The sequence below is a fragment of the Bacillus sp. ILBB4 genome (genome assembly GCF_035064545.1).
Lineage (GTDB): Bacteria > Bacillota > Bacilli > Bacillales > Bacillaceae_H > Priestia.
This window is the reverse complement of record NZ_JAIQVD010000003.1, coordinates 506764-563994: the sequence shown is the minus strand read 5'-3', so window position 1 is coordinate 563994 and position 57231 is coordinate 506764. Positions and strand designations below refer to the sequence as shown.

Genomic DNA, 57231 nt, shown 5'->3' with positions numbered 1-57231 from the left:
AACTAAAAAAATATTAATTGAAATTTAATTACTTTATGTAACTTACTTTACAATGATTATTTTAGTCTGTCAAGAAAAAAAATGATTATCTTTTTCCTTTCTTGATTATATGAAAAAAGACCGCTAGATACGGCAGTCTTTTTTCACAGATGCTTAATGTTCATAAATCATCTTTCGCGTCATTCCCCCGTCTACTACGAGGTTAGCTCCTGTTACAAAATCATTTTCAACGTTTGTTAAGTACATACACGCTCTTGAAATATCGGCTGGCGTTCCCACCCGGTTAGACGGATGCTGCGTATGATCGATTTCACGAAGGCCATCGTAGTCAGATGTCTCAATCCATCCTGGAGAAATAGCGTTTACTGTGATATTGTCATCACCAAGTGAAATGGCAAGTGCATGAGTTAAAGCAACGATTCCTCCTTTTGTAGCCGCATAGGCTTCTGTGTGAGGTTCAGACATTGCAGCTCTTGTAGAAGCTAAGTTTACAATGGAGCCTCCGCTTTCGTTTTTTCTCATCACCTTAGCTGCTTCGCGAGAGCATAGAAACACGCTGCGCAGGTTCGTATTGATAATGTCATCCCATTCATCAATGGTTAGCTCATACGGTGATTTCCAGCGGGAAACGCCTGCATTATTAATCAAAATATGTATCGTTCCATACGTACTGACCGTTTTTTCAACGAGATTTAAAATGTCGCCTTCTTTTCGGACGTCTGTTTTCACAAAAATGGCTTCTCCGCCTTGTCTTTGAATAGCTTCTGCGTGACCCTCTCCTTCGGTTTCGTCCACATCTGCCAATACCACTTTTGCTCCTTGTTTCGCGTATGCGCGGGATACATCTTTACCTATTCCGTTCGCAGCTCCGGTAACAACAACAACTAAATCTTTAAACGACATATCATCTCCTCCTTATACGCTTTATTCACTTTTTTCTTCGTCTTTAAACAAGTGATCCGTGACGAAAAGAGCAAACGTTTCAGCCGTTAACTTGCATCCAGAAGCTTTTGGGTGACCTCCTCCTCCAAGGTGCCCAACAATTTCTGCTAAGTTGATTTCGTCTTTTACTGCACGGAAGCCAATCTTTTGGCGTCCCATGTCCACCATAACGGAAAAGTCGATATCTTCGTTTTCTAGACACAGTGCATTTCCTAGCTCAGACTGATATGTATCTGCAAATACAATCCCTGCGTTGTACGCTGTTTTATCAATTTCAACTCTTTCTTTTATGATTTGTTTTTGTTTGTCATAAATGTATTTTTCAATCTTTTTTTCTTCTGCTTCTAGTAAAATTTCGTGTTTGTCCGTAAACGTAAATTCTTGATTTTCAGTATGATACGATTCACGAAGTGTTTCTAGAATGGTTTCTTTAAATTCTTCATGCGGGATTAGATAATATAGGTGATTAAGGCGCTTTGCTTTCAAGTTATTTTCATGGAACCAGTCCCACGTATCAAATAAGCGCACAAGTTCTACGTACTCATCAAGCAACGCCGTTTTTTGGAGCATGTTGCGGCGCACTAAGTAGTCATAGAAAAGAGATGTAGCTGCCGTCTTTTTACCGTTTTCATCTTCCGCAATAACATGAACCCAATCGTATTTCTCAGCTAGTGGAAGAGCAGAGATATGATGGTCAATAAGAGTGATTTGCTGGCCTTTTTTTACCAGTTCATTTAATTTTTCCGCTACTTCCTCATTTACGCTAATATCCGTTATGTATAAAGCTGTGTCTCCATCGTTTTCTTCTTCAATAAAATGTGTCACTGTGTCATTGATGCGGCCAATGCTTACCGTGCTGTAATCAAAGTTGTCATCGCTAAACGCTAACCGACCCAACAGTGCTGGACTTACCCCGTCTAAATCGTTATGTGAAATTAATTTTATTTTTGTCATTAATCAAAACTCCTTTATTTTCAGTCGCCTTAGTATATGTACCGGCTTGTATATTATAGCAATTTCAGCATAAAAATGCTGTCATTTACTTTGAAGAGAAGGAATATATTCGCAATAAACAAAACTGAAGTAAACGTTCAGACTTAGACTTGCCTGTATCAAAAGAGAATGAGACATAACTACATCGATTCAATTAACAGCTAGAAGCAACTACACACATGAAACCTACGCTCACCTATACCAATGAAAAAATCCGAACGAATGTGATTCTTTATCAAGAATCTCGATTCATCGTTCGGATTTTCTTTTAAATAACCTACTTTTGTTCTAGCCTCTTTCCTCTTATTCTAAATTGCTATGCTGCTTAAACGCCTGTTCATGATCCGTGTGATTCAAATTCCCGTATTCTAAGCAAATGGCATCAAATACAACGTGAGCACATTGATCAAATAATGAGCCTAAAGGCTGAATAGAAGCGGCTTCATTTTCGCTTCGGTATTTGGTTGCAGCGGGAATGTGCAGCAGCTCATCAGTATGAGCAGTTAACGGTGATTCTGTACTAGCTGAAATGCCGATAACTGAACATCCTACTTCTTTGGCTTTTTTAGCTACACTCACCACTTGCTGTGTTTTTCCTGAACCAGATACGGCCACCAACACGTCACCTGCTGCAATCGAAGGAGTAATGGTCTCCCCTACAACATATACTGTCGCACCTAAATGCATCAGTCTCATCGCAAATGATTTGCCCATTAACCCAGAGCGGCCTTCGCCTATAACAAAAATTCGTTTCGCTTGGTAAAGTGAAAACGCTACTTCTTCTATTTGCGGTTCTTTTATGTGATTCATTACGGCCGTAATTTCGTCTAAAATCGTTTGTGTTTTTGTCATTATACGTTCCCCCTGCTCATAAATAAGTTTTGAAATTCAGCAGATGCCTTTGCCACATCCGCACTTTTTGTAATCGCTGATCCAATAATCGCGACGTCCGCTTTCATTTGAAGTAACGATGCTGCTGAGGCTGGATTAATTCCTCCTGCTACTGCTATTTGGGCATCTGAATGAAAATATTGCCGCAAATTTATTTGACTCAGCGATTTTCCTTCTTTTTCTTGCTCGTCTTTGCTGATATGATGGCAAAAAATAGCGTTTCTATAAATACCTACTTGCTTTTGCGAGCTGCTTGATGTGTTTAATAAATCAACCATCATTTTTTTATTCCATTTTTCGCTGACATTTGCGCAAGTATCTATCGTAGGTAAAGGTGATACGCCCATGACTGTTGCTATATCTGCACCTGCTTGATAGCACATTGTAAACTCATACTCTGCGTTATCAATTGTTTTGATATCTGCTACAATCGTCTTGTGTGGAAATGCCTGTTTGATTTTATAAATGCTTTCAATTCCATACTCTTTTATAAGAGATGTACCTACTTCAATCCAATCAACAGAGGGTTCTGCCAGCTTGGCAAGGATAATAGCTTCTTCAATTGTGACACGATCTAATGCTACTTGTATCTTCATATTTTTTTCCTCACTTTCTACTAAATCGGTTTAGTAACAGCGTAAAAAAAACCAATATTTTGATGAGCTAAAAAGAGCACGCCATAGGCGCTCTTTTTAGCTTAATGCGACAAAGTTGTTTCTCGAATAATTAATTCACACTCATACTGGTACTCTTCATAAGCTATCTTTTCTTTCAAAATTTGTTTAATAAGTAAATCTGCTGCTTTTGTTCCCATATCAAAAGCGGGCTGCGAAATCGTCGTAACAGCAGGCGTTGCTACATCTGCGTAAGGAATATTATCATAAACAATTAAAGATAAATCATTTGGGATATTAAATCCGTGTTGTTTAATAAATTTCTGCACTTCAATGAATACTAAATCGTTTCCAGCAAGCAGCGCTGTCGGCGGATTATCGGCTGCAAATAGCTTCTCAAGCGCTTTTTGCATGTCCGCTTTTTTGCAGTTGATAATCATGGATTCATTTACAGGCATATTGGCTGATGTTAACGCTTCTTTGTACCCTTCTACACGTTCAATCCGGGGTGTAATAGTTAATGGTTCTGTAATAATCGCTATATGCTTATGTCCAAGCTCGAGGAGATGCAAAATAGCCTGTTTTGTGGCTTCTTGGTTGTTTGCCACTACGGATGGAATTTTTCCTTTTACATCATGAATTTTACGATCCATAATAACAACCGGATATTCTTCTTTGATCATCTGCTCATAAAGAGAAGTATTGGCTCCCGTTGGAAATAAAATAAGGCCATCTACTTGCTTTGCTTTTAACATATTAATATATTTCTTTTCTTTATCAGGGTCATCATCTGCGTTACAGATGATGGCATGTATATCTTGTGAATGGCAATAGTCTTCAATTGCACGAATGACTTCAGTAGAAAATCTGTGCATAATATTCGCGACAATAATCCCAATCATCGACGTTCGCTTTTGTTTTAAGCTCCTTGCTAGATAGTTGGGCTGATAGCCGAGTGTATCAATCGCTTCTTTAATTTTCTTTCGTGTTTCTTCGCCCATATATTCATACCGCTTGTTAATGTATTGTGATACGGTGCTTTTGGAGACATTTGCTGCTTTTGCAACGTCCAGCATAGTAACTTTTTGCATCATAATCCGTCCTTTTCATTCAATCCCTAAAATTATGCTACTCCTAGTGTAAACGAAAAAAACGAAAAAGGAAAAGCCTTCTTGCTAGCAGAAGGCTTTATTTATTAAACGTACGCAAGCCTAGCTTCTTGAATTTCATGAGTAAAACGCTTCGCTTCCTTTGTTACTTGAAGTAAGTATTCAGGAGTTGGAAGCTGCTTTCCATCCACTAATGTGCTTCCTGCCCCAATAGCAGCTGCTCCAGCTTTAATATAAGCTCCTGCATTTTCAGCCGTAACGCCGCCCGTTGGCATTAATGGAATATGAGGAAGCGGTCCTGCTATATTTTTAAAATAAGCGGGGCCCACTACGCTTGCCGGGAAGACTTTAATCATATCTGCACCGCATTCATAGGCTGTTAAAATTTCAGTGGGTGTAAAAGCGCCCGGAACGCTAATGACTCCGTATCTTTTAGCTGTTTTAATTGTTCGTTCATTAACCGTAGGAGAAAAAATAAATGACGCTCCTGCCATAATAGCAATTCGTGCTGTTTCTTCGTCTAGAACAGTTCCTGCTCCAATAAACATCGAGTCGTCAAATTCATTTTTTAACTCTTTAATAACCTCTACGGCAGCAGGGTTTTCCATTGTAATTTCTAGGTTTGTTACTCCGCCTTCTTTTAACGCGTAGGCAAGCGGAATAATTCGCTCAGCACTTGCTCCTCGAATGACCGCTACAATACCGCTACTTGTAATTTTCTCAATATGCATTTGAATTCTCCTTTTCTATCGTTGCATTAAGCTGTTGTTTCAACTGGCTTTATACTTTGAACTTCTCTTGGCTTTTTCGTTGCGACAATAGTTAGAATGGCAGCAAGGAATAATGATCCCGCCATAAAGATATAGGAAGCGCCAAATCCTCCTGTTGATCCATTCAAAAACCCTACGATATAAGAACCCGCAAATGAGCCAAGTGCGCCCATGCTATTAATTAAAGCCATCGCTCCTCCGGCAACATTACGCGGTAAAATTTCAGGGATAATTGCAAAGAACGGTCCGTACGGAGCGTACATTGTCCCTCCGGCGATAACGAGTAAAGTAAAAGAAAGCCAGAAGTTGCTTGTGCCAACTAAGTATGATCCGTAAAAGGCAAGCGCTCCTACCAATAAGAACGGCCATACAAATGCGCTTCGTTTTAAAAACTTATCTGATAAATATGAAACCGTTAACATTAATACGACTGCTAATACGTAAGGAACGGACGCTAACCAACCGGTCTTTACTATACTCATGTTAGGCGCTGCTTTAATAATAGAAGGAAGCCACATAACAAATCCGTAGACGCCGATACTCCATAAAGCATATTGAATACTTAATAAAATGACAGTACGATTTTTGAAAGCCTCTTTATAGCCTTTAACAGGTTTAATTCCTTCTTGTTCTTTTTGTAATGCTTCATGCAAATCTGTTTTTTCTTTTTTCGACAGCCAGCCTGCATCTTTTGGCTCGTCGTTTACTAGTTTCCACCATAAAAACGCCCAAATAACAGCTGGAAAACCTTCTAAAATAAACATCCATCTCCAGCCAAACGATTCTAGCAAATATCCAGAAACAATCGACATCCAAAGGACGGTTGCAGGGTTTCCTAAAATTAGGAATGTGTTGGCTCTAGAACGCTCTGCTTTTGTAAACCAGTGGCTTAAAAATACGAGCATAGCAGGCATAACGGCACTTTCAACTATGCCTAAAGCAAACCGAATAACAAACAAAAATCCAACGTGGCTTACCATACCTGTAGCTGTAGCAAGCCCTCCCCATAAAATCAGAGACCAAAAAATCAGCTTTTTGGCGCTTTTATTTTCAGCATAGTGAGCGCCTGGAATTTGAAAGAAGAAATAACCTAAGAAAAAGAGCGATCCTAATAAAGACGAAATACCTGGTGTAATATGAAGATCTTCCGCCAGCCCTGCTGCTGCTCCAAACCCGTAGTTTGCACGGTCTAAATATGCAAGGCTATACGTAATAAATACGATAGGAATTAACCGAAGCCATCTTTTTTTTGCTAGCTGCTGTTTCATTATCACTTCACTCCTTGTTTTTGGGATTCCATATATCTTTGCAACTGCTGTTCAGTTGGATATCCGTCGTTATCTCCAGGGCTTTGTACAGCTAATGACCCAATAGCATTTGCTCTCCTTACAGACTGAGTAAGAGAATCATTTTGAAGAAGTCCGCTTAACAGTCCTACTGCAAAACCGTCTCCTGCTCCGACTGTATCCACTATTTGTTTCACTTTTATTCCTTCAACCATTCCTTGCTCTTTAGCCGTCTTAAAAAAGGCTCCTTGTTCACCTAGTTTAATAACGACAAGCTCTACGCCTGCATCTAAATAGTAAGAAGCAATGTCTTCTGGATTTTCGTAGCCGGTTAAGATTTTTCCTTCTTCAATACCCGGCAGAACGTAGTTTGCTTGTTTAGCAGCTTCATTGATTGTAATAACCATTTCTTCTTTCGATGCCCAAAGAGTGGGTCTAAGGTTTGGATCAAAGGAAACCGTTCTTCCAGCTGCTTTCATCGATGTAAGTGCATGTAGAGCAAAATCGCGCATACTTGCTGACACAGCAAGCGGTATGCCTGTCATATGCATATGTTTTGCCGCTAAAAAATAGTTTTGATTAAAATCGCTGGAGTGCAAGTGACTGGCTGCTGAATTTTTTCGGAAGTAACAAACTTCCGGATCTCCCACTTCCACTTTTGATTTAATTTGAAAGCCTGTTGCATGCTCGCTATCTACTAGTACACAATCGGTGTTGACTGACTCCTCTTGTAGCCGTTTCATAATAAACGTACCGAAAGGATCGTTGCCGACTTTGCTCACCCAGCCTGCGCGCAGACCGAGACGAGCGAGACCAATTGCTACATTTGTTTCTGCTCCGGCTAGTTCTTTCGTATAACGCTTAATCTCATGCAGCGGTCCCGGCTGTTCTGCCATGAACATCGCCATTGCTTCTCCGAAGGTAATAACGTCTAATGAATTCATTGCACTTCCTCCTGTTCTGCTGCTTGCACCAATGAAATGAAGCCTGGAACTTGTTCTGGTTCATCGATTGGAAACTCTAAAGCTTTAAAAGTAGAATGAGAAAACCCTTTCAAAATTTCTTTCCACATTTCATTTGAACCGTTTGATATAGCGGTGGTCACTAGCTTTCCGCTGTTTTTTATTACGTGTTTAATATGAATATAGCCCACAAATGACCTTAGCTTTTTGATTGCTTCCTGGGGTTGTTCATGTACATAAAGCCAATTACCAATATCAAACGTCATGAAAACAGGAACTTCGTAAGCGTTATCAAAAAATGCGTGCAGAGATGCTATGTTGCCTCCGTGACTGGTTTGATCGTTTTCTACAAATAGATGTAAAGCTGGAAATGCTTCTAATAGCTGCTTTAAATCTGCTATAGGCGATTGGGGCTGATAAAAACCAAGAGAAACTTTTACCCACTGAGCGCCAAGTGATACGGCTTCTTCAAGAATAGCTTTTAATTCTTGTGTGTTTAACTCTCCATTTTCTCTCCACAGTTCAATTGGAGCCGAATATACTGTAAAAAGCGGATATTTTTTTAATTCTCCGGCAATAAGCTCAATCTCTTGATCTACTTTTTTCATTAACTCTCTTCGAATTTCCACTCCATGTACTTGCTGCTCATGTATTTTCCCAATTATGGTGTGCTGAAAGCCTGTTGTTTCAAATGCATTTAACGGGATAATGATACTATTCATAAATCGACCTACCTTTCTTATTATGCTAACTAACCACTTACTAAACCGGTTTAGTAAATCGATTTATCTAAATTATAAGACTATTGAAAGCGCTTTTCAAGCTTTTTTTATAAATTATAAAAAAAAAGAAACAACACAGCTTTATGCCGTGTTGTTTCTTAGTGATCATCTGTGCTTTTTACTAGATTGCGATCTTGCTGGTAAATATCATAAATCAAAAAGCTAAAGCCATAGTACAAGACCATGATGACAACTGACTTCGTCATGATAAATAAAGCGCCTAGCCCGATACCAACTAACAGCGTCTGGACACTTAAACGGTCACGCTGGAAAGCTAGCTGTGATAGGAAATAACCAATACCAATTAAGACGGCCAATACCCATGTGTTTTCAATGGCTAATATATAGTGACTATATAAATAAAAGCTAGGAAAATAGACGGTGCTTTCTACGAAGCTGGAAATACCGCTGTATGCTAGCCACCACTTTTGCTCTCTTTCCGTTTTAGGAACGGTTGCCTCAATTGACGTGGGCATTTCCTGTTCCACAAAAACCGTTTCTCCATGATCTTTCATCCATTGAAGCATAATGGAAAGAATGATAAAGCCTGCAAAGATTAAAAGCAGCAAATATTCAATCCACGCTGGATACGGAGCCGTGCGATGAATCGTATCGAGATATACTCCCTGTAATCCTAACATAGAAATTGGAACCCTATGGTATACCATCACCGCAATATAAAATAGTAAAATTAGCACATAAAAAAAGAACTGTTCTTTGTAGTAGCGAACTTTTTTGCCTTCTGAAGCAAGTCGCTTAACAGTCACGCTTTCCAAGTACGGACGGATAATGCTTATGATAATAATAAGACACGTAAATACAATCATATAGTTATGTAATCACCTTTTCAACTTCGTTATGTAACATGTTTTTTCATTTTTTCCATCCGTAAGAACAGTAGGTTAACAGCCTCTGCACTTTCTTATAGTACCAAAAAACTAAACTTTTTGACAATCCTGATTTATCAATTAGGAAGATGAAATAAGCATAGCTACATTGATGCCGCTAATCGTGACCATAGGAGACCCTCCTCCAGGGTGAGTCGTTCCTCCTACAAAATATAAGTTTTTAACATCTTTTGAGACGTTGCTTGGGCGAAGAAAACTATCCATTTTCCGGTTTGAACTCACGCCGTACAAAGCACCTTTAAATGCGCCAAACGTTTGTTCAATTTCATATGGAGTAACAATTCGTTCATGTACAAGCGAAGGCTTGATATCTAAACCAAACTGAGAAAGCTTGCGATAGACAACTTCCCTGTAAGCTTTCATTTCTTCTTGATTCTCTTCTTTCACAGCAGGAGCATTCACTAAAATAAATAAATTATCACCCGGAGCTACCGTGTTATCGGTATATGAAGAATTACAAATGTAGATGGTGGGATCGGTTGGAAGCGTTTTTTGCTGAAATAGCTCATAGAATTCCTGTTTATAATCCTGAGAAAAATACACTTGATGATGAATCAGCTGAGAAAAGCGCTTCTTAACAGCTGCCATGATCACATAAGCTGATATGGAAGGCTCGAATTCAGCTGCTTTTTTGTTTTTAAAATGAGGTCTATCCTGTTCTTTTACAAGTGCCGGATAGGCTTTTAGCAAGTCCCCGTTCACAATAACGATATCCGCGTCTATCTTTTCTTCTCCATTTACTTCCACTCCGACAGCCCGTTTATTTTTTACGATTATTTCAGTAACGCTGCAGTTTGTATACAGCTTTCCTCCAGCTTTTTGGAACACATGTCCCAGCCCTTTTGCAATTCTAGGATTTCCTCCTTTTACATAGTACACCCCATCATTCATTTCTAAATGTCCAATCAGTGAAAACGTAGCGGGTGATGTATAAGGTGAAGATCCGATATAGGTTGCATATCGATTAAATGCATTTCGAATGTTTTCGTTTCGAAAAAAACGCTGATGAAACGTATCTACTGTTTCAAACGGCCTTACTTGCAGCAATGCTTTTAATAAAGAAGGGTTTGTGTAATCTTTCCACGATGAAAATGTCCGGTAGAAAAATTGGCTTTTTGCAATGTCGTATATTCTTTTTACTTCTTTTAAATAGGCAGGGTATTGCTCCGCAGCAAAGGGATCGAGACGTTCAAGCTGCTGAATCATCTTTCTTTCATCTATAGACATGGAAAATTGGGAGCCGTCGGTGAAGAAATTATTCGTATGATGCGTTAGTTTGACAAGAGGCATATAGTCTTCTGGACGTTCACCCGCTTGCTCAAATAACCACTGAAAAACTTCGGGCATTGTAATGGTATTAGGCCCAAAATCAAAAGAATATTCTCCTAGCTGCACAGGCATCATTTTTCCGCCTACATGCTCGTTTTTTTCCACAATTGTGACATCGAACCCCTTTGTTTGAAGAAGAACTCCTGCAGCTAATCCGCCTAACCCTGCCCCAACTATTAGTACTTTTTTCATTGATAATGCCTTCCTTTCCATTCATATCCCTGCTTTTTTCGTTCACGCTTCATGGAATGATTCATCAGCAGCATCAGCACAATTGCCGACGCGGGCATCGTACAAAACAAAAGCCCTTTTTGCTGAACCGACCGGTCAATTAAAAACCGCTGAAAAAGCATAATGCAAAAAGGCAGAATCCAAAGCATGTTGCCTGTGAATATTCCTGCTATAAAAAAAGGAAGCGGCAGCACATAGTAACAGGCAAAAAAAACGCTTAGTACCCAAACTGCTTTAGCGGAGCGGCCCAGACCTACAAAGATGTTTTTAGCAAAACCGTTCCATACTTCTTCTGTTGTTTCATACATATAACAGCTAACATGAGAGGTAATATTAGCTAAAATGACGCGGTGTTTCTTTTGTTTAAAAAGCTGGGCTAGGTGGACATCTTCTACTAGTGAAGATTTGACGGCTTCATGTCCTCCTACGGCCTCGTATGTTTCTTTTTTTATAAACATAAAAGCACCGTGAGCCGCTGAAGCTTTGCTCATCTTATTACGATTAGCTACGACAACCGGTAAATAACTAAAAACAACCACATGCTGAAGCGGAACAACCAATGCTTCTAACCACGTTTTTACGGGAAAACGAGGGAAACCTGTTAAAAGAGCGGCTTTTGTCGCTTGTGCTGTGGCTAAAGTATGTTCCAGTGTACGTTCTTTTAGTTCTACATCTGCATCTACAAACAATAAATAGTCTCCATTTGCAGCTTGCGACAGCTGGTGACAGGCATGAACTTTTCCGACCCAGCCCTCTCTCAGCTCTTTTCCTTCTATGATGGTAAATCTCGGATCCCCGTGAATTTCTTTCAACAGCTGTGTTCGTGTTTGATCTGTGGACTGATCGTCTAGTATGACACATTCTAGATTGCTGTACGTTAATCCTTTAATAGAGGAAATGATTCGCTTTACATTTCGTTCTTCATTTCGCATTGGAATCAAAATAGAAATAAGAGGCTGAGGTGTTTTGGAATCTGGCTCGTATCTTTTTAATTTAGGCATTGCTTTAATATTTACAATGGTTAGAAGCAGCATAAAAATAAATAAAAGCATATAGTAAATCATTCTTTCACCTTCGCTTTCCACCACGTTAACCATTCACTAAGCGTCTTTTTTCCTTTTAATAAAACCGTAAATTCCTCATCGTTTTCTTGAATTATTTTCTGTTTTTGATAATCGAGCTGAGCAGTGACTGCACCGCCTAGCGTGTTGGTTATCTCTTCTCTTGCCTTAGATGAGTCGTAAAAAACAGCTTGCCCTACCCAGATAAAAAGCTCCGGTCGCTGATCATGGCGAAACGTATAATAATACGTAATGGGAATAACTTCAACGTCAGAATGCTTCTTTAGAAGAAAAGCAGGTCCTTCAGAAAAAGTTAACGGTCTTTTTTCAAGATGCTCTTCTTTTCCTTGGGGAAAAATAAGCACCGTTTTTTTCTCTTCTAACAGCTTACTGGCAAACCTTAACGATTCCACCGTATGCTTCGGAGACGCTGCATTTACTGAAAAAGCTCCGATTCGTTGAAAAAAAGGAAAATCCTTCATTCCTTGTTCGGACATCATAGCGTATAGATCTGTTTTTAATACCGCGTTATTTAAATAAAATGTCACTAAACCGTCCCACCAGCTGGAATGATTAGCAATTAATAAAATTTTTTTATCTTTTGGGAGCCCTTCTATATGTAAATGAATACGATAAAATTGCTTTTTAAGCTGATATGTGACAAACAGTTGAAAAAATCGCTCAAATATTGAGTTTTTCTTCGGGTAAATCATAAGCGAGTCTCCTTTTTATACACAATATAAAGAATAAGAAAAGGAATCATCGTCAGCCATACGACAAGCCATAGGCCATTCGCTAACGCTACAATCACAAACATCATGACAACTGCACTATACAAAAATACCATTCTTTTTTCCCACACCGGATTTTCCTCTTTAGGAGACTTAGCTAAAAAGAAATATACGACCAGCTGAATGAAGAAAGACAATAAAAACCAGCCGGAGAAATTTGATAAAGGAATATTATAATAAAAGCTGTCCCCTTCCCACACCCAATATTGTTTAACAACATAGGCAACAGGATCAATAGCCAAATCCATAATAACAGCAAAAAGCGAACTAATGACTGCATAGGCAATTCCATGGACAATAAACGGCAGTTCCATACGTTTCATAATTCCGAGAGCTAATATTCTGCTTGTGATCACAACCATAAACCAAGCCGAACCAATGGTCAGAGGAACCCCTAAAATTTTGGCACCAAAATCTTTTTCATAATCGTAGGATCCAAATAAAAATCCATACTTAACACCTAGACTTTCGATATAAATAGATGCGCCTGTCACAAATATCGCAACGAGCAGTGCCCGCCTTACTCCATAAGCTTTAGCTAGATAAATAAGAGCAAGAAGACTGCTCAAGTGTAAAAAGACCGCGTTTGCCCATTCTAACCATGAAGGCAGCAAATCGAAGGAAAGCAAGACGACTCCGCATACGTACCAGATAAGAAAAAAACGATAAATACCATTTGTGATCATCCTCTATCCACCTTCTCTCCAGCTTCTTTTTGTCAAAGTGCTATTATATAAGCTTGTACACATTCCCTCCATTTTCAATGTGCTCTTTTTTATGAGTAGTCCGCGCTCTCTTAAAATTATGTAAAAACAGCCACTGTTAGTACGTTCCCTAAATAAGAGACTTTATTACTTATTTATAAGCAAAAATAAAATAAACGTCCATTAAAATCTACGGATGTATAGATTGTAATGACGTTTATTTTTTCTTATGTATATACACTTCTAATAGCTTTTTGACAATGAGCCCGACAACAAGTCCGGGTATAACAGACAGCATAGGAAGCCAAATTGGTCCTATAAAAACACCGTTGATGGTTGTTACTGAGGAATACATAATGCCTACTGTAACAAAATAAGCACAGGAGACAAAAGGAATAAATGTAAATCTCGATGCGCCGTTTTCTGCTTCTTTAACAGCATCCCAAATTGCAAAGAAATACAAACATGGATAAAACATTAACCACTGCATGTTCATTACCTCTAGGGACTGCCTTGTTTCTCCTAAAAAGCTTAAGCGAATACCTTCATTAAAATTTGCACCCATATTAATGAGAAATTCAAGTACAATAAACAAAATTCCTTTTATATGTTTTTTGTTTAGTAATTGTCCAAAGCCCGGCAACGCAATGCTCCATAAAAGAGCTTCTAGTCTAGTCACGTTCTGTCCTAACATTTTGACGTATAAAAGAACTCCACAGCATGATATCAGTAGAAATTTTGTCCATAGTTATCAACCTCACAATAATTTACTCATAGTTTTTGTAAATGTAAAATTTTTATACTACATCTCCTTTAATATTTGTAACTTATTGTAAATTGATAAATAGTTTAGCTATTCGATCAGACATTTTCGTTTAGAATTTTCTGTTTATTAAAACAAAAACGTACGATATACTAGTTTTATACGTACGAAAGGATGAGAAAGCTGACATGGAAACAAGTTTTTTTTCAATTTTAATACTAGGGTTTTTTTTAGGAATCAAGCATGCTCTAGAACCAGATCATATTATCGCTGTATCAACCATTGCTTCAAAAAGTAAAAAGCTGTGGCGCTCTTCGCTTGCAGGAGTATACTGGGGGATTGGTCATACGCTTACGCTGTTTATTTTTGGCATGATTTTAATGGTGTTAAAAAGCAGTATTTCTGAACGTATGAGCATGTCACTTGAATTTTTAGTGGGCATTATGCTCGTTTACCTCGGTTTTACATCTTTTCTGTCTTACAAAAAACAAGTACATACGCATCACGAAAAAACGTCTTACTTGAAGTCATTGGGCATTGGCTTTGTTCATGGACTGGCCGGAAGCGCAGCGATGGTTGTATTAACGATGAGCACCGTTACTCACGTATGGCAAGGTGCTCTGTACATTATCATTTTTGGAATCGGCACTTGTCTTGGCATGCTGTTATTTACAACGGTTATTGGGATTCCATTCGTTACAACTAAAAAACAAGTGACGTTAAACCGCTGCTTGATGCAGGTAACAGGCGCTGTCAGCATTATATTTGGCCTTTATTATATGTATAATTTAGGTGTAAGCAACGGCTTGTTTAGCCTGTGGTTCTAAAAGTGAATGAGACATAACGAAAACAATTCCATCTAAAGATGAACAAGTAGGATAAATAATCTGGACTGCCTGTTCCACAGCTGTTGATTTCTGTGCAAGACGTCGCTTTGTCCTCTAATCAACGGCTAGAAGGAGCTACATACAGGGAACCTACGTTCACCCTACCAATAAAAAAATCCGAACGAATTTGATTCTCCACTAAGAATCCAGCTCGTTCGGATCTTCTTTCAACTAACATATTTTTGTCCCAGCCTCTTTAATACTTACGCAAAAGTGATACTTCAGCTTTTAGTAAATGCTGTCGGAAGAATCCGTATACTTTAGCGATTATGTCTTCAACTTCTTGTGTACTAGCAGCTAATATTCGAATAGCACATCCGGGGATCGGAAGTGCGGAAGCTCCTACTTTACAGCCTGCCTCTTCGCACAGCTGATGTACTTTCGCTATAAATGCGTCGTCGGCGTTTGGATGAACAATGATAATCGATCCAAAATGAGTATACCCTTCCATTTTCATCATGCCGCGCAAATGGCTTTCTGGCTTCAAGTATAAGTGATCGTATACCTTCAGCTGCTCGTTTACATACAGTTTAAGCTTGGAACGCATAGAGGTATATTGAAACAGCTGCCCATCCGGCGACCACCCCGGAGTTATGCTGTCACACATAAACAAAGCAGCGTTTTGTGCCATGTGAACCGTTATTTCTTGAACAAATGCAGCATTTTCATACAAAATAAGCGGGTCTGGTATATATTCCATGATGGCTTGTTCTTCAAGAGTTATACACGTTTCTTGTAAAACAGCTTCGTTCGGTGTTTTGTACACCTTTGTCGCAGATTGAGTAGTAGCCGTCAGCTGGGCATTTTTCTCTACCGTTATCATCGTTTTATACTTGTCTCCGCTTACGTATCCTCCGCCTACGTGAAGCATATAGACAAAAGGGTATTCAGGAGTCATGTAAATAGGTCTGGCGACTTTGAAAGCCCCGTAATGGTACGTATCTTTAATAACGGTTCGCTCACTGTTTCTTTCTGCTCGAAGCTCTAAATAACCCGTGTAGCTCATGATTCAAGGCCGATTAAAAAGGCCTCTTTTTTAATCCAGTCTATCACTTGGTCGAGCCCTTTATCTTCTTTTAAATTGGTGAAAACAAAAGGCTTGTGCCCTCTCGCTTGGATTGTATCTTTTTCCATTACTTCTAAACTGGCTCCTACATACGGGGCTAAATCTGTTTTGTTGATAATGAATAAATCAGATTTAATCATTCCTTGACCGCCTTTACGCGGGATTTTTTCCCCTTGTGCTACGTCGATGATATAAATCGAAAAATCAACGAGCTCTGGGCTAAACGTTGCGGCTAAATTATCTCCTCCGCTTTCTACAAAAATAAGTTCAACATCCGGGTGACGTTCCACTAACTCATCGATCGCAGCAAAGTTCATAGATGCATCTTCTCGAATGGCCGTATGAGGACATCCTCCTGTTTCTACTCCTACGATGCGATTTTCCGGTAAAATACTGTTTTTTACTAGAAATTGCGCGTCTTCTTTTGTATAAATATCGTTTGTAACGACCGCCATGCTTAGCTGTCCTTCTAGTGCACGCGTTAATCGTTCTACTAACATTGTTTTCCCTGCACCAACAGGTCCACCAATTCCAATTTTAATTGCATTCATTTTTTACGCCTTCATCGTTAGAAGGCCTTCCCTCCTTTTTTATGACATGAACAATCGGACATGCAATTGTTCATGCTGCATTTGAGCGATTTCTAACCCTGGTGTCACGGCACCAAATTCCTCTTGATCTGCTTGTAAAATATGCTGAAGTGCGTGCTGCAGCAGCGGCTGAAAAAGAACGAGCGTTTTTTGTCCATCCGTTTGACCGATCGGTATGCCGCGAACAGCATTTTGGATTAACGAAGAAATGCTAGCGTACAAGTGACTTAAAATTGCGTCTTCTTTTGTGATATTTAACTGCAGGCTGGCTAACGCAAATACAACAGCAGGATGTCCATACGCCTTCTTTGCTTTTACCTCACTCATATACTTTTCTAAATAAGAGCCTTGAAATAACTCTAAGCAAAGTTTTAACATGCGCTGGCCCACGCGTCTTGTCCCTTCTCTTGTTTCTTTTGACAAAGCAAGAGCGTATAATTCATGATCCACTCTCATAATTTCGTTCAACTGGTCATGAGCCGCATACTCATAAGCCAGTCTGCATGCTAAGCCGTCCGTATACGTCAGCTGAACATCAAGGTATGTACGAAGCGCTTCTTGAAAGGTTTCTGTGTTGTAAATTTGGTTTCGCTGAATATACGTTTCAAAGCCAAACGAATGTGAAAATGCACCGGATGGAAAATTTGAATCACATAGTTGAATCAGCGAAAGCAATGAATTAGTCATGACTGTGTCCGATATGCTTAAAAGCTTGTTTTACTTTTCTTTTTTCGCGCTTATAGGGAATATCAAGCTGCCGGAGCAATTCTTCGACTAAATAATCGTACTGTACGAGCATGTCTCCACCTTCAAACTGTGCCGGCAAATGGCGGTTGCCAAGCTGATGAGCAATTTCTCCCATTTGCTGAATATCAATCGGCTGAATCGTCAAAATATCGTCTGCCAGCACCTGCACAACAATCATATTGCTTTCATCCATAAACAGCACGTCGCCATCAGTGAGCTCGCGATTTTCTTTTAGACGAATTCCTAGTTCCTTACCGTGATCTGTTACAACGCGCTGAACTCGTTTTACTAAGTGATCACTTTCGATATATACCTTTTCTATATGCGGAGCCCTTTTTTCTAATGTTGCCATATTTCCGATAATTTTTTCGATTACCATTTCTTTCACCTCAAAATAAAAAGTATCGCTGCGCCATAGGCACAACTTCTGCTGCTTCACATGTAATCATTTGTCCATCTACTTTGACTTCGTACGTTTGGGGATCAACTTCAATTTTAGGCATTTCCCCGTTTAACTTCATATCTGTTTTTTTTAATTGACGAATATTTTTGACCGGTTTAAGCAGCTTTTGCAACCCCAGTTTCTCGCCCACTTTGTTCTCGTACGCTGCTCTTGACACAAACGTAAAAGACGTTTTAGCTCTTGCTTTTCCATAAGAAGCAAACATCGGACGGTATAAAACCGGCTGTGGAGTTGGAATTGAAGCGTTAGGATCTCCCATTAAGCTGTGTGCAATCAAACCGCCTTTTACAATCAAGTCAGGCTTTATTCCAAAAAACGCTGGCTCCCATAGGACTAAGTCAGCCATTTTCCCTGTTTCTACTGATCCTACGTATTCGGAAATTCCATGAGCAATAGCTGGATTAATCGTATATTTAGCTACATAGCGTTTGACACGTGCGTTATCGCCAGCTTCGCTGTCACCATCAAGTTTCCCGCGCTGCTTTTTCATTTTGTCAGCTGTTTGCCACGTTCTTGTAATCACTTCTCCTACACGTCCCATTGCTTGGGAATCTGAAGAAATCATACTGAATACACCTAAATCGTGTAAAATATCTTCAGCTGCAATCGTTTCTTTGCGAATGCGAGAATCAGCAAAAGCGATGTCTTCTGGTACAGAGGGATCAAGATGGTGACATACCATGAGCATATCTAAATGTTCTTCAAGCGTGTTGACAGTATAGGGTCTTGTTGGATTAGTTGATGATGGAAGCACGTTTGGAAAGCTTGCCATTTCCATAATATCAGGTGCATGTCCGCCTCCAGCTCCTTCAGTATGATAGGTATGAATGACTCGATCGCCAATCGCTGCAATCGTATCTTCGACAAAGCCGCCTTCATTTAAAGTATCTGTATGAATCGCAATTTGAACATCGTACTCGTCTGCTACCTGTAAGCTTGTGTCAATGGCAGATGCCGTGGTTCCCCAGTCTTCATGAAGCTTTAGTCCAATCGCTCCTGCTTCAATTTGCTCAATTAAAGGCTCTTTAGCACTTGCATTCCCTTTTCCTAAAAAGCCAATATTCATTGGGAATGCTTCAGCGGCTTCAAGCATTCGTTCAATATGCCACGCTCCGGGTGTACAAGTTGTAGCTTTTGTTCCTGTAGCCGGTCCCGTTCCTCCTCCAATCATTGTTGTAACTCCAGAGGCAAGAGCAGTTTCAATTTGCTGCGGACAAATGAAATGAATATGTGCATCAATACCGCCGGCGGTTACAATTTTCCCTTCTGCTGCAATCACTTCTGTACTCGCACCAATGATGATGTCTACTTCATCCATCAGCAGGGGATTGCCCGCTTTTCCGATGGTTTGAATGAGTCCATCTTTTATTCCAATATCTGCTTTATATATGCCTGTATAATCAACAATAATTGCATTTGTCAACACTAAGTCCGCTGCTTCGCTTCGTGTTGCAAGAGGATGCTGCCCCATTCCGTCACGAATGACTTTTCCTCCGCCGAACTTCACTTCATCTCCATATGTTGTGAAATCTTTTTCAATTTCAATAAATAGCTCTGTGTCTGCTAAACGAACAGCATCTCCAACGGTTGGTCCAAACATATCTGCATACTGACGTCGCGACATTTGAAAACTCATCTTATACATCTTCCTTTCTATCAGAAAGCGATCCGTTTGTTTTATTGTTAAGACCGTAGATTTCTCTTGTTCCGGAGAAAGCAACGAGATCGACTTCTTTTGCATCACCTGGTTCAAAACGAACGGCTGTACCGGCCGGAATATTTAAATGATAGCCAAGCGAAGCTTCGCGGGGGAATTCGAGCGCAGCATTCACTTCAAAAAAATGAAAGTGTGACCCTACTTGAACAGGTCGATCGCCTCTGTTGATTACAGTCACGCTAATTGATTTCTTTCCGTTATTACATGTGATTGGGTCTTTTTTTAAGAAATATTCCCCTGGAATCATATCTTTCCCTCCTCTTAACGAATTGGATCGTGCACAGTGACGAGCTTGGTTCCATCTGGAAAGGTAGCTTCCACTTGAATATCATGAATCATTTCCGGAATACCTTCCATTACATCTTCTCGTTTTAAAATCTTGGTCCCTTCTCGCATTAGCTGTGCTACCGTCTTGCCATCACGAGCTCCTTCCATAATTTCATATGTAATAATAGCTACTGCTTCGGGATAATTAAGTTTTACTCCTCTTGTTTGACGGCGTCTTGCTAAGTCTGCAGCTACGACAATCATTAATTTTTCTTGTTCTCTCGACGTAAGTTTCAATGAAAGCTTCCTTTCTGCTAATCTATTTTCTTATTAACATCAAATGTTACATTTTCTAACACAAATACATAACTAATTATAGTAAATTTTCTGATAAAAAACAAAGGATTTATCTCTTCCGATAAAAAAAGATGAGCATGTTTGCTCACCTTTTACTCTTCTGAAATCGCTTGTGTTTTCCATTTCTGCAGGTGTTTCCAGCCCAAACCTTCAGCTAGCTGACGTTTTGCATAGTCTACTCCTTTTTCAATAGAAGCTTCATAGCCAAATAAATAATAGCGCAAGCCAGCGTTTAATACTACTTGATTATAGACGTAAGTCAGTTCGGAAGAAGATTCACCCTCCAGAATGCGCGTCACATATTCCGCTTGTTTTTCAACGCTTATTTTCTTTTCAAAGTGCTCTTCTTCCACAAACAGTCCGTATTCTTTTGGATTGACAATAAACGACTCCATCTCTCCTTCTGAGATAGTAAAAACAAAGCTGCTTCTATGTACAGGTACATCTTCTGATCCTTCTATCCCTTGTACCACGTATACGTGTTTGAAAGGCAGAGAAGCAAAAATAGGCACAATCTTATTAATGGCCGTACGATGAAAAGCCCCCATCATTAAAGAAGAAGCATTCGATAAGTTTAGTAGTTTTTCAACCGTATTAATAAGTGTCCTTACACCAATTTCATGACGAATTTTTTTGATGCGACTAAGAGGATAAGAAATTGTTTCGGCATTTACAAAGCCAATTTTTAACGTTTCAAACGCATGACTGATGTTTTCAATCGTTTGAGCTTGAGGGATCTGTAATGAATGAAGTACGTCTTCAATCGTTGTTCCAAACTTTGGAGGAAGTGCTTCTGTACAGTGTAAAAAAGCTGGCACACCTCTTTCAGCTAATAAAATCGATACAGGAATGGTCGCAAAAAATGAATTTCTCCCTGCATAAGGGCTTGCAAAATCAATTGATTTATCTTTTAACGGCTGAGACAGCGGTATTTCTTTTGTTTTTTCGCGAAAAGCATGAACAAATCCCAATAGTTCATCTGCATTTTCAGTTTTAATACGTTCTGCGATAAAAAAAGCAGCGATCTGAGCATCCGTAGCTTGTCCAGAAGCAATTAAGCGAGCTGCTTCTTTTGCTTGTTCATACGTTAAGTCAGTTGATCCTCTTTTTCCACGCGCTATTTCTTTGATAAATTGCTGCATATCGTACACTTCCTTTTTAACTGAATATTTGTACATTGTATCACATATTTTCTTTGTTCTTCAGATTATCTTCTATCAGGTACGCAAACTGCTAAAAAATATGAAATTAAAGGAAAAGTACTAGTTCTTTTATAACCTAGTATAGTATAATCTATCTGCTATACTATTATTTGGATATTTGGGGGACTTTACAAATGAAAAAAGAGAAACTACTTGTACCATTTATAGCAGCATCTGTTTTAGTAGGAGCATCGGTGGCAACGCCTGTTTTTAGTCACTCTGCTTATGCTGCTTCTTCTGTCAGCGTTTATCAAAAAGACGTTAATTCGCTAGCAGATTATTACGCACCATTTTATAAAACCGTAGAAAAAAAGCTAAAAGAAATTGAAGGAATAAAAGATGACGAAAAAGCGTTAGCGGCATATGATCAGCTTGCGGATCAAATTGACCAGTTTCTAACAAAGACTGATAAAAATTATGCGATGAATCACCTTAATTCAGAAGCTGATCAGCTTCAAGGGTATTTATACGACAGCTTAATTGCTCTTTACAATTACATTGTGGATCTTGAAGACTATGCGTATGGAGATGTAAGTGACGCGGAATTTAATAAGATCTCTGCAAATTTTGAAAAAGAAATCAACGCATACAATACGCAATTTCAGCAAAAAGCGAAGAGCTATAAAACGAAGCGAAAAGTAACGTTTAACGCAAATATGAGTTATTTGCTTGATGAAGATATTCAACCTTCACCAACAGCTCCATCTACACCGGCTGATAGTAATGGCACCTACACGGTGAAAAAAGGAGACACGCTGACAGCAGTCGCTAAAAAGTACGGCATGACGGTAGCTGAATTAAAAAAATTAAACAATTTAAAAACAGATGCGCTAAAAGTTGGACAAGTGCTGAAAGTGAAAAGTACAAGCGCATCTTCTCCGGCTCCAGCACCTCAAGCTTCTGTTAGTGCAAAACAGCAGCAAATTGTATCGTATGCCAAAACGCTAATTGGAAAGCCATATAAATATGGAGGTACGACACCAAAAGGTTTTGATGTATCAGGGTACACACAGTATGTATATAAAAACGCGGGTTCAAATATTTCTATCCCCCGTACAGTAGCAGATCAGTATAAAAGCGGCACGGACGTAAAGCAAAACAGCCTGCAGGCTGGAGATTTAGTTTTCTTTAAAAACGGCAAATCCGTTTCAGTCGTAGGAATTTACCTAGACAAACAAGAATTCATTTATGTCAGCAGCAAAGGCGTTAAAACGCAATCACTTTCAACAGCGTACTGGAAAAACAGCTATGCGGGCGCAAAGCGTATTATAAAGTAAAAAGAGGTGCCTTATGGCACCTCTTTTGCTTTACTAGCTATGTATTTCTATACTAGACTAGCAATTTTATAAAGAACTTCTTAGTTCATAACCGTGATTTTAACAGATTTTCTTCCGAACTGTTGAGCATCACCTTCAGAAGGAACGAATACATCAATTCGATTGCCTTTAATTGCTCCACCTGTATCGGCAGCTACAGCTTCACCATAGCCTTCTACATAAACTTTCGAACCTAATGGAATAACACTAGGGTCAACAGCGATTACTTTTTGATTTGGATTTGCTTTTAAATCCACTCCTGTAGCAGTTGTACCGCTACATCCAGCACAATTAGCCGTATAGGCAGTTGCTTCAACTGTCATTGATTTGCCGCTGGCTTGTTGTGACGATTCAGCAGGTTGTTGTTGTTTTTGAGCTTGTTCAGCTTGAGCTTGCTGCTGCTCTTTTTGAGCCTGTTCAGCTTGAGCTTGCTGCTGCTCTTTTTGAGCCTGTTCAGCTTGAGCTTGCTGCTGCTCTTTTTGAGCCTGTTCAGCTTGAGCTTGCTGCTGCTCTTTTTGAGCCTGTTCAGCTTGAGCTTGCTGCTGCTCTTTTTGAGCCTGTTCAGCTTGAGCCTGCTGCTGCTCTTTTTGAGCCTGTTCAGCTTGAGCCTGCTGCTGCTCTTTTTGAGCCTGTTCAGCTTGAGCCTGCTGCTGCTCTTTTTGAGCTTGTTCAGCCGGTGCTTGAGCTTGCTGAGCTTCTGGAGCAGCTTGGGCTACTGAAGGGCTTGATTGCTGAGCTTGACCGTTTGGAGACTGAATTTTTAATTGTTCGCCAGGATAAATTAAATCTGACTTCAGTCCGTTCCATTCTTTAATTTGATCTACCGTCACGCCATATTGCTGACTGATGGACCATAATGTGTTTCCTTGCTGAACTTTGTGCGTCATTTCTTTTATAGTAGCTACGTTTAATTCTTGATTTGGATAAATAATATTAGATGTTAAGTTGTTTGCATCTTTTAGCTCGTCTACGCTCACGCTGTGCTTTTGAGCGACTTTCCATAACGTATCACCTTTTTCTACGTGATACGTTCCGCTTGTAGAAGCAGAAGCTGCACCTACAAATCCTGCTGAAAGGATTGCTGTTGTTCCTAGAGTAAATATAAATTTTTTCATTAAGAATACCTCCTTATTTACTCAATGATTGAATGATATCATCCTCACATTTCACAGCCGTTACAGAGCCGTGCTACTTTTATTACAAAACTTAACAAAACAGAACATTCAATCGTAATATTTCTGATAATTTGGCTATATGATGAAATGTTTCTACTTTTTACTGCTTTTTATTGTTGTTTTTACTAAAATAGTTAAATTTCTCTACCATTGCTGGCTATGCCTCTTCTTTTTTATTGATCATTTAACGGGTATATTAAGTTTTTTTCATAACAAAAAAAACGAACCGCTAATCAAAAATTTTGATCAGCGGTTCGCTTTTCAATTCGGCTAAACTACTTTTGTCCCAGCTTTTTTATTTCTTGTTAAATCCTTGCTTTTCAACAAATTCTTTCATATACATACGCTTAGGATTGGAAAGCATTTCAGCCATTTGACCAGTCCATGTGTCTTGGCGTTTGCCATTTGTTCTTTCGTTGTAATAAGCAGAAATTTCTTCGTTATACGCTGTTAATTCTTTTTTCGTCTGCTCATCATTCGGCTCATATGTTTCTTCATGATACACATGTTTAAATGGTAAGCGCGGCTTTTTATCCGTAATACCCGCTGGATGTCCAACCGTTAGACCAAATAACGGGATTACATGATGAGGCAGTTTTAACAATTTGCTTACTTCTTCTAATTCGTTACGCAAACCGCCAATGTAACAAGCTCCAAGTCCCATTGATTCAGCAGCAAGCGTTGCATTTTGCGCAGCAAGGGCAACGTCAATAATAGCTACCATAAACTGCTCTGTGCTTTCGAGCGCTGTCGATAAATCTTTTTTCTCCATTTCCGCAATGACATCATGACGATGAAAGTCAGCGCAAAATACAAAGAAGTGTCCATTTGTTTCTACGTAAGGCTGATTTCCTGCTAATTGAGCAAGCTTTCGCTTCGTTTCTTTATCTTTTACTCCAATAATGGAATACGCTTGAATATAGCTTGATGTGGAAGCTGCCTGTGCGCTTTCTACAATCGTCTGAATTTGCTCTTCCGACAATGGTTTGTCTTCATATTTGCGAATAGAACGATGATTTAAAATCGTTTCAATAACTGAGTTCATATTATAATCTCCTTTTACTTCATCTAACCTTCTACAGATGTTATCTCTACAGTTAGTTTATCGAATGTAAAAAGAAATAACCAATGTTCTGCTTAAAATTGATTTTGACTTGTCTCATATCGATACAGCTTAAAGTGATCTGCAAGCACGCGATCTACTTTTACTTCTAAGCTGTCTACATATTCGTCCATCCGTTTTATCAACCGGTTTCGTTTCACATCATTTTCTAAAATGTTCTTAAGCTGCTGTTCAAAGGCTTCAGCATCATTAAGCGGTATCAGCAGCTCTTTTTCTTTTAGATATTCAATGTTAATTTGTTCTTGACCGGGAAGAGATGAGTGAATAAAAATAGGTAGTCTCTTGTGAAGGGCTTCGCTAATTGTCACTCCCCCCGCTTTTGTGACAATGGCATCTGCTCCCTCATATAAATCATTCATTTTCTCTCTCGATTTTACATACGAGACCGCTTTAATTCTCGGGTGGTTCAATTTTATTAGTTCTTGATACAACTTTTTGTTTTTTCCGCACAGCACATAATACATATACGTACAGTTTTGCGGAAGCTGCTGAAGCATTTTGCGTACATTTCCAAGGCCGGAATTCCCTCCGGCAATCAGTATATGTTTCTGTGGCATGAGATGGTCAATCCGTCTTTTTAAAAACGCTTTATGAACGGGAATGCCCGTTACATAAATAGAAGACTCTTTTACACCGTGAACGTTTTGTAAAAACGCTTTTGTATCCTGATCAGGCACGCAGTGAAGCTCAATTCCATTTTTACCCCATACGTCGCTTACTAAGAAGTCTGTGTATACGTTTATAATAGGAAGATCAATGATTCCTTTTTCTTTTAACCCGCTTAATACACAGGAAGGAAAGCTGTGTGTACAAACAATGACGTCCGGCTGCTCTGCATCAATTAATTTTTTCATATGATATTCGATAATCGGCCACTTTTTCACAACAAAATCATCCATCGTATGGTCGTTTTTTTTGTATACATGACCGTAATAAAATTTTTCAAACTGCTTTGGAAAAACAGAAATCCATTTCATGTATATCGATGAAATCATTTGTTCAAGCGGTTTGCTCCAATAGCTTAAACAATCAATTTTTTGACAAATAACGTGCGAAAAACGCTCCATGATGGCATCCATAACGGCGTCTGCTACTTGGTGATGACCAGATGGCATCTGAAAAAGCGGTAAGAATAAAACCTTCCTCATTGACCATCCCTCCTCTCAAGACGTTTTCGGTTTCTTTTTCTTTTTATAAGTAAATAAATGACAAAAAAAGCTACAGCGCCCATGATAATATACGAAATATGAATTCGATCTCCTACGTAGTAACCTAGAATTAGAAAAGAAAGGACCCATACTAGACTTCCTACTACCGATAACAATAAATAAAGCAAAAACGGATAGCGACTTATTCCCGCCATATATGGGCTAATTTGACGCAAGCCTGGAATATATAAACCAAATAAAATGGTCCATATCCCATATTTATGGTAGCTGCCGCTTGCCGCTTCAATTTTCTCTTTGGTTAACCCTACGTATTTTCCGTATTTATCAAAAAATGGGGTTCCCGCATACCTTCCTAGCCCGTAAGCAGTAAGCATTCCAGTTATAACACCTAAAAAAGCAAAAAGAGATGATTCGTATAAGTTCAGCTGATGTTTGGCAATAAACATGCCTAATAATATTAAAAATGATTCTTCAGGCGCTGGAATTCCAACAATCCCACAAAAAAGTACAAGTAAAATAACAATATAACCATAGGAATGTATATACTGAGAAATAATTGTTAAGTCCACTGCTCGCTCCTCTATTTACGATTGATTCATCAATTGCTGCATGGTTATACTTTCATACCCTTGCTGTTTTAAGTAAGGTAAAAATTCTTCTAACGCCGCAATCGTCATTTCAGGTGCTTTTTCATCTGCTCCCGGGGTATCTCCATTATCGTGTAACACAAAAATGGCTCCATCTTCTACTTTACGCATTAGTTTTTGAACTAATGCCGTTTTCGTTGTTTTTAGTGTCCAATCCTGAAAGATTCCTGTCCAGATCACAAGGTGATATGGCTTGGCCATTGATAAACTGCTCATATTTAAATGTCCCCACGGGGGACGATAAAAAAGCGGCTTTTGATTTGTTACTTTCTTTATAACCTGTGCACATTGATGAATTTGTCTTTTTAATTGCCAAGGTGTTTGCGTCCATGCACTCACATGACGATGATGATGTATAGCTACTTCATGTCCTTCATCGATCATTCTGTTTAAAATAGACGGGTGTTTCTCCCCTAGTTCTCCCACAATAAAAAAAGTAGCTTTCATTTCATGCAGTTTGAACAAGTCCAAAATTTTTGGTGTATAAACAGGATGAGGCCCGTCGTCAAATGTTATAGCTATTTTATGCTTTTTTTCCCCTTTTATTATGACTGATGAATGATAGCGACGATAAAGGGTTTGCGAAATAATGGTATATACACATATAACCATTAGAACGAAAAGTAAAACAATAAAAAAACGAGTCATATGCTTTTAACCATCCTTTTGAATTTAAATCCTGCATTTATTATAACGGTTTACTCAGACTTTGGTTTCATTTTTTTGTGATAGAAACCAGGAATTTTAAAATAATTTGATACTTTACCTAAAAATAGCTGTTCTGCAAAGATATACCGGAAATAAAATGATATCATAAAATTTCCCTTCATTCAGTAAAAAAAGTACTTTTTACCATTTATATCTATCTTTTGTACGATAACTGTCATTATTTTTTAAAAATAAAAAAACTTCCCGCACGAGTGCGGAAAGTTTTTAAATTAAAATTTTGACCGATACCATTTTTCAGCTGCTTCAATTTCTGTTCGTGTTAACTGATGTCCAAATGATTCCCAATGCACCTGTACGTCTGCTCCGGCTTTTTCTAAAAGCGCAGAAAGTTCTTCTGTTTCTGATGCTGGGCAAATAGGGTCGTTTGTGCCTGCGCCGATAAAGATAGAGGCGTCCGTCTTAGGCACTTCAACTCCTCTTCTTGGAACCATCGGATGAAGAAGAGCCGCCCCTTTTAAAGAATTCTCATAATGAAATAGCAAACTTCCTGCAATATTGGCACCATTTGAGTAGCCTACAGCTACGATGTTGTGTCGGTCGAATGAATATGTTTCAGCCGCTTCGTCTAAAAATTGATGAAGTTCTGTTGTACGTTCAATTAAATCTTCTATATCAAATATTCCTTCTTGTAAACGTCTAAAGAAACGGGGCATTCCGTTTTCTAGTACATTTCCTCTTACAGATAATACCGAGCAAGAGGAATCAATCATATCTGCAACAGGAAGCAGATCTTGTTCTGTACCTCCTGTACCATGCAACAGCAACAAAGTCGGTTTCGTCTCGTCCGTTCCTTTTTTAAAAATATGTTTCACGTATATCCACTCCTTTTAAATATCTCGAATTAAAGATAAATTTATTATAAGAACTTTCGAAGCATTTGTAAAGGAACTACTGTCAAAGAAATACCTGTATGTTTTGCTGGCAGTATCACATAATACTGAATAACTTCATACAGCCATTGCTCATATGCAGCTAGGTATTTAATTCGTTTGACTTACAACGGGGAAAGAAATATTCCACTTTTAGCTAAGTGCTCCCGTCAAAAGGTGGATAATGATTAAAACTCGCCCGTCCTCCTTCGTATAAAAAGTGCCCTAGTCTGATAAATTAGTTAATTTTTGCTTTATTTCGTTACTTTCAACAGATATCAGCATTTATACCCGAACGTACTAAATCTTATTTCTTATACGTGTTATAACAACTTTTTTCTATGAGAAACAGAACGTAAAATACCAGCTTGTTTTTTCATAAAGGGGAACAAAGCCCCGAATGGTGCTTTATACGACTTTATTTGACAAACACAAATTTATGGGTAAACTAAGTTCAGATGATTGTATTTCACTTTGTTTCAGTTTAATAAAAAAACGAAACATCTGCGAGTAAGCAAAAAATAACTGCGTAAAGAGCTATTTATGTCAATCATCTTATACCCTAAAAACTTACCTGCACTTGAATAATAGCCTTTATTAAACTTAGCGCGTCAGCTTGTGAACGTTAATACTTTATCATCCATCTCTCTGTTAAAAGATTGAATGGATCAACAAACTTTAGCATTCTTTACATAACGACCTTGTAAAGACGAAGAATGTAGCTATGTGTAAACATGGAATTATTACTTAGTGGAGTGAACCAACATGAGGAAATTTATTTTAGCCTTTTTAGTCGTTGTTTTAATTGTAATGCTAGGAGTTACCTATGTATTAAAGCAATTTCAGCAAACGGCTGATTTATCTTACTCGAAACTGCAGTCGGTTCAAAGTACGGTAGTCTATGACAAAAATGACCGTAAGATTGACGAATTGTATAAAACCGTTCCCCGTCAAAATGTTTCGAGCAATGAAATTCCCGATTATGTAAAAATGGCGTTTGTTGCAACGGAAGACCGTCGCTTTTACAAGCATTTTGGGATTGATTTACAAGGTATTGGCCGCGCCCTTTTTAAGAACATTGTAACAATGAGTAAAGCTGAAGGCGCAAGTACCATTACACAGCAGTTAGCAAGAAATCTTTACTTATCTAGTGATAAGACCATTAAACGTAAAGTAGATGAAATGTTTCTATCACTAGGCTTAGAAAGACAATTTACAAAAGATCAAATTTTGGAATTATATTTAAATCAAATTTATTTCGGAAGCGGTGTATATGGTATTGGTGCAGCTTCTCAGCTTTATTTTAATAAGCCTGTATCAGATTTAACCGTAGGCGAAGCTGCGCTTTTAGCAGGACTGCCAAAAGCGCCGAGTACGTATTCACCAAGCAATAGTACAGAAAAAGCGACAGCCCGACGAAACGTTGTATTGAAACTGATGCATGACCAAAACGTTATTAGTGATACTCAGTATCAGCAAGCGTTAAACGAACGTGTAGTCAAGCCTAGTATTCCGGTTAAAAAACCGAACTCAAATCAAGCATTTATTGATTATGTAATTAACGAAGCTGCTCAACAGTATGGAGTATCTGCTGATGACCTTTATAAGGGTGGTTATGCCATTTATACAGATTTAGATCCTAATTTACAGGAATCGATTAATAACTCTGTAGCAAATCATACGTTCCGAGATGATGCCATCAACAGCAAAGTAGAGGTTGGGATTTCGGCTGTTAACCCTAAAACAGGTGGAATTTCAGCGATGTATGGAGGACGCAGCTATGAGCGAAACGGCTTAAACCGTGCTACAAGCGGCTATCAGCTTGGTTCAGCTATTAAGCCTTTAGCCGTATATGGTCCAGCCTTAGAAACTGGAGATTATACACCAACTTCACTCTTAAGTGACGAACGACAAGACTTTGGCGGTGGATATAGCCCTAAAAACGCAGAAGGTGAATATCAAAAGCATGTGACAATGCGTGAAGCACTTACTCGTTCGCTTAACGTTCCAGCTGTTTGGCTTTTAAAACAAATTGGTATTGATACAAGCGCAAAATTCATGGAAAAAGCTGGACTTCCTCTTGAAGATGACGATAAGTCAAAATTAGGGCTTGCTCTGGGAGGAACGACCACAACGTTCTCTCCCCTTCAGTTAGCACAAGGATATACAACTTTTGCTAACAAAGGCGTCATGACTAAGCCGTACGCAATTCGAAAAATTGAGATGCGCGACGGTGAAGTGAAAAAGCCAGACATTCAGACAGAGCGAGTAATGAGTGAAGAAAATGCGGATACAATGACATCCATGCTACAGGATGTAATTGAAAAAAGCTATGGAACAGGTGTTAACGCTCGTTCTTCACGAGATGCTGCAGGTAAAACCGGTACAACCAACGATGTCAAAGATGCTTGGTTTGTCGGGTATACCGATGATGCAGTCGTTTCTATCCACGCTGGCTTTGATAATGCTAATTCTACGCAAACAACGAAATACTTATCAGGCGGCGGCGGACAAGACCCTGCTACACTGTTTAGCTCAATTATGAATAACTGGTAACCAAAAAACCTCCAACTTCACTGTTGGAGGTTTTTTTAAGATAAATGCGTTTTATGCTTAAGTGAAAAAAAGGAAACGTTAATGACTTTGCAAATCGTTACATAATGCAGAACGGTCAAGACAACCACGCCACAGTTCATCCCGATAATAATTCCCTGCATGCCAATATTTGTTTGTGATCCTAAGAAAAACATCAGGGAAAAAGATACAATATGAGACCAAATCGTATGATAAAAAGCATCTTTTACATAGCCAAGTCCAATTAAATAAGCTTGAAGCGGGACGGCAAAGAAGTGAAAAAGAAAATACGGCCATAAAGCCTTTAAATAGTACACGGCCTCTGTAGAATGAAAAAACAAGTTAGTAAGCGGCTCAGCAAAGAAATACATCGCCACTATAGACGGAATCCCATATAAAAATGTCATTTGCATACTTTGAGTCAAAAATCTTTGAAGCTGTTCTTCCTGATTTTTCGCATGAGCTTCAGATACAGCAGGTATTAGTGCCACTAAAAGAGAATGAGCAAAGAAAGCTGGAAAAAATCCGATCGACATCGCTACCCCTGTTAGCATACCAAAATGCTGCGTTGCCCCGGTTAAAGTCATGCCCGATAAAACGAGCGCGTGTTTGATTAAAAACGGCTGAATAGCATTACATACCGCATTAAATAAACGCAGTCCCGTGGTCGGAAGTGAGACGCCTAACAGCTTTTTCCGAATCTCACTTGGAGAAAGCAGAGGTCTGTGCCCTCTTGATAAAACACTTAACTGAGTAACATACGTGATAAAAAAATAAAGTAAAATAACAGCTTCGGTTCCAATTAGCGTACAAATCGCAATAAACAGCGACATTTTAACATCTGTGAAAGCAAACATTTGAAAAACAATAAATAAAATCGTTAGCTGAAAGGCTTTGCGGATAAAATTAGACACAGCGATAGTCGTCATATTATTTTTACCCGTAAAATATCCACGAAGCACCGCTGAAAATGAAACAACCGGAATGAAACATAGTACGACCCATTTCAAGTAAGGATGATAGTGACTAAAAAATGGAAAGGCTGCTAATACGGCCAGTGTAATAAAAAAGATTCCCAAGCTCACAGCAGTCGCAAAAATGGTGGCATGCTTCATCATATGCTGATGTTCTTTGCGATGATGTTCAGCCAAAAATTTAGAAATAGAAATAGGCAGTTCTAAGTTAGCTACGGTGGCAATAAGAAAAATGATAGGAAGAACAGTCATGTACATGCCCATGCCTTCCCTTCCTAATTCTCTAGCAAGTACCATATTTACAAGAAATTCAATTAACTCTCCTGCAAAGGCAGCACCTGCTAGAATAAACGTTCCTTTCAAAAAAGTGTTCATCTCGTTATCTCCTCTATTTCCCGTCCTTTTTCATCACTACCTCTTCTCTCTATGTATATGACAAGCTTTATACGAATTATTTGTCTAATTGTATTTTTTGGTGTACAAGTTCTTGTATAATGTTCAACCTATGTAAAAAAAAACCGTTATATACCTTTTTTACATAGGAAATTCATTCATTTCTTATCTTTTGGCTCTTGAAACTTGCATAGAGAACACAGGAGACCCAATGAGCCTGCTGATTGCTAACGGGAATAGAGCATGTTGTTTTAATATAACAAATTTACATATTAGTTAAGCGTCTTTATTTACCATTTTCTGTGGATGCACTTCTTTTTTTGACACCGAAGCGTTTTTGCCTAGGACAACCGAAAAGACAACAATTATTGCTATAGCAAGAGTAAAAAGTGTAATTGTTTCACCTAGAAATAGAGCTGCAAACAGAATCATTAAAAATGGCTGTAAATATTGAACCTGGCTAACTCTGGCTATTCCACCCATAGCCATCCCGCTGTACCAAGCAACGTATGCTAAAAATTGACTCACTACTGAGAGATAAATCAAACTAGCCCACGCTTGTAAAGGCGCATGGAGCATTTCAGCTGTAATGCTTAGTCCCACTGGAATCATAAAAAATGGTGCACCGATGATAATGGCCCAGGCAATTACTTGCCAGCTGCCTAATTCTCTTGCTAACCCCCCTCCTTCTGCGTAGCTCAGTCCAAGTATCAGCACCGCTGCTAGTAAAGCTGCATCAGCAAACTGCAGTTGACCGAATCCGAGGTGAAGAGCATACACGATAACAGCTGCCGAACCGATTATACTTGAGACCCAGAATTTTAAAGAAGGACGTTCACCCCCTCTAAACATCGCAAAACCGGCTGTGGCTAATGGTAAAAGAGCGAGTTCAACCGCTCCGTGAGAAACAGGCAAGGATTTCATTGCCCAAGAAGTGAGCAGAGGAAACCCTAAAACTGCGCCTAAAGCGACTATCAGCAGACTTTTAAATTGGCGAAGAGAAGGAAATTTTTCTTTTCGTACAATCAATATCACAGCTACTAAAACAGCAGCTACAGCTGTTCTTCCTAAACCTGCGACTGTCGTTCCGAAATACTCCACTGCAATGCTTGTAGAAGGAAGGGTTAAGCTAAAACAGATAACGCCTACTAACCCCAACAATAAGCCCATTTTCTCTCTCGTTTCTTTTTGCATCTTACCCTACCCCTGTCTTTTTATTTTTCAGAACTGTACCATTTTTCTAAAAAAAGTTCTGATATAATTAAAAGGATAGCGCAGGACAACTAGTAAAATAAATCATTCTTTTCCCTATCTGTACGGGTACAAATTAAAGGAGTAGGACCTATGAGTTTAAAATATCTGAAAATCATGGAAGAAATTAAGCTTGGCCTAGCAAATGGATCGCTTATTGCAGGTGGTAAACTCCCTTCTGTTCGCCGACTATCCCAACATTTTTCGTGCAGCAAGAATACCGTTATCAAAGCGTACAGTGAACTAGAAAAAGAGCATTTAATTTATTCTGTTCCTAAAAGCGGCTACTACGTTGTGGCAGAATTTCAACATAGGACGAATGAAAATGAAGTGATTGATTTCTTGTCTGCTGGTCCAGATAAAAACGTTATGCCTTATCTTGAATTTCAGCATTGTATAAACCAAGCGATTGAACACTACAAAGAAGAGCTTTTTACATACTCTGATCAACAAGGCTCTTACTCATTACGGGTACAGTTAGTGAAACACTTGCAGAACCTACAGGTGTTCACTCAAGCTGAAAGGTTAGTTGTTGTATCCGGGTCTCAGCAAGCTCTTCACTTATTAGTTTCTATGCCATTTCCAAATGGAAAAAATAATATCCTGATTGAACAGCCCACTTATTTCGGTTTTATCGAGTCTCTTACGCTGCACCAAGCTACTGCTTTTGGGATCGAGCTATCGATGGAAGGGATTGATCTTGATCGTTTGGAGTACCTTTTTCGAAATAATGACATAAAATTTTTCTATATTATTCCAAGGTTTCACAATCCTCTTGGGCATTGTTATACAAATTTTGAGAAGAAAAAAATCGTGGAGCTAGCCGAAAAATACGATGTATATATAGTGGAAGATGACTTTTTGGGTGACCTTGATCCCGATGCAAAATCAGATCCTTTATTTTCTTTTAATCCTTCTGGACGAGTTATTTACATTAAAAGCTTTTCGAAAATCTTTCTTCCTGGGTTACGTATTGCTGCTGTCGTGCTTCCTACGTTAATGAATAGCAACTTTTTACGATATAAGTTCAGTTCAGATTTTAATAGCTCAGCGCTTTCCCAAGGTGCTCTAGAAATTTATTTAAAAAGCGGCATGTTTACTAGTCATCTTAAAAAGATAAAAGAGGTATACCATACCAAAATGCAAACTCTTGTAGAAGCATGTGATTCACTGCTACCCGCTCATACACACTTTTCTAAACCAACTTCAGGATTCTATTTATCCATTAGTTTGCCTGAGCATGTGACAGCAAAACAGATCGTTCACATGCTAAACGAGCAGCACATATATGTTGATGATGCTTCTAGATTTTTTTTACCAGAATACAAACGAGACACTCTTCTCCGATTAAGCATCTCACAAGTAAATACGAATACGATCAAACGAGGAATTGAACAGCTGGCTCAGTGCATTACTTTAATTGATGATAGAAAAAATCATCCTATTCCAAATAACCTTTTCCCCTTGTAGAATGGGAATTCAATGGACATACTAAACGAAAAGAAGCCAAGGAATTAGAATCCTTGACTTCTTTTATTTAACCGTAACGGTTATAAGAGGCATGTTATGCGTCCCTTTTGCAGAAACATGTGATTGCACGGTATATGTGCCAGGCTCAGAGAAAGATGTTTGTATCTCATATACACCTTCTCCTACTTGTTTAGGCTTTAACATCTTCCCTTTCCCTTCGCCATCTTTTTTCTCTATTTCAAATTCAATCATTTCAACATCATCATTTTTCACTTTTTTGTCTCCATATGTAACTTCGGCTTTGTAGATACCGCTTTCATTTTTCTGTAACGCCCCTGGGCCTTGAAGATTTACGTCCAACGGTTTTGGCTGCTCAGCATTTGTGCTTTGAGCAGGTTCCTGACCACAGGCCGTTAAAAGTAAACAAAGACTGATTATAGATATACTTATTCTTTTTTTCATGTATTCATCTCCTTTTTAAACCCTTTGTTTAACTATAACGCGTATTGCAAAGAAAAAAATGAATTTTTCTAAAAAAGAAGGATTTTTAAAGATTTTTTAAGGAAAAAAGTTCACACTGATACTAACTAGTTTTTTCCAAGGAGGAAGAAAATGAATTCAGCTAAATCTCCAGCTAAAAAATCATGGCTACAGACATTGATTAAAAATAAAAGTGAGCGCAAAAAAGTGATCTTTATCTTTACTATCTCTTTTTTACTAGTTGTAGCAGGGCTTATTTACATCCCTATTTATAAACATTCCCTTCCGCTCGATTCTAAAGTATATGAAGGGAATTTTAAAGAGCTTGGTTCAATCGCACGAATTGGTTTCTTTGCAGCTTTAGCCATTTATCCTATTTTTTTATTATTAAAATGGAAACCGTTATCGCACATAAAAAAAGGAAATTTTGAGTTAAAACCGCTTATCCAATTTTTAGCCAAGTACGTTCGTCAGTGGCACGTTCCCATTGCTCTTATATCAACAGCCTTGATTATTTTACATGGTTATATGGCTTTAATAAAAGGATTTCAAGCAAATTTTACGTACTTTTCAGGAATTATTACGATGGCTGTTCTAGCTTGTTTACTCGTGATGGGCGTGAAGCGCTATAAGCGTACAGATAAAAAGTGGCATCTTAAATTTGCTATCTCTTTTTTGGTTTTGTTTATGATTCACGCTACCTTTTCATAACTTGCCATTGTTTAAAGTTTTTTTATATAGGGTACAGTTCACAATGAATACATGATATGTATCACTATACGTTTTACATTATTTAGGAGGTATAAACATGGCAAGAGTGTTAGCTGTATTATCAAGCGGATACGAAGAGAAAGATTATCACACAGGTTGGTGGGCAGAAGAATTATTTGCTCCGCTGCAAAAGCTTGAGGACGCAGGGCACACCGTTGATTTAGCCTCACCTTTTGGAGGTAAGCCGGAAGTAGACGTTCGAAGTATTTCAGAAGACTTTGATCCAGACGGAATGTATAAGCAATTATATGAATCAGGAAGAGCGGATCAGACAATGAAACTTGAAGAAGTAGATGCTGAGAACTATGACGTTATTTTAGTAGTAGGCGGCCACGGCGCTATGTTTGACTTAGCAAAAAATGTGGACTTGCATGCACTTATGAACAAAGTGTACGACAACGGAGGTATTTTAGCAGCTGAGTGTCACGGACCTTCTGTTTTTGCTTTCTTGAAAGGATCCGATGATGAACTGTTAATTAAAGGACTAGACGTAACCGGTTATCCTGATGAAATCGAACCGGAAGAAGTACTTCCCTTTTTACCATACAGTTTAGAACAAGAACTTCGTGAAGTGGCTAACTACATCCCTGAGATGGATAAAAAAGCATATGCCGTTTGGGCAAATGATCAAATTGTCACAAGCCGAGATCCTTTTTCTTCTGAGTTAATGGGTGATGAATTAGTCAAAAAGCTAAATAAATAAACTAAAAAAAGACTGCTTGAAAGCAGTCTTTTTTTGTTTGTTCTATAGGGATGTTTGAAACTGCTGCTCTACCAAACGCCGGTAAAAAGAATGAGAGGCTAACAGCTCTTTATGCGTTCCGCTTCCTGTAACCTGCCCTTCTTCTATTACAACAATTTGGTCCGCATTAATGACCGTAGATAGACGATGGGCAATGACGAGTGATGTGCGTTCTTTCATTACCGTTTCCAATGACTCTTGCACAAGCTTTTCTGATTCGGAGTCCAAGCTAGCTGTCGCTTCGTCCAGTAGTAAAAACTGGGGATTGCGTAACAGCGCTCGGGCAATTGCAATACGCTGTCGCTGTCCTCCTGAGAGATTAATACCTCTTTCTCCAATCATTGTTTCATATTGAGCTTCAAAGGACTGAATGAAATGATGAGCATTCGCTAACTTCGCTGCTTCTTCTATTTCTTCATCCGTCACATGCCGCTCTAATCCGTAAATGAGATTTTCTCGAATTGTTCCTGCTAAAATCGGAGAATCCTGCTGAACATAGCTAAACAGGTGACGCCACGAACGTAAGTTGACGTTTTGACTGTCTGTTCCATCCAAGAATATGCGCCCCGATGAAGGCTCATAAAAGCGTTCGATAAGCGAAAAAACAGTAGATTTTCCAGCTCCGCTAGGTCCAACAAAAGCGGTAACTTCTCCTTTTTTAGCAGAAAATGAAACTTCCTGCAATACTGGTTTATCTTCATATTGAAAAGCAACTTTATCGAACCTTAAACTCCCTACCTGTTCAAGCACTTCTCCATTTTCATAGTTCTCTTCTTTCTCAGCTAATATATCAAAGATTCTTTCTGAAGCTCCTTTGGTTTGCTGAAAGCTCGTAACAAATCGGGTAAGTGAACCAACCGGAACCATAATTTGAAAAAGGTAAAGAACAAAAGCCACCAGCTCTCCTGCAGTGATAAATCCCTCACTCACCCGGTATGCACCAAACCCGACGATGGCAATCATAACAGCGGTCATCACCGTGCTAATAATCGGGGTAATGATGGCTTCAATTTTAGCTCTCTTTACACCGAAGAGGTAGAGTGACTGAAACGATTGTAAGCCGGAATCAACTTCTTTTTTCTCTGAACCAGATACTTTAATCAAGCGGATTTCACTCAGCATTTGAGCTAAAAAAGCCGTAAGCTTGGACATTTTATCCTGTTGCTCACGTGAAATTTTATGTATTTTTCGCGCTAGCGGCATAACCAGTACAAACATAACGGGAATAACCGCTAATAAAATGAGCGTCATGGGTACATCAAGCGTAAATAAAATAACAATGGCAACGATAATAGATAAAATATTTTTAACAAAGTCAATCATTTCTGTTGACAATAAATTCATCACAATGGTTGTATCATTTGTAATGCGGCTTACCATTTCACCGGAACGGTTTTGGTCGTAAAATGAAACCGGAAGCTTTATGAGCTTGTTCCACACTTTATGTCTGAGTTCTTTTACAACACCTTGCCCTACTTGAGCAAGGAGATAAAGAGATACTGCGCTTGTTACCATTTGAGCAGCAAATAAAACAAGGAGTCCTGCTATAAGCTGCGGTGAGACTCCTATTGCAATTTTCTCCATCACTTCTTTAATGACAAGAGGAATAGAAAGCGACGCTCCGGTATTAATTAAGGCCAGTATAAACGAAATGAGTAGCTTTCCTGTCGGAGGGGTCGTTAGCAACCATAATTTTTTAAATGAAAAATGAATTCCTTTTTGCGTATTCATCTTAGTTCCTTTCTAATTCTTTTAATAGGTGGTATACACACTTTAGGCAGACACCACACACTTTACCTTCAAAGTTCTATCTTATTTTACACCATTTCCTTTCTCAACCTGAACTTCTAAGCTTTTACCTATTTTTCAAACTCGTCTATACGAAAATGACAAGCTGGTCATATACTATGGTACACTGAACTCTTTTACTAGATGAGAGGTTGAATAAGAATGTCTGTTTATATTAAATCTGTTTCTATTGGAACAATTTCTGGCGGGATCATTATTTTTGGAAACGTAGGAAATATATCGCCTCCAAGCGGCTCTACGTCCGGCTCTGGTTCTAGCTCTGGTTCTAATTCCCATATGCCGATGCCTCCTTCTCCGGGAAAAGGCCCGAGAGATAACACAGCTTTTAATGGCTAATAAAAAAACAGTGAGATATTTCTCACTGTTTTTAGACTTGAATACTTGTCATCATCGCAATATAAAAAGCAAAAACAAACAAACCCGCACTTAATACGCTAAGCCATACTGTCTTTTTGTAAAAACAAACAAGTAAATACACAAAAAACAGCAGTGCGACAAATAAGAATAGGATTCCTACAATCGTTACGTGAAACGTTAGAGGGAGCGTCACTTGTTTCCCATAGATAAACGGAAGAATCGATGAATCCATTGCCATATGACTTATATTAGTTGGCGGCGATTGCGTCACCATGATAGCTGTAAATAAAAAAATGATAAGCAAAATAATGCTTTCTGCTCGAATCCACATCACGGGCTTATATTCTGGATGTTTTATCGTTTTTTTCATAAGAAAGCCATTGATGACGGCAAATGCAAGCAGCGGAATAATCGTAATATGCTTTAGTAAAAGAGACTGCCCGTAATCTGTAGCCCATGAATTTACGTAGTTGGAAAGCCCCATGATAATGACCATCGAAATGAACCCACTTAATGAAAGAAGCACAAAACAAGCGATTGCAAAAGGAGTAAACCAGCTTAAGAAACTTTTCCAATTGGAGGTTTCTTTTGAAAAAGCGGCAACAATCAGAACCACCCCTCCCCACAGTCCAACTGCTAAAATATGAAGAGAATGAGAAAGCATGCCGCTAAGCGCAGAAGCGGATGCTGCGTGACTTGCGTAGGCGATTCCTCCCACCAAGGCTACAGTCAGTAATGTATACATATGAGGGTGGCTCTCTATTGAAACAGCAACCATACATAAAATAGCAATCAGCACCACAAAGATCCAGGCGTGTCCGGTTCTTGTTTCCAATAATACAAGACGAACTGTTTCACCTAACCCTCTTATTTTTGAAAAAGATAAAATAATCTCAAGCGAATTTCCAACCGAAAAAATAGCGACAGCCGCTGCACTTGCAAGTAGCCATCGCTTTGATAATAAAATTGTTGGCTTTTTTGTAAGAGGTACATATTGCAGTACAGCAAATCCTAATAATAAGGAAAGACCTACGTATGTGAACCACTCAAAAACAGGCAACAAAATACTCATCTTTTTAAGCCTTTTTCTTTCTGAAGATTAAGAGTAATGCTCCAACCACCACTACAATAGCAATAATCATGATAACAAAAAATGATGAAGAATCATTGTTCTCTGTTTTTTCATCATTTGCTACTGCACTTTTTTGGTGCTGTTCGGATTGCGTGGCGTCTTGCTTTTTTTCACTATCTTTTCCGGCTGCTTGAGTATTCTCTTCTTTCGCTTCATCTTTCACATCTACTTTAAAAGCAATCGAATCTTTCATTACATGACCATCTTCCCCTACAATTTCCCAGTTCACTGTGTAAGATCCGTTTTCAAGAGGCTGATCGAGAGAAGCTATTAAATCATGACCCTCTACTTTTTGCGATGCAAGTGAAATTTTTTGTCCATCTTTTGTAACGGTTACAGTACTGATTTTCTCGATGTGTGTTTCAAAGGTTAATTTGATTTCTTTTAGAGGAGCTGTAACAGTTGCACCATTTTCCGGCACTGTTGTTTGTACATGTGTATGAGCAAAACTAACTGTCGGAACAGCTAAAAAGCATGCTAAAAGTAAACCTATTATTTTTTTCATATTTATGACTCCCTATCTCTTTTTTCTTTTTTCATCATATCCAAAAATGCTTTTATGTAGACGTTCTCGAACACGATCTATTTTCCTAGTAAGTGTACTCCTTTTTTACTCAGTCTCACAATAACTATTACCAATTCGTTATAAAATGTTCACAAATTCTAGGGAAGGTGCCGCTGTAATTTTTTGAATATTCTTTCAGACTATCCTTGAATATAGTAAAATAGTTAAATAAGATGGCTGACTTTTTTCTAGCTTAAAATCCCATACAGAAAGGATAGAAACAATGAAAAAGTATACATGCCCTTGCTGTGGTTATCAATCGTTAGACAGTGATGGTGACTATGATATTTGTGAGATATGTTTTTGGGAAGACGATCCGTACCAAAAGCTGAATGCCAACGAATTAGGAGCCAACTCTATTTCTTTAATAGAAGCTCAGGAAAATTTTATAGTTTATGGAGCGTGTAATAAAGAAAGCTTACAGCACGTGAGAAAGCCCTCTGTTCAAGATGTAAAAGATTTTAACTGGAAACCTATTATAAGTCACGAGTAGCGAAACTAGTTTATAAAAAAAGAATGCTTGTGAAAGCATTCTTTTTTGGATTCAGTAAGAAGCGGAAACAAATGTAGAAAGCACATTTGTAAACCTATAAAAAGTTTGAGTTTTAGACGAAGCTCTTCCTTTTGAAGAGAATGAATGAAACATAGCACTTCGCAGCGGTTGGCTAATCTCCAATTGAATACTTTTCCCGGTACGATTTTTATTTGCAATATTTCCAGGGTTAATGCCTGCAATCTCATCGTGCCCTTTTGTAATCAGTTCCGCGGGAAATCCATTTTGATTTAATAATTGCGTTAATTTTTTTGCACGCTCCCGATCAGTTCCCCCCACAAAAATATGTTTTTCGTTCCCAGAATACCCGTGAAGTGATAAAACATTATCATACTTGCTTACCATCTTACGCGCTGTGGGCTCATCAAAATGAGTGCTTGTGAGGTGCAGGTCTCGTGACCCTTTCGACTTTAACGATTCGAATAGGTAAAGAGCATTTTGTTTGCCAAGCTCTTTGGCAATTTCGCTTGTCCCCCCTTCAATTCCTCCACCGTGTGGAGCAAAGATAAGGACAGGGCTTTTTGTTTCTTTGGTCGTCACTTTATAGCTAGCTGAAAACTCGTGCTGTGAGAGCTGCTTGAAATTTTGATATTTATCAGTTGACGCACTAGATGTATCTTGAAAAGGTGAAATGAATAAAACAAGTAGACAGATACATAAGGTAGAGAAACTTACTAAACGATAGCTTTTCAATTTGTACTCCTGCTTTCCGTTGTGTAATAAGACCTAAAACATTAGAATCTTAAAAAATCCAGAAATAATATTTATAGTAGTCTTATTTACTTATCGTTATAAATTATAATTTATTTAATAGTTCTTAATACCTATTTATTCTATTTAAAAAAACTTCAGCGCATATCCACTGAAGCTTTTTTACTTTTTTTGTTTTTATTTATTTAAAGCAAGCGCCAAACTAATTTTATCCAGCCAAAGAAGGCGATCCATAAAGGTATGCTCAAAGATGTTCCCCACGCTAAACCAATTAAGAAGTTTCCTCTTTCAATCATACAAACCACTCCTTATGAACATTGTAGGTGAACAAGTACAATTCTATACCTTCACTATAACAGAAAGCGCTTTCATTTAATAGTCACTTACACGTTTTTAGTGCTATATTCATACAGAAAACCGGATTTCAAGTAGATAAAGGGCGATATATAAGAAAATGAATAATTACAAGAGTTAAAAGTATAATAATCTACTTAAAAAAAAGAAACCTTCTTTGAAGGCTTCTTTTCTAGGTGTTTTTTATTGTTCGCTGCTGCGCTGCAAGCGATTCTCAATAAATAGGCGCTCAACAAATTTATTTAGCTGGGCTTGATACAAACGGCGCTCATCTAGCGTTTTTGCGTCTTGTATTTGCTGCTTAAAGCGTTTGATTTGCTGCCTTTGTTCAACCGTTACATGATGAGAAAGAAGCATAGGTCCCCCTCCATTTCACTAACGTTTGAATTAAGTAAACCAAGGTTTACCAAAACAAACAACAAACCTGTTAGCTTCTCTTACATAAATTTTTTACTCAGCCACTTTAGCCCCAACTAATGCTAACCCTGGACCGTACGGCGTTGTATGAACATCTAACATTAATTCATTTGTATAAGGCACAATAGAAGCTTCCATTGCTACTTGTACTCCGTCGACTTCATACATTTCATCATTTTCAAAAGGCTCTTCAAAAGCTAACCCAATATTAGGGATTTCACAGCTAATTCCTTTGAAATACAAGCGAATTCCTGTTATCTCCTGCTCTTCAAGTATATTGTTAATTAATTGTTTTGCTTCTGGTGTAATATGCATAACTAACCCTTCTTCCTTTCAATACTCTTGCTCTATCCTATCATATCTTTAGAGTTTTTAAAGAGAATAGCTATAATTTAAAAGTACCCTGATTATTATTTAATAATAATTATAAATAAGTATTGATTTTAATTTGATATTTGATATAATATAAATATAAGATAATAACAACTCATTAGGAGGCTATTAACTATGAATTTAGAAAACGTATTGAACCAACAAATTGCCGATTTTAACGTATTGTATACGAAGCTACATCGCTTTCACTGGTATGTAAAAGGGCCTCAATTTTTTACGCTTCATGAAAAATTTGAAGAACTCTATAATGAGACGGCGGACTATATAGATGAATATGCAGAACGATTACTAGCCATTGGAGGAAGCCCAATTGCTACAATGAAGCAATTTTTGCAAGCAGCTACTCTTTCTGAAGATGGAAACGAGCAAACGAGTGAAGAAATGGTAGAAACCTTAATTAATGACTATACGCTACTTGTTAAAAACCTAAAAAATGCAGTTGAAAAAGCTGAAGCAGCACACGATCACGTAACAGCTGACTTATTGATTGGAACAATCGGCAACATTGAAAAACATATTTGGATGCTAAAAGCTGCTTTACCTGTAAAAACATCCGTAAACGCATAAAAAGAGCCTAAGCAGCTCTTTTTTACGTTTGTTGATTTACTTTTTTTTGTCTTTGCAGCCACATAAAAAAAGACATATCATCGTGAATGTCATCTTCTAGTACAGCCTTATAGACATGATCACTCGTATAATAGCGATTATATCCGCTTTGCTGCTTGAAAAATAAAATGCATTCCCGCTTCTTTTCAGTGAGAAGTGATTTTAATAACTCTTGTTTCTCAACTTTGCCTTTCACGATATTTTCTGGAAGCACGGAAATATCAAGCTTCCACTCTTCTCCCTTCTGAATCATATACAGACTCCACTGGTACTTATCTTTTTCATTAGCAAATATCATCTTATAAGGGTTAAAACGCTTTGTAAGCTGATACCCCATGTGAAAAATAGATTCTTCATCCATTTCATCATTTCCTACGTAAAAATTAATGATGCGATTTGTCATGACATTTAACTCAAAACTTTCCCCTGAGAGAGGACAACCGTATTCTCTTAACAGATCCAATAAATGATTGGATACCACCAGTTGATTTGCTTCGTGTTTTAATTCACTTGAGTATGACAGCAGCTCATTCATGTTTTTTGATTCCCCTATCTATAGATCGTGAATTGTTATTGATATTCGCTTTTTTTTCATAAAACCCTTTCACTTTTACCTTTTAATTAAAGAACTAGTTGTAAATTAAGTTATGTAGAGCAACATTTTATGAATAAATCAAGTTTGAGTATAAAACCTGAAGAAGTTTAAAGACTATAGTCGATACCGATTTTAAGGAGGACTTAGTATGAATAATCACGAATTTCCTACAAACATGCAAACTGGAGCTGTACCCCCTCAATTGAACCATGGAGGGCATGAACTATTTGACGTTCATGAAACACTTGCCGGCTCGATTAATGTAATGGATCAGTTTATGATGTTTAGGCAATATGTAAAAGAACAAGAGCTGCTTGATATCATTGATCGGCAATATCAGTTTATTTTAAATGAATATAATTTAATCGTAGAAGCTTTTTCTACTGGTCAAAAGCCGGCCGATTCTACACATGTATATAACATGAAGCAGTCTCATACCTTTGTTTATGGCTTAAAGCCTTCGCAGCCTAAAAAGCCGAATCAGTCCGTTGAGGAAATCAATGAAAAAGGCATATCAGGTCATATGCTAGGTCTAGTTAAGTCTCAAGCATCTCTTTTAACCATGACCGCTTTAGAAATAACAAATCCTGTTGTTCGCCGAATATTCGGAGACAGTGTTCCTAATTGGATTGAAATGGCTTATGAAATTTCTCTTTATCAAAATAAACACCATTATTATCAAGTGCCGCAGCTTGCAAAAGAAGATATGCAGCAAATGATCACAAGTTTTGCAAAAGCTACTGCCTCTCCTCAGATGCCTAATAACCATAAGCTGCATTAATTAAAAAGAGGCTGGTACAAACGTATTTTAGTTGAAGGAAGATCCGAACGATTCATCGTTCGGATCTTTTCATTGGTATGGTGAATATAGGTTTAATGTTAATATGTTTGGAGTTGCTTCTAGCTGTTGATTGGAGGGAAAGCGTAGCCTTGCCCGGAAATCAACAGCAGTGTTACCAAACGACCCATACTAGATCATTTACTCAGTTTATTCGTCTTTAGATTGTATTGATTTTGTTATATCTCAATCTCGTTTTGTGTGTATATTTCAGAAAATGACAAAAAACTATGCATTTTGAATTATTTTCTGAATATTTGTAGTATTTTGATTAATTATGTATTATAATACAATTAACTAATAGAAAGGAGTGAGAGATGCATCATATATACTCGGATTACAGTTAAAGGAGGTGTCATAACACACTCGCAATACGTTTGCTAAAAGTCAGTTGAACTGTAGAACCGATATGTGATAGACCATGATGGTAAAGTTAAGATTAATTCCCCTAAATGAACATGTAACATAATAAACTGCTTCTTTTTCTTTTTAAAGATAGAAGCAGTTTTTTTATGTGCGTTTTTCTTTTCTCGATTTAATACATGTTTTCTCCACTTTGGCTAACACTTAAGATATACATTTACGTACAAGGTGGTGACTTTGATGATCGCCGTAAAATTACTATTAGTCGCAGTTTTAATTGCATTAACTGCTTTTTTTGTAGCGACAGAATTCGCTATTGTAAAAGTAAGAAGTTCAAAAATCAATCAGCTTCTAGAAGAAGGACATAAAAAAGCTGTATCTGCCAAACACGTTATTACGCATCTAGATGAATATCTATCCGCTTGTCAGCTTGGTATCACCATCACGGCTCTCGGGCTTGGTTGGCTTGGTGAACCAACGCTAGATCGGTTGCTTCACCCTCTTTTTACTACCTTCCATACGAATGAACCGCTTGCTGGTATTTTATCTTTTGTCATTGCATTTGTTGTTATTACTTTTTTACATGTTGTCTTGGGGGAATTAGCTCCTAAAACGTTTGCTATTCAAATGGCTGAACAAATTACGCTGAACTTTGCAAAACCGATTATCGTGTTTTACAAACTTATGTATCCGTTCATTAAAATATTAAACGGATCAGCTCGTATGTTGACCAAGATTTTTGGTATAACGATGATTTCAGAAAATGAAGCTGCTCATAGTGAAGAAGAGCTGCGCATTTTGTTATCTGAGAGCTTCGAAGGCGGTGAAATCAATCAATCCGAATATCGATATATGAGCAAAATTTTTGATTTTGACGATCGTTTAGCTAAAGAAGTAATGGTCCCTCGTACGGAAATTGTGAGTGCTTCCAAAGACGACGTCGTAGAGGTTTTTTTGCAAATCGCAAATGTCGAAAAATATACGCGCTATCCAATTGTTGAAGATGGGGATAAAGATAAAGTAATCGGTCTCGTTAATATCAAAGAAATTTATAATGATATTGTATTCAACGAAAAAGACGGCACCAATACGTTAGAGTCATACGTCAAGCCTATTTTTAAAGTAATTGAAACCGTACCCATTCATGACTTGCTTGTAAAGATGCAAAAAGAACGTATTCAAATGGCTATTCTTTTTGATGAGTATGGCGGAACGGCTGGGCTTGTTACAGTAGAAGATATTATTGAAGAAATTGTGGGAGAAATTCGAGATGAGTTTGATACGGACGAAATTCCTTATGTACAAAAAATTAAAGACGACCATTATATTCTTGACGGAAAAATGCTCATTAGCCAAGTAAATGATTTACTCGGTACGGATATTAGCGACGAAGAAGTAGATACCATTGCCGGGTGGGTGTTAACCGAAAAGTTTGATGTGACCAAAAATGATATCATTCAGCATGAGCAATTTTACTTTAAAGTTCTGATTATAGAGGATTTTCACATTAAGTATATAGAAGTAAAAAAAAGAAAGAAGAAAGAAAAAAAGGATGATCATCATTAATCATCCTTTTTATTTATTCAAAATCCCTTTTACCAATCGTCTCCTCCATCAAAAAAATCTCCATCCAACAGATCCTCCCCGGCTTCTTCAATATCTTCTCCAATTTCACCAAGCGCCGAGTCTTCAAACATATCATCCATCAAATTCTCAATGAGCAGTCCGCCTAACATACCGGCTGCAAAGCCTCCCATTGCTCCTCCTAACCCGCTCATACGTGGGTGGTGTGAATGCTGATCATAGTGAGAAGGCTTATAATACTCATAGTCTCGAGGATTTTCCATCATCTCTTCCATCGCTTCTTCCAGCAAACGAGCGATAGTAGATGGCTGGCTTAGTTCATCATTTGTAAAAAAGAGTTCATTTTTTATTTCCCTCTCTCGGCCGAAAGAAGGCAAATCTAGCTCCAACAGCACGCGGATACCTTTTCGTTCAATGGCTACCTCAAACTCAACCTCATTTACATATCCCTTTAAGAAGTCTGTAGGAAATAATGAAAATTCTTGTTTGTATCCGTTAAATTTTCCTGAATGATGTTTTTCTCTAAACCCAAGTGCTTCAAAGCCCTCTACTAGCTGATATAAGCTTTTTGGAGCTTTAATGCGCACAGGGTCCCGGTCTGTTGAGTCTACTCCCCCTTCAATATCTAAGTGTGTCTTAAAGAAATAGCTAACGTTGCTCGCAGAGATTGGAAGATCCAAAGGTAAATGATATGTAAATGGAATTTCTTTTTTCTCGCCTTCATTAATTGTAAATGAAGAAGCTGCGCGCAGGCTTTCCACACGATGTGTATGCATTTGACCGCTTTTCATTTGAACTTCAAGCCAAAATTCAACATCAATTAAATTAATATGTTGCTGAACGTTTCCACCTTGGATGATAATAGCTCCTTCAATTACATGACCGAGCGTATAGGCCGTTTCATTTAGTCGTAAATCTACTTTGGCAGCTCCAACTCCAATTTTAGCAAACATTTTTTTAAACATTTTTTTTCCTCCTCCAAAATGCTCTTACTATATATACGAAGTATACCGTTTATAAGTTTCAACTTACAAAAAAAGAACTCAATTTCTTGAGTTCTTTCTGCTAAATCAACGCTTCATTTTAATTCAATTATTTATTAAATTAAAACACCCAGCCCCAACAGCAGCGACGTCTTTTACAACCCCCGTGATTACCGCCATGGCTACCGCCGTGGTTACCGCCGTGACCTCCGCCATGGTTGCCACCATGATCTCCGCCATGGTTACCGTCGTGACCTCCGCCATGGTTGCCATCATGATGGCATTTTTTGTGTCCAGAACGATGATCATCATCATGTTTAGGACAATGATCGTTATGCTTATAATCGTTATGACAGCATTTTCCTTCATGACTACTTCTTGGATCATAGCCAGAAGTTTTGTAATAATACTGATTAGAACACCCGCAACACTTCTTTTTATTGTTGTAACTCACATAAACCATCCTTATCTATAAATAAGATTTATATAGGCAATTTTATACCTATATATAAATAGATTATGTAAACTAGTACAAGGAAGTGCATTGCTGTGGGCCATGACCTAAGCCTGTTTTTAGGAGTATGTACGGGGGAGATAAGACAAGAAAAAAAGCCATCTAGAGATGGCTTTTTTTATATTTGATTTTTCACTTTACTTGCGCTTTCTGCATAAAACTCTAGAATTTCTCTTCTTCTCACAATTCCAATAAATACCCCTTGATCATCCGTTACAGGAACAAAATTTTGGTCAATTGCCTTTGAAAGGATGTTTTGAACTTCATCATATATAGCAACTGGGTTATAATCTTGATAGCGGTCAATCTCTGTTAATTTAATATTTTCCGTATCTTGAAAGCGATAGTCTCCTAGGCTTTTTAACTTCCAAAGAAGATCTCCTTCAGTAAGAACGCCCACATATTTACCATCATCGTCAACCAGCGGAACTGTAGAATAGCGATGATACTCCATTTTTTCAAGAGCCTGTCTTAATGTGGATTGAATATTTAGTGTTACAACATCACTTTTTGGTACTAAGAAAAATGCAATATTCATTTTTTAATCTCCTTTTCCTTACCCGCTCATCTTACAATTTCTATTTATTTTTTCAGTTTTCGGCTTATTTTAATGTTTTAATCATGCAAAATGCAGCTCGCAGTTATCTTACATTTACAACTATAAGCTGTCAATCCTAAGCTATGTAATTTTGGCTTCTTATTTTCTTTATTACAGTACCCGTTTTCTAAATAATCAAATCCTAATTTTTAGAAAAACACGTCTAGTTAAAATAATGGCTCCTGCAGCTGCTTCTTTATATTAATAAGGGCCGGAAGAGCTACTTTCAGCTCTTCTTCTCTGCGATAAGAACGCAACTGAACCTCATTATATGCTCTGTTTATACTTTTTGACTCATGAAAAAGTCCCACATGATTCGACTAGCGTTGGGGCCTTTAGGGTCTGTATAGCTGCCGGCTGAATTCCCTCCTGACCATGCATGCCCCATTCCATTGATAATATATTTATCAATAGCCAATTCTCCCTTACTGCTTTCGTAGCGATATGTTGTATAATCCCGTCCAAAGAGAATTTTTTCTTCTCTCGTTTTAACCGGGCTATCTTGAATCCATCCATCTATTCTTCCGTTATAAGCAAGATTATTCGTTGTAATCCACTGGTGAACCACTTGATCTGCATTGGCTACATTTACCGTAGAATCAGCGTTACCATGAAATACAATGAGCGGCAGTGGCTTTGCCCGTTTTCCCATTTGCTGATAAGCAATTCTTCCTTGTTTAACGGGGGAAGGACCTTTACTGGCCATGACAGAATACGCATTAAATACGTTAAGAGCCGCCTGATATTCGATACCTGCTGACACACCTATTCCAGCAAACAGTTCTGGATACGTTACCCCCATAACGATGCTCATTGCTCCTCCTGCTGACAGACCGGCGATAAACACTTTATTTTTCTGAATAAAGTGCATGTTTTGGACTTTTTTTACAATCCCTGCAATAATAGCTGGCTCGCCAAACCCTCTAATTTGATGAAGAGGTTCAAACCAGTTCCAGCATTTATTCATATTTGAGTTAGAAGACTGCTGTGGATATACGACAATAAATTCCTTTTCGTCGGCGAGCTCATTCATTTGCGTGCCTATCGCAAAATCATCTGCATTTTGTGTACATCCATGCAGCATAACCATTAGTGGGTAAGATTTTAAAATATGATAGGATTTAGGTAAATAGACCTTGAATTTTTTCCCTTTATGAGTATATGTTTTAAATGATTCAGATGACGCTTCTTGTTGTTCACTTGAAGACACAAGCGTTGACGTATTTATAACATTAGGTAGTGAACCCAACATGGTACCCCTCCTCTTTTTGTCAACGTTTTCATTTTTCTTCCCAATTACGTCCTGTATTACAATACTACATATTATTTCGTTTTTTTGCACGTTCTACATACTCTAAGAGTACAACTTGTTTTGGTTTTAAGCCGTTTTTTACCTTCTTAAAATTTGGGATTTTTTTGCTATATATATACTTTATTACTATATATGAAAATTGTCACTATAATCATGAAAAAAGGACAAACATGCCGTTTGCCCTTTTATTTGGACCTTGATGTTTAAATACCTTTTGCCGAATTAAGCCTCTATACTTTTATTATATGATGCTCCCTATCATTTATATGAATTTATTGCTCTTGATGTTTAAATCTGTAACCTTTACTATTTCATACTTTGCTTTTTATTCACCAATCCTTTCGTAGCAAATGGCAAGGTGCAGGTGCGGAAGCCACGTTGAAAAAGAAGAATCTTGAAGAACAAATATTTTCGTTTAACCTCTGCTTCGTTCGCAACAATCGTACAAAGGCTGATTGTAATCACTCTTTCCCCTCCTTTGCTTAAATAGGTATAGCAAAGAGATGCTATTAGAGTAGATTCCTTTATTTTGCATACATTTTTTAGAAAACTATGGTAAAAATAAGACTTATCATATGGAGGTGAATAAATTGGCAAATATCCCAAAGGATACTGAGCCCTACTGGCGCGATCATTTAAAGTTTCCAACATACCCATCTCTTTCAGAAAATCGAAAAGTTGATGTTGTAGTAGTAGGAGGCGGTATTAGCGGTATTACAACAGCTTATTTATTACAAAAAGAAGGACTGAACGTGGCGTTAATTGAAGCTGATAATATTTTAAATGGTACAACCGGTCACACAACAGCAAAGATTACAGCTCAGCATGACGTTATCTACGATGAACTGCTTTCACATATTGGCGAAGAAAAAACGCTGCTGTATTATAAAGCAAACGAACAAGCTCTGCAGTTTATGAAAAACTTAATTCAAACGGAGAACATTGACTGTGACTTTTCGGTACAAGCTGCTTACTTATATGGAGAAACGCTGGAGTTTGATCATCGAGTTCGTAAAGAATTTCGAGCCTATCAGCGATTACATATTCCATGTGAATTTGCAACAGAGCTTCCTTTTAATTTTGATATTAGGGCAGCAGCTATTATGAAAGATCAAGCTCAGTTTCATCCGTTAAAATATCTGCTTCATTTAGTAAAAAAATTCACAGAAAGCGGCGGATTGATTTTTGAAAACACCGTAGCAACGGACGTAGAAGAAAGCACATCGCCCACCGTTGTCACAAGAGACGGACATCGAATTTCTTGCAAATACGTAGTGGCGTGTTCACACTTTCCATTTTATGATGGAGCGGGCTTTTACTATACGCGCATGTATGCCAAACGTTCGTATGTGTTAGCAGCAAAAGTTGAACAAGCTTACCCTGGAGGCATGTATTTAAGTGCTGATCAGCCTACTCATTCGCTGCGTTCAACAAAAGTTGACGGAGAAGAACTCATCTTAATTGGTGGAGAAGGCCACAAAGCTGGACAAGGAATTAATACTATGTTCCACTATGAGTCCCTTCAGAGGTTCGCTGAAGAAAATTTTAATGTTCAACATTTTCGTTATAAATGGTCTGCACAAGATTTATTTACGCTTGATAAAATTCCATATATCGGTCCCATTAAAGAAAGCAAGCCAAATATCTTTATTGCCACCGGATTTAAAAAATGGGGAATGACTCATAGTACCATTGCAGCACATATTATTCGAGATGCAATAACCGGAAAAGACAACCCATATGCAGAGTTGTATAATCCATCTCGTTTTTATGCAGACCCTAGCCTTAAGCATTTCTTTCGTCAAAATCTTGATGTGGCTGAACACTTTATTACCGGTAAGTTTTCAATGCCTGAAAAAGGACTGGATCAGCTCCAAAATGATGAAGGGTCGGTCGTATATGTAAACAGCAAACGTACAGGGGCTTATAAAGACCCTCAAGGGAAGCTTCACTGCGTCGATACTACATGCACGCACTTAGGATGTGAAGTGAATTGGAACGCTGGTGACCGCACGTGGGACTGCCCTTGTCACGGTTCTCGTTTCTCTTACGACGGATCTGTGGTAGAAGGCCCTGCTAAAAAGCCGCTTACGCCAGTGGATGTCAATTCAAGCGATAAAAAAAGCACGCCGTAGGGCATGCTTTTTTTATCATTATCAATGGATTCACATTTGAGTTTACTCTTTACATCCTTCTTTTCTAAAATATCGATTATACACCAAAACCATTGCATAAATGACTAAAAAAGAAAACGTAAAGATAATTAACCTTCCAGATTCAGGGACATGATCAAGATAGTCTGTTTCAAAAAACATAACAAACATCAAAAATGGCAATAGGAACAAAAACCAAATAAAATCTCGATCCATAAACATTTTTATAAAAAATAAAATGGCCCCGATGTAGACAATCATCAAAAACATAATCATTCACCAAATTCTATTTAATACTAGAGGTGTTGTAATGATTATATCGGATTTCTCCAGCGAAATATAGAGTCATTGGTTTTAATTTTATAAATTCCTTATAACTTTCAAACTGCTATTTTAACATAATAAGGGAATTTACTGCTGTAAAGACTCTAAGTGAGCAAAAAACTGCGGGTAAGAGACGGATACCGCGTCACGATTTTCAATAATTGTTTCCCCTTCTGCAATACAAGAGGCAACAGCGAGCATCATACCGATACGGTGATCTCCGTGGCTGTTTACATTTGCTCCGTGAAGTTTTGTACCTCCGTGAATAATCATTCCATCTTCCGTTGCTTCAATGTTAGCTCCCATTTTGGTTAACTCATTCACTACCGTATCAATACGGTTTGTTTCTTTGACTTTTAACTCTGCAGCATCTTTAATAACCGTGATTCCTTCTGCCTGTGTGGCAGCTAGTGCAATAATTGGGATTTCGTCAATTAGGCGTGGAATTAAGTCTCCGCCTACTTCTGTACCTTTTAAGTGAGAAGCTTCTACAACTAAATCTGCATAGGGTTCCGCTGTTTCTTTTGTTTCTTTGACTGTCTCGATCGAAGCGCCCATATTTGAAAGCACATCTAAAATACCCGTTCGAGTCGGATTCATCCCAACTTTTTGAATTTCAATGCGGCTGTTTGCAATAATAGCCCCCGCTACTAAAAAGAATGCAGCTGACGAAATATCACCAGGCACTTCTACATGCGTTCCTCTTAACGTTTGACCGCCTTCAATTGAAACCGTTAAGCCTTCTTCTTCGACTTTAACACCAAATGCCTCTAGCATACGTTCTGTATGATCACGTGATTTCGCCGGTTCCGTTACAGAAGTTGTTCCTTCCGCCTGCAGTCCAGCAAGTAAAATAGCTGATTTTACTTGTGCGCTTGCAACGGGAGATGTATAGTGTATACCTTTTGCTTGCCCACCTCGAATAACAAGCGGTGTAAAATTAGCATCTTTTCGACCGTCTAAATGAATATTCATATCACGAAGCGGACCGGTCACACGCTTCATGGGGCGTTTGGCAATGGATTCGTCTCCAATCAATGTTGAATGAAAGGGTGTATTTGCTAAAATTCCCATCATAAGGCGAATCGTTGTGCCCGAATTTCCAACATCTAAAATATCAGATGGCTCTTTTAGAGCTTGTATCCCTTTTCCTTTGACTACGACGCTTTGTTCATCAATCATTTGAATATCTACACCTAGTTTTTGAAAGCAGGAAATGGTGCTAAGGCAATCGTCACCTGGCAAAAACCCGTTAATCGTTGTTGTTCCTTCTGCGATTGAACCAAACATAACGGAACGGTGAGAAATGGATTTATCTCCTGGAATTTGAATCGTTCCTCGTAAAGCTTTTACTGTCACAATATGTCTCTCCTTTTATGCGTGAAGCGAATCACGAAATTCTTTGGCATCTGAAAAGTAATCAAATAATTCGTGACCGTCACCTTTTTCTACTAATAGTTTTACTTGTTCCATTTCTTTCATCCAGTCATCAAGCAATGTTAAAAGCATAGAACGGTTTTGTTTTAGTATATCTCTCCACATATGAGGATTGCTTGAAGCAATTCTCGTAATATCTCGAAAACCGCCTGCTGCCATTTCCGTGACAAGATGATTCTGTGCTGAATATCCTTTTACTTGTCTTACAAGACTTGTCGCAATCACATGAGGTAAATGACTGACAACTCCAGTGATTTGGTCATGAGTAGCTGCATCAAGCGGTACAAATTGTGCACCTGTAGGCTCTAGCAAATGCATAAGCGCATCTATTTTTTCTTTTTGCTCATTTTCAAACGGCGTTAAAATATAGCGCGCCGAACAAAATAAATCCGCTCGTGCATTGACTGCACCGCTCGTATGAGAACCAGCCATCGGATGCCCCCCAATAAATGAAATACGTTTCTTATTCAGCGCTTCGGCTGCTTTCATAATTTCACCTTTGGTACTTCCGACATCCGTTACGATAACCGTTTCTTTAAGCTTCCAAGTAGAAAGGTCGTGTATCCATGCTGTCGTGTACTCTACTGGAGTAGCAAGCACGATATAATCTGCTTGGGCTGCTTCTGTTTTTATATCTTCAGCTACATAATCAACGATACCTAGCTGGTTGGCTACTTGTACTTCATTTGTATTGATATCAGCTCCAACGACTGTGACGTGACGATGCTTCTTCATAGCTAGCGCTAATGATCCTCCAATAAGGCCGACGCCAATAAGTAATACACGTGTTTTCACCTTTCATTCTCCTCTATTCATTAAAATTGCTTTGCGTATTCTTCATGTTTTTTTACGTTTTCTTGAATTAACTGAATTCGATCTGCCCCAAATTGATCGATAATAGCAGATGCTAGTTCCCAAGCAATCACTGATTCTGCTACAACCGCTGCCGCCGGTACTGCACAGCTGTCTGAACGTTCAATACTTGCAGCAAATGGCTCTTTTGTATCAATATCTACACTTTGCAGCGGCTTGTATAAGGTAGGAATAGGTTTCATGACGCCTCGCACAACAATCGGCATCCCTGTTGTCATGCCTCCTTCTAAACCTCCTGCATTGTTCGTTTTACGCGTATAGCCGTTTTGTTCATCCCATAGAATTTCATCATGGACTTCGCTTCCCGGTCTGCGAGCTGCTTCAAAGCCTACGCCGATTTCAACGCCTTTAAACGCGTTAATGCTCATAATAGCAGCAGCTAGCTTTGAATCTAACTTACGATCATAGTGCACGTAACTTCCCACTGCAGTAGGCATTCCTTCTACTACTACTTCCACTACGCCACCAATGCTGTCTCCATTTTCTTTTGCATCATCGATTGCTTTCATCATCTTCTGTCCCGCTTCTTCATCTAAACAGCGAACAGGTGACGCTTCTGTTTTTTCCTGAAGTTCTGTCAGTGACTCATATGCCGTTTTTTCAGCTTTCACACCGCCGATTTCAAGCACGTGACACGCAATATTTACGCCTACAGCTTTTAGTACTTGTTTGGCAACTGCGCCTGTGGCTACTCGCACCGTCGTTTCACGAGCAGATGAACGTTCCAATACGTTTCGCATATCTCTGTGACCGTATTTAATCGCTCCATTTAAATCCGCATGACCTGGACGAGGTTTTGTAATTTGTCGCTTTACTTCTTCATCATGATCAACTGGATCAGCACCCATAATATTTCTCCAGTGAGTAAAATCTTTGTTTTCAACGACTAAAGCAATGGGTGAACCAAGCGTCTCACCGTGGCGAACCCCGCCTTTAATCTGAACTTGATCTTTTTCAATCTGCATGCGGCGTCCGCGCCCATGTCCCTTTTGTCTTCTTGCTAAATCTTCATTAATATGTTCGGCTGTTAATTCAAGCCCTGCCGGTACTCCTTCAATAATCGCTGTTAATTGAGGTCCGTGCGATTCTCCTGCTGTTAAATATCTCATATTATCGATTCCTTTCTGTTATAAAAAATAAAAAAACTCGCCCCTATGTCATAGGGACGAGTTTTTCTCGCGATACCACCCTAGTTGCAAACATTGCTTGCCACCTCGAATTGTTAACGATCTGCTGACCGCTCTGTAAAAGAGTACTCAAAGAGTGTAATTCGCTCACATTTGTGTACTGACTTCCACCAACCGTCAGCTCTCTGAGACAGGGAAATGTTTGCTACTAGTTTCTTATCACTGTATCACTATGAAATTAAGATAATTTTACTGCTGCACCTTTTAATTCTTCCATGAATTTGTGGAATTCAGGAATGTTCATTTGCTGTGCTGAATCTGATAGTGCTACCGCTGGGTCTGGATGAACTTCTGCCATTACAGCATCTGCGCCGATAGCAATCGCTGCTTTTGCACATGGTAATAATAAGTCTTTGCGTCCTGTTGAATGCGTTACGTCTACTACAACTGGTAAATGCGTTTCTTTTTTCAAGATTGGAACAGCTGAGATATCTAATGTGTTGCGTGTTGCACGTTCG

61 protein-coding genes and 1 other annotated feature (1 of these 62 only partly in view) are annotated in these 57231 nt (G+C 38.4%); of the genes, 12 read left to right on the top strand and 49 right to left on the bottom strand.

Going from position 1 to position 57231, the window contains the following annotated elements; genetic code table 11:
- Window positions 1-153: 153 nt before the first annotated feature.
- The 15 genes from LAV82_RS15100 to LAV82_RS15030 form a co-directional block, all read right to left on the bottom strand.
- On the bottom strand, window positions 154-903 hold the full coding sequence (locus tag LAV82_RS15100) for an SDR family oxidoreductase (protein WP_211077950.1): 750 nt from the start codon (window positions 901-903) through the stop codon (window positions 154-156).
- A 21-nt stretch (window positions 904-924) separates the two neighbouring features.
- Window positions 925-1896 (bottom strand): DHH family phosphoesterase, encoded by a 972-nt coding sequence (locus LAV82_RS15095; protein ID WP_013057637.1) that lies wholly within the window; start codon window positions 1894-1896, stop codon window positions 925-927.
- A 342-nt stretch (window positions 1897-2238) separates the two neighbouring features.
- Window positions 2239-2787: a 6-phospho-3-hexuloisomerase gene (hxlB, locus tag LAV82_RS15090; protein WP_013057638.1), complete on the bottom strand. Its 549-nt coding sequence runs from the start codon at window positions 2785-2787 to the stop codon at window positions 2239-2241.
- Window positions 2787-3422, bottom strand: a complete 636-nt coding sequence (gene hxlA / locus LAV82_RS15085; RefSeq protein ID WP_013057639.1) for a 3-hexulose-6-phosphate synthase — start codon at window positions 3420-3422, stop codon at window positions 2787-2789. Before hxlA ends, hxlB begins: the two co-directional genes overlap by 1 nt.
- Before the next feature lie 101 nt (window positions 3423-3523).
- Entirely contained in the window at window positions 3524-4534 is a 1011-nt protein-coding gene (locus tag LAV82_RS15080; protein WP_013057640.1) for a LacI family DNA-binding transcriptional regulator, read from the bottom strand.
- A gap of 101 nt (window positions 4535-4635) precedes the next feature.
- Window positions 4636-5280: a bifunctional 4-hydroxy-2-oxoglutarate aldolase/2-dehydro-3-deoxy-phosphogluconate aldolase gene (locus LAV82_RS15075; protein WP_013057641.1), complete on the bottom strand. Its 645-nt coding sequence runs from the start codon at window positions 5278-5280 to the stop codon at window positions 4636-4638.
- A gap of 26 nt (window positions 5281-5306) precedes the next feature.
- Window positions 5307-6587, bottom strand: coding sequence for an MFS transporter (locus tag LAV82_RS15070; protein ID WP_211077949.1), 1281 nt, complete (start codon window positions 6585-6587; stop codon window positions 5307-5309).
- A 2-nt stretch (window positions 6588-6589) separates the two neighbouring features.
- Window positions 6590-7549, bottom strand: coding sequence for a sugar kinase (locus tag LAV82_RS15065; protein ID WP_055990953.1), 960 nt, complete (start codon window positions 7547-7549; stop codon window positions 6590-6592).
- The gene (locus LAV82_RS15060) at window positions 7546-8289 is read right to left on the bottom strand and encodes a sugar phosphate isomerase/epimerase family protein (protein ID WP_499716351.1); all 744 of its coding nucleotides are present in this window, start codon (window positions 8287-8289) and stop codon (window positions 7546-7548) included. The genes LAV82_RS15065 and LAV82_RS15060 overlap by 4 nt, the downstream gene beginning before the upstream one ends.
- Before the next feature lie 158 nt (window positions 8290-8447).
- Complete coding sequence (locus LAV82_RS15055; protein WP_013057645.1) at window positions 8448-9176, bottom strand: hypothetical protein; 729 nt, start codon at window positions 9174-9176, stop codon at window positions 8448-8450.
- Between the two features lie 141 nt (window positions 9177-9317).
- Window positions 9318-10778, bottom strand: coding sequence for a phytoene desaturase family protein (locus LAV82_RS15050; protein WP_280159381.1), 1461 nt, complete (start codon window positions 10776-10778; stop codon window positions 9318-9320).
- On the bottom strand, window positions 10775-11914 hold the full coding sequence (locus tag LAV82_RS15045) for a glycosyltransferase family 2 protein (RefSeq protein WP_499716350.1): 1140 nt from the start codon (window positions 11912-11914) through the stop codon (window positions 10775-10777). The genes LAV82_RS15050 and LAV82_RS15045 overlap by 4 nt, the downstream gene beginning before the upstream one ends.
- On the bottom strand, window positions 11878-12591 hold the full coding sequence (locus LAV82_RS15040; RefSeq protein ID WP_029322579.1) for a lysophospholipid acyltransferase family protein: 714 nt from the start codon (window positions 12589-12591) through the stop codon (window positions 11878-11880). The genes LAV82_RS15045 and LAV82_RS15040 overlap by 37 nt, the downstream gene beginning before the upstream one ends.
- Complete coding sequence (locus LAV82_RS15035; RefSeq protein WP_013057649.1) at window positions 12588-13355, bottom strand: carotenoid biosynthesis protein; 768 nt, start codon at window positions 13353-13355, stop codon at window positions 12588-12590. Before LAV82_RS15035 ends, LAV82_RS15040 begins: the two co-directional genes overlap by 4 nt.
- A 235-nt stretch (window positions 13356-13590) precedes the next feature.
- Window positions 13591-14052, bottom strand: coding sequence for a hypothetical protein (locus LAV82_RS15030; RefSeq protein ID WP_013057650.1), 462 nt, complete (start codon window positions 14050-14052; stop codon window positions 13591-13593).
- Window positions 14053-14324: 272 nt separating this feature from the next.
- On the opposite strand from LAV82_RS15030, the gene LAV82_RS15025 reads away from it, so the two are divergent.
- Window positions 14325-14963 (top strand): HoxN/HupN/NixA family nickel/cobalt transporter, encoded by a 639-nt coding sequence (locus tag LAV82_RS15025; RefSeq protein WP_013057651.1) that lies wholly within the window; start codon window positions 14325-14327, stop codon window positions 14961-14963.
- A gap of 256 nt (window positions 14964-15219) precedes the next feature.
- Here the strand turns inward: LAV82_RS15025 and LAV82_RS15020 are convergent, their stop codons facing one another.
- The 8 genes from LAV82_RS15020 to LAV82_RS14985 all read right to left on the bottom strand — a co-directional run bounded on the left by LAV82_RS15020 (window position 15220) and on the right by LAV82_RS14985 (window position 21372).
- A complete protein-coding gene (locus LAV82_RS15020; protein ID WP_499716349.1) occupies window positions 15220-16029 on the bottom strand; it encodes an urease accessory protein UreD in 810 nt (269 codons plus the stop codon).
- Window positions 16026-16640, bottom strand: coding sequence for an urease accessory protein UreG (gene ureG, locus LAV82_RS15015; protein ID WP_211077942.1), 615 nt, complete (start codon window positions 16638-16640; stop codon window positions 16026-16028). The genes LAV82_RS15020 and ureG overlap by 4 nt, the downstream gene beginning before the upstream one ends.
- Before the next feature lie 39 nt (window positions 16641-16679).
- The gene (locus LAV82_RS15010) at window positions 16680-17366 is read right to left on the bottom strand and encodes an urease accessory protein UreF (RefSeq protein WP_499716347.1); all 687 of its coding nucleotides are present in this window, start codon (window positions 17364-17366) and stop codon (window positions 16680-16682) included.
- Window positions 17359-17805, bottom strand: coding sequence for an urease accessory protein UreE (gene ureE, locus LAV82_RS15005; protein WP_013057656.1), 447 nt, complete (start codon window positions 17803-17805; stop codon window positions 17359-17361). The genes LAV82_RS15010 and ureE overlap by 8 nt, the downstream gene beginning before the upstream one ends.
- Window positions 17806-17815: 10 nt before the next feature.
- Window positions 17816-19525, bottom strand: coding sequence for an urease subunit alpha (gene ureC / locus LAV82_RS15000; RefSeq protein WP_029322587.1), 1710 nt, complete (start codon window positions 19523-19525; stop codon window positions 17816-17818).
- A gap of 1 nt (window position 19526) precedes the next feature.
- Window positions 19527-19853 carry an urease subunit beta gene (locus LAV82_RS14995; protein WP_013057658.1) on the bottom strand — a complete coding sequence of 109 codons (327 nt, stop codon included), beginning with the start codon at window positions 19851-19853 and terminating at the stop codon, window positions 19527-19529.
- A 14-nt stretch (window positions 19854-19867) separates the two neighbouring features.
- The gene (locus LAV82_RS14990) at window positions 19868-20170 is read right to left on the bottom strand and encodes an urease subunit gamma (RefSeq protein WP_499716346.1); all 303 of its coding nucleotides are present in this window, start codon (window positions 20168-20170) and stop codon (window positions 19868-19870) included.
- A 152-nt stretch (window positions 20171-20322) separates the two neighbouring features.
- Window positions 20323-21372: an anthranilate phosphoribosyltransferase gene (locus tag LAV82_RS14985; protein WP_029322589.1), complete on the bottom strand. Its 1050-nt coding sequence runs from the start codon at window positions 21370-21372 to the stop codon at window positions 20323-20325.
- 194 nt (window positions 21373-21566) lie between these two features.
- On the opposite strand from LAV82_RS14985, the gene LAV82_RS14980 reads away from it, so the two are divergent.
- Window positions 21567-22709, top strand: coding sequence for a C40 family peptidase (locus LAV82_RS14980; protein WP_211077938.1), 1143 nt, complete (start codon window positions 21567-21569; stop codon window positions 22707-22709).
- Window positions 22710-22789: 80 nt separating this feature from the next.
- Here LAV82_RS14980 and LAV82_RS14975 read toward each other — a convergent pair whose 3' ends face one another.
- The 6 genes from LAV82_RS14975 to LAV82_RS14950 form a co-directional block, all read right to left on the bottom strand.
- Window positions 22790-23863 (bottom strand): 3D domain-containing protein, encoded by a 1074-nt coding sequence (locus LAV82_RS14975; protein ID WP_499716345.1) that lies wholly within the window; start codon window positions 23861-23863, stop codon window positions 22790-22792.
- A gap of 355 nt (window positions 23864-24218) precedes the next feature.
- Complete coding sequence (gene nfsA / locus LAV82_RS14970; protein ID WP_013057663.1) at window positions 24219-24968, bottom strand: oxygen-insensitive NADPH nitroreductase; 750 nt, start codon at window positions 24966-24968, stop codon at window positions 24219-24221.
- Between the two features lie 92 nt (window positions 24969-25060).
- On the bottom strand, window positions 25061-26194 hold the full coding sequence (locus tag LAV82_RS14965) for an MGDG synthase family glycosyltransferase (protein WP_013057664.1): 1134 nt from the start codon (window positions 26192-26194) through the stop codon (window positions 25061-25063).
- On the bottom strand, window positions 26191-26784 hold the full coding sequence (locus LAV82_RS14960) for a DedA family protein (RefSeq protein WP_013057665.1): 594 nt from the start codon (window positions 26782-26784) through the stop codon (window positions 26191-26193). Before LAV82_RS14960 ends, LAV82_RS14965 begins: the two co-directional genes overlap by 4 nt.
- 15 nt (window positions 26785-26799) lie before the next feature.
- Complete coding sequence (locus LAV82_RS14955) at window positions 26800-27510, bottom strand: polysaccharide deacetylase family protein (RefSeq protein WP_013057666.1); 711 nt, start codon at window positions 27508-27510, stop codon at window positions 26800-26802.
- Window positions 27511-27800: 290 nt separating this feature from the next.
- Complete coding sequence (locus tag LAV82_RS14950) at window positions 27801-28403, bottom strand: alpha/beta hydrolase (protein WP_029322598.1); 603 nt, start codon at window positions 28401-28403, stop codon at window positions 27801-27803.
- An 822-nt stretch (window positions 28404-29225) separates the two neighbouring features.
- Between LAV82_RS14950 and LAV82_RS14945 the strand changes: the two genes are divergently transcribed.
- Complete coding sequence (locus tag LAV82_RS14945; protein ID WP_029322600.1) at window positions 29226-31016, top strand: transglycosylase domain-containing protein; 1791 nt, start codon at window positions 29226-29228, stop codon at window positions 31014-31016.
- Between the two features lie 35 nt (window positions 31017-31051).
- On the opposite strand, the gene LAV82_RS14940 is transcribed toward LAV82_RS14945, so the two are convergent.
- Window positions 31052-32383 (bottom strand): polysaccharide biosynthesis protein, encoded by a 1332-nt coding sequence (locus LAV82_RS14940; RefSeq protein WP_211077935.1) that lies wholly within the window; start codon window positions 32381-32383, stop codon window positions 31052-31054.
- A gap of 294 nt (window positions 32384-32677) precedes the next feature.
- Window positions 32678-33595, bottom strand: coding sequence for a DMT family transporter (locus LAV82_RS14935; RefSeq protein WP_211077934.1), 918 nt, complete (start codon window positions 33593-33595; stop codon window positions 32678-32680).
- A 150-nt stretch (window positions 33596-33745) separates the two neighbouring features.
- Between LAV82_RS14935 and LAV82_RS14930 the strand changes: the two genes are divergently transcribed.
- The gene (locus LAV82_RS14930; RefSeq protein ID WP_211077933.1) at window positions 33746-35122 is read left to right on the top strand and encodes an aminotransferase-like domain-containing protein; all 1377 of its coding nucleotides are present in this window, start codon (window positions 33746-33748) and stop codon (window positions 35120-35122) included.
- A gap of 63 nt (window positions 35123-35185) precedes the next feature.
- Here LAV82_RS14930 and LAV82_RS14925 read toward each other — a convergent pair whose 3' ends face one another.
- Window positions 35186-35584 carry a FixH family protein gene (locus LAV82_RS14925; protein WP_328127996.1) on the bottom strand — a complete coding sequence of 133 codons (399 nt, stop codon included), beginning with the start codon at window positions 35582-35584 and terminating at the stop codon, window positions 35186-35188.
- 150 nt (window positions 35585-35734) lie between these two features.
- Between LAV82_RS14925 and LAV82_RS14920 the strand changes: the two genes are divergently transcribed.
- Window positions 35735-36313, top strand: a complete 579-nt coding sequence (locus LAV82_RS14920; RefSeq protein WP_064471829.1) for a hypothetical protein — start codon at window positions 35735-35737, stop codon at window positions 36311-36313.
- Window positions 36314-36410: 97 nt separating this feature from the next.
- Window positions 36411-37076, top strand: coding sequence for a type 1 glutamine amidotransferase domain-containing protein (locus LAV82_RS14915; RefSeq protein WP_098547985.1), 666 nt, complete (start codon window positions 36411-36413; stop codon window positions 37074-37076).
- 42 nt (window positions 37077-37118) lie between these two features.
- Here LAV82_RS14915 and LAV82_RS14910 read toward each other — a convergent pair whose 3' ends face one another.
- Window positions 37119-38846 (bottom strand): ABC transporter ATP-binding protein, encoded by a 1728-nt coding sequence (locus tag LAV82_RS14910; RefSeq protein ID WP_013057676.1) that lies wholly within the window; start codon window positions 38844-38846, stop codon window positions 37119-37121.
- A 219-nt stretch (window positions 38847-39065) separates the two neighbouring features.
- Here LAV82_RS14910 and LAV82_RS14905 point away from each other — a divergent pair, with 219 nt between their 5' ends.
- Entirely contained in the window at window positions 39066-39260 is a 195-nt protein-coding gene (locus tag LAV82_RS14905) for a hypothetical protein (RefSeq protein ID WP_029322613.1), read from the top strand.
- 31 nt (window positions 39261-39291) lie between these two features.
- Here the strand turns inward: LAV82_RS14905 and LAV82_RS14900 are convergent, their stop codons facing one another.
- Window positions 39292-40353, bottom strand: a complete 1062-nt coding sequence (locus tag LAV82_RS14900; protein WP_231101747.1) for a CopD family protein — start codon at window positions 40351-40353, stop codon at window positions 39292-39294.
- Window positions 40354-40357: 4 nt separating this feature from the next.
- A complete protein-coding gene (locus LAV82_RS14895; RefSeq protein ID WP_013057679.1) occupies window positions 40358-40918 on the bottom strand; it encodes a copper resistance CopC family protein in 561 nt (186 codons plus the stop codon).
- Window positions 40919-41201: 283 nt separating this feature from the next.
- Here LAV82_RS14895 and LAV82_RS14890 point away from each other — a divergent pair, with 283 nt between their 5' ends.
- Entirely contained in the window at window positions 41202-41471 is a 270-nt protein-coding gene (locus LAV82_RS14890; RefSeq protein ID WP_013057680.1) for a CPCC family cysteine-rich protein, read from the top strand.
- A 51-nt stretch (window positions 41472-41522) separates the two neighbouring features.
- Here LAV82_RS14890 and LAV82_RS14885 read toward each other — a convergent pair whose 3' ends face one another.
- From LAV82_RS14885 to LAV82_RS14875, 3 genes are all read right to left on the bottom strand, one after another.
- A complete protein-coding gene (locus tag LAV82_RS14885) occupies window positions 41523-42224 on the bottom strand; it encodes a poly-gamma-glutamate hydrolase family protein (protein WP_029322617.1) in 702 nt (233 codons plus the stop codon).
- A 555-nt stretch (window positions 42225-42779) separates the two neighbouring features.
- The gene (locus LAV82_RS14880; RefSeq protein ID WP_211077928.1) at window positions 42780-42953 is read right to left on the bottom strand and encodes a hypothetical protein; all 174 of its coding nucleotides are present in this window, start codon (window positions 42951-42953) and stop codon (window positions 42780-42782) included.
- Window positions 42954-43046: 93 nt separating this feature from the next.
- Complete coding sequence (locus LAV82_RS14875; protein ID WP_499716342.1) at window positions 43047-43328, bottom strand: Fe-S cluster assembly protein HesB; 282 nt, start codon at window positions 43326-43328, stop codon at window positions 43047-43049.
- Between the two features lie 192 nt (window positions 43329-43520).
- Between LAV82_RS14875 and LAV82_RS14870 the strand changes: the two genes are divergently transcribed.
- Window positions 43521-43973, top strand: a complete 453-nt coding sequence (locus tag LAV82_RS14870) for a Dps family protein (protein ID WP_211077926.1) — start codon at window positions 43521-43523, stop codon at window positions 43971-43973.
- A 22-nt stretch (window positions 43974-43995) separates the two neighbouring features.
- On the opposite strand, the gene LAV82_RS14865 is transcribed toward LAV82_RS14870, so the two are convergent.
- Window positions 43996-44547 (bottom strand): hypothetical protein, encoded by a 552-nt coding sequence (locus LAV82_RS14865; RefSeq protein ID WP_057273470.1) that lies wholly within the window; start codon window positions 44545-44547, stop codon window positions 43996-43998.
- A 208-nt stretch (window positions 44548-44755) separates the two neighbouring features.
- Here LAV82_RS14865 and LAV82_RS14860 point away from each other — a divergent pair, with 208 nt between their 5' ends.
- Together LAV82_RS14860 and LAV82_RS14855 are read left to right on the top strand one after the other, a co-directional pair.
- Window positions 44756-45388 (top strand): spore coat protein, encoded by a 633-nt coding sequence (locus LAV82_RS14860; protein ID WP_211077925.1) that lies wholly within the window; start codon window positions 44756-44758, stop codon window positions 45386-45388.
- 660 nt (window positions 45389-46048) lie between these two features.
- Window positions 46049-47374 (top strand): hemolysin family protein, encoded by a 1326-nt coding sequence (locus LAV82_RS14855; protein WP_013057688.1) that lies wholly within the window; start codon window positions 46049-46051, stop codon window positions 47372-47374.
- 29 nt (window positions 47375-47403) lie between these two features.
- Here the strand turns inward: LAV82_RS14855 and LAV82_RS14850 are convergent, their stop codons facing one another.
- From LAV82_RS14850 to LAV82_RS14830, 5 genes are all read right to left on the bottom strand, one after another.
- A complete protein-coding gene (locus LAV82_RS14850; RefSeq protein WP_013057689.1) occupies window positions 47404-48357 on the bottom strand; it encodes a sporulation protein in 954 nt (317 codons plus the stop codon).
- Window positions 48358-48480: 123 nt separating this feature from the next.
- Window positions 48481-48744, bottom strand: a complete 264-nt coding sequence (locus LAV82_RS14845) for a hypothetical protein (RefSeq protein ID WP_499716340.1) — start codon at window positions 48742-48744, stop codon at window positions 48481-48483.
- A 263-nt stretch (window positions 48745-49007) separates the two neighbouring features.
- Entirely contained in the window at window positions 49008-49427 is a 420-nt protein-coding gene (locus LAV82_RS14840; protein ID WP_013057690.1) for a CBS domain-containing protein, read from the bottom strand.
- A 340-nt stretch (window positions 49428-49767) separates the two neighbouring features.
- Window positions 49768-50739, bottom strand: coding sequence for an extracellular catalytic domain type 1 short-chain-length polyhydroxyalkanoate depolymerase (locus LAV82_RS14835; protein WP_016764703.1), 972 nt, complete (start codon window positions 50737-50739; stop codon window positions 49768-49770).
- 366 nt (window positions 50740-51105) lie between these two features.
- Window positions 51106-51264, bottom strand: coding sequence for a hypothetical protein (locus LAV82_RS14830; protein WP_499716339.1), 159 nt, complete (start codon window positions 51262-51264; stop codon window positions 51106-51108).
- Window positions 51265-51389: 125 nt separating this feature from the next.
- On the opposite strand from LAV82_RS14830, the gene LAV82_RS14825 reads away from it, so the two are divergent.
- Complete coding sequence (locus LAV82_RS14825) at window positions 51390-52934, top strand: FAD-dependent oxidoreductase (RefSeq protein ID WP_499716337.1); 1545 nt, start codon at window positions 51390-51392, stop codon at window positions 52932-52934.
- A gap of 42 nt (window positions 52935-52976) precedes the next feature.
- Here LAV82_RS14825 and LAV82_RS14820 read toward each other — a convergent pair whose 3' ends face one another.
- The 5 genes from LAV82_RS14820 to LAV82_RS14800 all read right to left on the bottom strand — a co-directional run.
- The gene (locus LAV82_RS14820; protein ID WP_013057694.1) at window positions 52977-53222 is read right to left on the bottom strand and encodes a hypothetical protein; all 246 of its coding nucleotides are present in this window, start codon (window positions 53220-53222) and stop codon (window positions 52977-52979) included.
- A 141-nt stretch (window positions 53223-53363) separates the two neighbouring features.
- Window positions 53364-54635: a 3-phosphoshikimate 1-carboxyvinyltransferase gene (gene aroA, locus LAV82_RS14815; protein WP_053487429.1), complete on the bottom strand. Its 1272-nt coding sequence runs from the start codon at window positions 54633-54635 to the stop codon at window positions 53364-53366.
- A 15-nt stretch (window positions 54636-54650) separates the two neighbouring features.
- Window positions 54651-55508, bottom strand: a complete 858-nt coding sequence (locus tag LAV82_RS14810) for a prephenate dehydrogenase (protein ID WP_013057696.1) — start codon at window positions 55506-55508, stop codon at window positions 54651-54653.
- 20 nt (window positions 55509-55528) lie between these two features.
- On the bottom strand, window positions 55529-56695 hold the full coding sequence (aroC, locus tag LAV82_RS14805; protein WP_013057697.1) for a chorismate synthase: 1167 nt from the start codon (window positions 56693-56695) through the stop codon (window positions 55529-55531).
- A 49-nt stretch (window positions 56696-56744) separates the two neighbouring features.
- Window positions 56745-56945: a binding site (T-box leader), on the bottom strand.
- A gap of 6 nt (window positions 56946-56951) precedes the next feature.
- On the bottom strand, window positions 56952-57231 hold the 3' end of the coding sequence (locus LAV82_RS14800; protein ID WP_013057698.1) for a bifunctional 3-deoxy-7-phosphoheptulonate synthase/chorismate mutase. Its footprint extends 794 nt past the window's final position; 280 of the gene's 1074 nt are visible here — the last part of the coding sequence; its start codon lies off the right edge, out of view — the gene reads right to left on this strand; the stop codon is at window positions 56952-56954.

Bases quoted from the DNA above. Each gene is read 5' to 3' on its own strand.
- LAV82_RS15100 (WP_211077950.1), bottom strand. From the start codon at position 903: ATGTCGTTTAAAGATTTAGTTGTTGTTGTTACCGGAGCTGCGAACGGA.
- LAV82_RS15095 (WP_013057637.1), bottom strand. From the start codon at position 1,896: ATGACAAAAATAAAATTAATTTCACATAACGATTTAGACGGGGTAAGT.
- hxlB (WP_013057638.1), bottom strand. From the start codon at position 2,787: ATGACAAAAACACAAACGATTTTAGACGAAATTACGGCCGTAATGAAT.
- hxlA (WP_013057639.1), bottom strand. From the start codon at position 3,422: ATGAAGATACAAGTAGCATTAGATCGTGTCACAATTGAAGAAGCTATT.
- LAV82_RS15080 (WP_013057640.1), bottom strand. From the start codon at position 4,534: ATGATGCAAAAAGTTACTATGCTGGACGTTGCAAAAGCAGCAAATGTC.
- LAV82_RS15075 (WP_013057641.1), bottom strand. From the start codon at position 5,280: ATGCATATTGAGAAAATTACAAGTAGCGGTATTGTAGCGGTCATTCGA.
- LAV82_RS15070 (WP_211077949.1), bottom strand. From the start codon at position 6,587: ATGAAACAGCAGCTAGCAAAAAAAAGATGGCTTCGGTTAATTCCTATC.
- LAV82_RS15065 (WP_055990953.1), bottom strand. From the start codon at position 7,549: ATGAATTCATTAGACGTTATTACCTTCGGAGAAGCAATGGCGATGTTC.
- LAV82_RS15060 (WP_499716351.1), bottom strand. From the start codon at position 8,289: ATGAATAGTATCATTATCCCGTTAAATGCATTTGAAACAACAGGCTTT.
- LAV82_RS15055 (WP_013057645.1), bottom strand. From the start codon at position 9,176: ATGATTGTATTTACGTGTCTTATTATTATCATAAGCATTATCCGTCCG.
- LAV82_RS15050 (WP_280159381.1), bottom strand. From the start codon at position 10,778: ATGAAAAAAGTACTAATAGTTGGGGCAGGGTTAGGCGGATTAGCTGCA.
- LAV82_RS15045 (WP_499716350.1), bottom strand. From the start codon at position 11,914: ATGGTTAACGTGGTGGAAAGCGAAGGTGAAAGAATGATTTACTATATG.
- LAV82_RS15040 (WP_029322579.1), bottom strand. From the start codon at position 12,591: ATGATTTACCCGAAGAAAAACTCAATATTTGAGCGATTTTTTCAACTG.
- LAV82_RS15035 (WP_013057649.1), bottom strand. From the start codon at position 13,355: ATGATCACAAATGGTATTTATCGTTTTTTTCTTATCTGGTACGTATGC.
- LAV82_RS15025 (WP_013057651.1), top strand. From the start codon at position 14,325: ATGGAAACAAGTTTTTTTTCAATTTTAATACTAGGGTTTTTTTTAGGA.
- LAV82_RS15020 (WP_499716349.1), bottom strand. From the start codon at position 16,029: ATGAGCTACACGGGTTATTTAGAGCTTCGAGCAGAAAGAAACAGTGAG.
- ureG (WP_211077942.1), bottom strand. From the start codon at position 16,640: ATGAATGCAATTAAAATTGGAATTGGTGGACCTGTTGGTGCAGGGAAA.
- LAV82_RS15010 (WP_499716347.1), bottom strand. From the start codon at position 17,366: ATGACTAATTCATTGCTTTCGCTGATTCAACTATGTGATTCAAATTTT.
- ureE (WP_013057656.1), bottom strand. From the start codon at position 17,805: ATGGTAATCGAAAAAATTATCGGAAATATGGCAACATTAGAAAAAAGG.
- ureC (WP_029322587.1), bottom strand. From the start codon at position 19,525: ATGAGTTTTCAAATGTCGCGACGTCAGTATGCAGATATGTTTGGACCA.
- LAV82_RS14995 (WP_013057658.1), bottom strand. From the start codon at position 19,853: ATGATTCCAGGGGAATATTTCTTAAAAAAAGACCCAATCACATGTAAT.
- LAV82_RS14985 (WP_029322589.1), bottom strand. From the start codon at position 21,372: ATGCAGCAATTTATCAAAGAAATAGCGCGTGGAAAAAGAGGATCAACT.
- LAV82_RS14980 (WP_211077938.1), top strand. From the start codon at position 21,567: ATGAAAAAAGAGAAACTACTTGTACCATTTATAGCAGCATCTGTTTTA.
- LAV82_RS14975 (WP_499716345.1), bottom strand. From the start codon at position 23,863: ATGAAAAAATTTATATTTACTCTAGGAACAACAGCAATCCTTTCAGCA.
- nfsA (WP_013057663.1), bottom strand. From the start codon at position 24,968: ATGAACTCAGTTATTGAAACGATTTTAAATCATCGTTCTATTCGCAAA.
- LAV82_RS14965 (WP_013057664.1), bottom strand. From the start codon at position 26,194: ATGAGGAAGGTTTTATTCTTACCGCTTTTTCAGATGCCATCTGGTCAT.
- LAV82_RS14955 (WP_013057666.1), bottom strand. From the start codon at position 27,510: ATGACTCGTTTTTTTATTGTTTTACTTTTCGTTCTAATGGTTATATGT.
- LAV82_RS14945 (WP_029322600.1), top strand. From the start codon at position 29,226: ATGAGGAAATTTATTTTAGCCTTTTTAGTCGTTGTTTTAATTGTAATG.
- LAV82_RS14940 (WP_211077935.1), bottom strand. From the start codon at position 32,383: ATGAACACTTTTTTGAAAGGAACGTTTATTCTAGCAGGTGCTGCCTTT.
- LAV82_RS14935 (WP_211077934.1), bottom strand. From the start codon at position 33,595: ATGCAAAAAGAAACGAGAGAGAAAATGGGCTTATTGTTGGGGTTAGTA.
- LAV82_RS14930 (WP_211077933.1), top strand. From the start codon at position 33,746: ATGAGTTTAAAATATCTGAAAATCATGGAAGAAATTAAGCTTGGCCTA.
- LAV82_RS14925 (WP_328127996.1), bottom strand. From the start codon at position 35,584: ATGAAAAAAAGAATAAGTATATCTATAATCAGTCTTTGTTTACTTTTA.
- LAV82_RS14920 (WP_064471829.1), top strand. From the start codon at position 35,735: ATGAATTCAGCTAAATCTCCAGCTAAAAAATCATGGCTACAGACATTG.
- LAV82_RS14915 (WP_098547985.1), top strand. From the start codon at position 36,411: ATGGCAAGAGTGTTAGCTGTATTATCAAGCGGATACGAAGAGAAAGAT.
- LAV82_RS14910 (WP_013057676.1), bottom strand. From the start codon at position 38,846: ATGAATACGCAAAAAGGAATTCATTTTTCATTTAAAAAATTATGGTTG.
- LAV82_RS14905 (WP_029322613.1), top strand. From the start codon at position 39,066: ATGTCTGTTTATATTAAATCTGTTTCTATTGGAACAATTTCTGGCGGG.
- LAV82_RS14900 (WP_231101747.1), bottom strand. From the start codon at position 40,353: ATGAGTATTTTGTTGCCTGTTTTTGAGTGGTTCACATACGTAGGTCTT.
- LAV82_RS14895 (WP_013057679.1), bottom strand. From the start codon at position 40,918: ATGAAAAAAATAATAGGTTTACTTTTAGCATGCTTTTTAGCTGTTCCG.
- LAV82_RS14890 (WP_013057680.1), top strand. From the start codon at position 41,202: ATGAAAAAGTATACATGCCCTTGCTGTGGTTATCAATCGTTAGACAGT.
- LAV82_RS14880 (WP_211077928.1), bottom strand. From the start codon at position 42,953: ATGCTTCTTTCTCATCATGTAACGGTTGAACAAAGGCAGCAAATCAAA.
- LAV82_RS14875 (WP_499716342.1), bottom strand. From the start codon at position 43,328: ATGCATATTACACCAGAAGCAAAACAATTAATTAACAATATACTTGAA.
- LAV82_RS14870 (WP_211077926.1), top strand. From the start codon at position 43,521: ATGAATTTAGAAAACGTATTGAACCAACAAATTGCCGATTTTAACGTA.
- LAV82_RS14865 (WP_057273470.1), bottom strand. From the start codon at position 44,547: ATGAATGAGCTGCTGTCATACTCAAGTGAATTAAAACACGAAGCAAAT.
- LAV82_RS14860 (WP_211077925.1), top strand. From the start codon at position 44,756: ATGAATAATCACGAATTTCCTACAAACATGCAAACTGGAGCTGTACCC.
- LAV82_RS14855 (WP_013057688.1), top strand. From the start codon at position 46,049: ATGATCGCCGTAAAATTACTATTAGTCGCAGTTTTAATTGCATTAACT.
- LAV82_RS14850 (WP_013057689.1), bottom strand. From the start codon at position 48,357: ATGTTTAAAAAAATGTTTGCTAAAATTGGAGTTGGAGCTGCCAAAGTA.
- LAV82_RS14845 (WP_499716340.1), bottom strand. From the start codon at position 48,744: ATGAAGGAAAATGCTGTCATAACGATTATAAGCATAACGATCATTGTC.
- LAV82_RS14840 (WP_013057690.1), bottom strand. From the start codon at position 49,427: ATGAATATTGCATTTTTCTTAGTACCAAAAAGTGATGTTGTAACACTA.
- LAV82_RS14835 (WP_016764703.1), bottom strand. From the start codon at position 50,739: ATGTTGGGTTCACTACCTAATGTTATAAATACGTCAACGCTTGTGTCT.
- LAV82_RS14820 (WP_013057694.1), bottom strand. From the start codon at position 53,222: ATGTTTTTGATGATTGTCTACATCGGGGCCATTTTATTTTTTATAAAA.
- aroC (WP_013057697.1), bottom strand. From the start codon at position 56,695: ATGAGATATTTAACAGCAGGAGAATCGCACGGACCTCAATTAACAGCG.